The 56,084-nt window shown below is 65.9% G+C and carries 55 protein-coding genes (1 of these 55 only partly in view); 29 read left to right on the top strand and 26 right to left on the bottom strand.

The window, feature by feature from the left end:
* Nucleotides 1-68: 68 nt before the first annotated feature.
* From G3545_RS23395 to G3545_RS23370, 6 genes are read right to left on the bottom strand one after another with little or no spacing between them, the layout of a single operon-like run.
* A complete protein-coding gene (locus G3545_RS23395) occupies nt 69-1,610 on the bottom strand; it encodes an altronate dehydratase family protein (protein WP_170016171.1) in 1,542 nt (513 codons plus the stop codon).
* A complete protein-coding gene (locus tag G3545_RS23390) occupies nt 1,603-2,448 on the bottom strand; it encodes a fumarylacetoacetate hydrolase family protein (protein WP_170016169.1) in 846 nt (281 codons plus the stop codon). Before G3545_RS23390 ends, G3545_RS23395 begins: the two co-directional genes overlap by 8 nt.
* A 33-nt stretch (nt 2,449-2,481) precedes the next feature.
* The gene (locus tag G3545_RS23385; protein ID WP_170016167.1) at nt 2,482-2,910 is read right to left on the bottom strand and encodes an RbsD/FucU domain-containing protein; all 429 of its coding nucleotides are present in this window, start codon (nt 2,908-2,910) and stop codon (nt 2,482-2,484) included.
* Nucleotides 2,911-2,938: 28 nt separating this feature from the next.
* Nucleotides 2,939-3,526 carry a DUF1349 domain-containing protein gene (locus tag G3545_RS23380; protein WP_170016165.1) on the bottom strand — a complete coding sequence of 196 codons (588 nt, stop codon included), beginning with the start codon at nt 3,524-3,526 and terminating at the stop codon, nt 2,939-2,941.
* Nucleotides 3,523-4,419 (bottom strand): amidohydrolase family protein, encoded by an 897-nt coding sequence (locus tag G3545_RS23375; protein WP_170016163.1) that lies wholly within the window; start codon nt 4,417-4,419, stop codon nt 3,523-3,525. Before G3545_RS23375 ends, G3545_RS23380 begins: the two co-directional genes overlap by 4 nt.
* Nucleotides 4,416-5,402: an aldo/keto reductase gene (locus G3545_RS23370; RefSeq protein WP_170016161.1), complete on the bottom strand. Its 987-nt coding sequence runs from the start codon at nt 5,400-5,402 to the stop codon at nt 4,416-4,418. The genes G3545_RS23375 and G3545_RS23370 overlap by 4 nt, the downstream gene beginning before the upstream one ends.
* A 165-nt stretch (nt 5,403-5,567) precedes the next feature.
* On the opposite strand from G3545_RS23370, the gene G3545_RS23365 reads away from it, so the two are divergent.
* The 6 genes from G3545_RS23365 (at nt 5,568) to G3545_RS23340 (ending at nt 11,142) form a co-directional block, all read left to right on the top strand.
* Nucleotides 5,568-6,512 (top strand): aminotransferase class IV, encoded by a 945-nt coding sequence (locus G3545_RS23365; protein ID WP_170016159.1) that lies wholly within the window; start codon nt 5,568-5,570, stop codon nt 6,510-6,512.
* Nucleotides 6,513-6,548: 36 nt separating this feature from the next.
* On the top strand, nt 6,549-7,592 hold the full coding sequence (locus G3545_RS23360) for an ABC transporter substrate-binding protein (protein WP_170016157.1): 1,044 nt from the start codon (nt 6,549-6,551) through the stop codon (nt 7,590-7,592).
* Nucleotides 7,589-8,698 (top strand): ABC transporter ATP-binding protein, encoded by a 1,110-nt coding sequence (locus tag G3545_RS23355; protein WP_246702542.1) that lies wholly within the window; start codon nt 7,589-7,591, stop codon nt 8,696-8,698. The genes G3545_RS23360 and G3545_RS23355 overlap by 4 nt, the downstream gene beginning before the upstream one ends.
* An 8-nt stretch (nt 8,699-8,706) precedes the next feature.
* Nucleotides 8,707-9,615, top strand: a complete 909-nt coding sequence (locus G3545_RS23350; protein ID WP_246702541.1) for an ABC transporter permease — start codon at nt 8,707-8,709, stop codon at nt 9,613-9,615.
* Nucleotides 9,612-10,406 (top strand): ABC transporter permease, encoded by a 795-nt coding sequence (locus G3545_RS23345; protein WP_170016155.1) that lies wholly within the window; start codon nt 9,612-9,614, stop codon nt 10,404-10,406. Before G3545_RS23350 ends, G3545_RS23345 begins: the two co-directional genes overlap by 4 nt.
* Before the next feature lie 82 nt (nt 10,407-10,488).
* On the top strand, nt 10,489-11,142 hold the full coding sequence (locus G3545_RS23340) for an XRE family transcriptional regulator (RefSeq protein WP_170016153.1): 654 nt from the start codon (nt 10,489-10,491) through the stop codon (nt 11,140-11,142).
* Nucleotides 11,143-11,315: 173 nt separating this feature from the next.
* Here G3545_RS23340 and G3545_RS23335 read toward each other — a convergent pair whose 3' ends face one another.
* Nucleotides 11,316-12,578: a D-arabinono-1,4-lactone oxidase gene (locus G3545_RS23335; RefSeq protein ID WP_170016151.1), complete on the bottom strand. Its 1,263-nt coding sequence runs from the start codon at nt 12,576-12,578 to the stop codon at nt 11,316-11,318.
* Nucleotides 12,579-12,601: 23 nt separating this feature from the next.
* Nucleotides 12,602-13,702 (bottom strand): LLM class flavin-dependent oxidoreductase, encoded by a 1,101-nt coding sequence (locus G3545_RS23330; RefSeq protein WP_170016149.1) that lies wholly within the window; start codon nt 13,700-13,702, stop codon nt 12,602-12,604.
* Between the two features lie 335 nt (nt 13,703-14,037).
* Between G3545_RS23330 and G3545_RS23325 the strand changes: the two genes are divergently transcribed.
* The 6 genes from G3545_RS23325 to G3545_RS23300 all read left to right on the top strand — a co-directional run bounded on the left by G3545_RS23325 (nt 14,038) and on the right by G3545_RS23300 (nt 22,239).
* Nucleotides 14,038-14,547: a flavin reductase family protein gene (locus G3545_RS23325; protein WP_170016147.1), complete on the top strand. Its 510-nt coding sequence runs from the start codon at nt 14,038-14,040 to the stop codon at nt 14,545-14,547.
* A 16-nt stretch (nt 14,548-14,563) separates the two neighbouring features.
* Entirely contained in the window at nt 14,564-15,832 is a 1,269-nt protein-coding gene (locus tag G3545_RS23320; protein WP_170016145.1) for an FAD-dependent oxidoreductase, read from the top strand.
* A gap of 119 nt (nt 15,833-15,951) precedes the next feature.
* Nucleotides 15,952-17,937 carry a sigma-54-dependent Fis family transcriptional regulator gene (locus G3545_RS23315; RefSeq protein WP_170016143.1) on the top strand — a complete coding sequence of 662 codons (1,986 nt, stop codon included), beginning with the start codon at nt 15,952-15,954 and terminating at the stop codon, nt 17,935-17,937.
* A gap of 382 nt (nt 17,938-18,319) precedes the next feature.
* Nucleotides 18,320-19,423 (top strand): extracellular solute-binding protein, encoded by a 1,104-nt coding sequence (locus tag G3545_RS23310; RefSeq protein WP_170016141.1) that lies wholly within the window; start codon nt 18,320-18,322, stop codon nt 19,421-19,423.
* A gap of 19 nt (nt 19,424-19,442) precedes the next feature.
* Nucleotides 19,443-20,522 carry an ABC transporter ATP-binding protein gene (locus G3545_RS23305; protein ID WP_170016139.1) on the top strand — a complete coding sequence of 360 codons (1,080 nt, stop codon included), beginning with the start codon at nt 19,443-19,445 and terminating at the stop codon, nt 20,520-20,522.
* Between the two features lie 31 nt (nt 20,523-20,553).
* Nucleotides 20,554-22,239, top strand: a complete 1,686-nt coding sequence (locus G3545_RS23300; protein ID WP_246702934.1) for an ABC transporter permease subunit — start codon at nt 20,554-20,556, stop codon at nt 22,237-22,239.
* 124 nt (nt 22,240-22,363) lie between these two features.
* On the opposite strand, the gene G3545_RS23295 is transcribed toward G3545_RS23300, so the two are convergent.
* From G3545_RS23295 to G3545_RS23210, 17 genes are all read right to left on the bottom strand, one after another.
* Complete coding sequence (locus G3545_RS23295; RefSeq protein WP_170016136.1) at nt 22,364-23,188, bottom strand: hypothetical protein; 825 nt, start codon at nt 23,186-23,188, stop codon at nt 22,364-22,366.
* The gene (locus G3545_RS23290) at nt 23,185-23,718 is read right to left on the bottom strand and encodes an RNA polymerase sigma factor (protein WP_170016134.1); all 534 of its coding nucleotides are present in this window, start codon (nt 23,716-23,718) and stop codon (nt 23,185-23,187) included. The genes G3545_RS23295 and G3545_RS23290 overlap by 4 nt, the downstream gene beginning before the upstream one ends.
* Before the next feature lie 145 nt (nt 23,719-23,863).
* Entirely contained in the window at nt 23,864-24,289 is a 426-nt protein-coding gene (locus G3545_RS23285) for a DoxX family protein (protein ID WP_170016132.1), read from the bottom strand.
* Nucleotides 24,290-24,449: 160 nt separating this feature from the next.
* Complete coding sequence (locus G3545_RS23280; RefSeq protein ID WP_246702933.1) at nt 24,450-25,085, bottom strand: tetratricopeptide repeat protein; 636 nt, start codon at nt 25,083-25,085, stop codon at nt 24,450-24,452.
* A 154-nt stretch (nt 25,086-25,239) separates the two neighbouring features.
* The gene (locus G3545_RS23270; RefSeq protein WP_170016130.1) at nt 25,240-26,787 is read right to left on the bottom strand and encodes a SpoVR family protein; all 1,548 of its coding nucleotides are present in this window, start codon (nt 26,785-26,787) and stop codon (nt 25,240-25,242) included.
* A gap of 13 nt (nt 26,788-26,800) precedes the next feature.
* Nucleotides 26,801-28,060, bottom strand: a complete 1,260-nt coding sequence (locus G3545_RS23265; protein ID WP_170016128.1) for a YeaH/YhbH family protein — start codon at nt 28,058-28,060, stop codon at nt 26,801-26,803.
* Nucleotides 28,061-28,079: 19 nt separating this feature from the next.
* On the bottom strand, nt 28,080-30,023 hold the full coding sequence (locus G3545_RS23260) for a PrkA family serine protein kinase (RefSeq protein WP_170016126.1): 1,944 nt from the start codon (nt 30,021-30,023) through the stop codon (nt 28,080-28,082).
* A 278-nt stretch (nt 30,024-30,301) separates the two neighbouring features.
* On the bottom strand, nt 30,302-31,351 hold the full coding sequence (locus tag G3545_RS23255) for a proline racemase family protein (RefSeq protein WP_170016124.1): 1,050 nt from the start codon (nt 31,349-31,351) through the stop codon (nt 30,302-30,304).
* 14 nt (nt 31,352-31,365) lie between these two features.
* Nucleotides 31,366-32,280 carry a dihydrodipicolinate synthase family protein gene (locus G3545_RS23250; RefSeq protein WP_170016122.1) on the bottom strand — a complete coding sequence of 305 codons (915 nt, stop codon included), beginning with the start codon at nt 32,278-32,280 and terminating at the stop codon, nt 31,366-31,368.
* Nucleotides 32,281-32,282: 2 nt separating this feature from the next.
* Nucleotides 32,283-33,104 (bottom strand): alpha/beta fold hydrolase, encoded by an 822-nt coding sequence (locus G3545_RS23245; RefSeq protein ID WP_170016120.1) that lies wholly within the window; start codon nt 33,102-33,104, stop codon nt 32,283-32,285.
* A 13-nt stretch (nt 33,105-33,117) separates the two neighbouring features.
* Nucleotides 33,118-34,884: a cobalamin-dependent protein gene (locus G3545_RS23240; RefSeq protein WP_170016118.1), complete on the bottom strand. Its 1,767-nt coding sequence runs from the start codon at nt 34,882-34,884 to the stop codon at nt 33,118-33,120.
* 9 nt (nt 34,885-34,893) lie between these two features.
* On the bottom strand, nt 34,894-35,208 hold the full coding sequence (locus G3545_RS23235) for an NIPSNAP family protein (RefSeq protein WP_170016116.1): 315 nt from the start codon (nt 35,206-35,208) through the stop codon (nt 34,894-34,896).
* Nucleotides 35,209-35,215: 7 nt separating this feature from the next.
* Nucleotides 35,216-36,217, bottom strand: coding sequence for a 4-hydroxyproline epimerase (locus G3545_RS23230; RefSeq protein ID WP_170016114.1), 1,002 nt, complete (start codon nt 36,215-36,217; stop codon nt 35,216-35,218).
* Nucleotides 36,218-36,235: 18 nt separating this feature from the next.
* On the bottom strand, nt 36,236-37,462 hold the full coding sequence (locus G3545_RS23225; protein ID WP_170016112.1) for an FAD-binding oxidoreductase: 1,227 nt from the start codon (nt 37,460-37,462) through the stop codon (nt 36,236-36,238).
* A gap of 16 nt (nt 37,463-37,478) precedes the next feature.
* Complete coding sequence (locus tag G3545_RS23220; RefSeq protein WP_170016110.1) at nt 37,479-38,270, bottom strand: aspartate dehydrogenase; 792 nt, start codon at nt 38,268-38,270, stop codon at nt 37,479-37,481.
* A gap of 5 nt (nt 38,271-38,275) precedes the next feature.
* Nucleotides 38,276-39,028 (bottom strand): SDR family oxidoreductase, encoded by a 753-nt coding sequence (locus G3545_RS23215; RefSeq protein ID WP_170016108.1) that lies wholly within the window; start codon nt 39,026-39,028, stop codon nt 38,276-38,278.
* 43 nt (nt 39,029-39,071) lie between these two features.
* Complete coding sequence (locus G3545_RS23210; protein ID WP_170016106.1) at nt 39,072-39,596, bottom strand: cupin domain-containing protein; 525 nt, start codon at nt 39,594-39,596, stop codon at nt 39,072-39,074.
* 180 nt (nt 39,597-39,776) lie between these two features.
* Here G3545_RS23210 and G3545_RS23205 point away from each other — a divergent pair, with 180 nt between their 5' ends.
* The 8 genes from G3545_RS23205 (at nt 39,777) to G3545_RS29940 (ending at nt 46,248) form a co-directional block, all read left to right on the top strand.
* On the top strand, nt 39,777-40,451 hold the full coding sequence (locus tag G3545_RS23205; protein ID WP_170016104.1) for a GntR family transcriptional regulator: 675 nt from the start codon (nt 39,777-39,779) through the stop codon (nt 40,449-40,451).
* A 79-nt stretch (nt 40,452-40,530) separates the two neighbouring features.
* On the top strand, nt 40,531-41,637 hold the full coding sequence (locus tag G3545_RS23200) for a branched-chain amino acid ABC transporter substrate-binding protein (protein ID WP_170016102.1): 1,107 nt from the start codon (nt 40,531-40,533) through the stop codon (nt 41,635-41,637).
* 126 nt (nt 41,638-41,763) lie between these two features.
* Nucleotides 41,764-42,705, top strand: coding sequence for a branched-chain amino acid ABC transporter permease (locus G3545_RS23195; RefSeq protein WP_170016100.1), 942 nt, complete (start codon nt 41,764-41,766; stop codon nt 42,703-42,705).
* Nucleotides 42,695-43,693 carry a branched-chain amino acid ABC transporter permease gene (locus G3545_RS23190; RefSeq protein WP_246702540.1) on the top strand — a complete coding sequence of 333 codons (999 nt, stop codon included), beginning with the start codon at nt 42,695-42,697 and terminating at the stop codon, nt 43,691-43,693. Before G3545_RS23195 ends, G3545_RS23190 begins: the two co-directional genes overlap by 11 nt.
* Nucleotides 43,693-44,532 carry an ABC transporter ATP-binding protein gene (locus G3545_RS23185; RefSeq protein WP_170016098.1) on the top strand — a complete coding sequence of 280 codons (840 nt, stop codon included), beginning with the start codon at nt 43,693-43,695 and terminating at the stop codon, nt 44,530-44,532. Before G3545_RS23190 ends, G3545_RS23185 begins: the two co-directional genes overlap by 1 nt.
* Nucleotides 44,504-45,187: an ABC transporter ATP-binding protein gene (locus tag G3545_RS23180; RefSeq protein ID WP_170016096.1), complete on the top strand. Its 684-nt coding sequence runs from the start codon at nt 44,504-44,506 to the stop codon at nt 45,185-45,187. The genes G3545_RS23185 and G3545_RS23180 overlap by 29 nt, the downstream gene beginning before the upstream one ends.
* Nucleotides 45,188-45,235: 48 nt before the next feature.
* Entirely contained in the window at nt 45,236-46,006 is a 771-nt protein-coding gene (locus tag G3545_RS23175; RefSeq protein ID WP_170016094.1) for an SDR family NAD(P)-dependent oxidoreductase, read from the top strand.
* Entirely contained in the window at nt 45,949-46,248 is a 300-nt protein-coding gene (locus G3545_RS29940; protein WP_281411740.1) for a 4-oxalocrotonate tautomerase, read from the top strand. Before G3545_RS23175 ends, G3545_RS29940 begins: the two co-directional genes overlap by 58 nt.
* A gap of 44 nt (nt 46,249-46,292) precedes the next feature.
* Here G3545_RS29940 and G3545_RS23165 read toward each other — a convergent pair whose 3' ends face one another.
* Complete coding sequence (locus G3545_RS23165; RefSeq protein WP_170016090.1) at nt 46,293-46,925, bottom strand: GntR family transcriptional regulator; 633 nt, start codon at nt 46,923-46,925, stop codon at nt 46,293-46,295.
* Between the two features lie 161 nt (nt 46,926-47,086).
* Here G3545_RS23165 and G3545_RS23160 point away from each other — a divergent pair, with 161 nt between their 5' ends.
* The 9 genes from G3545_RS23160 to G3545_RS23120 all read left to right on the top strand — a co-directional run.
* Entirely contained in the window at nt 47,087-48,508 is a 1,422-nt protein-coding gene (locus G3545_RS23160) for a M20 family metallopeptidase (protein WP_170016088.1), read from the top strand.
* On the top strand, nt 48,505-49,224 hold the full coding sequence (locus G3545_RS23155) for an ABC transporter permease subunit (protein WP_170016086.1): 720 nt from the start codon (nt 48,505-48,507) through the stop codon (nt 49,222-49,224). Before G3545_RS23160 ends, G3545_RS23155 begins: the two co-directional genes overlap by 4 nt.
* Nucleotides 49,224-49,946, top strand: a complete 723-nt coding sequence (locus tag G3545_RS23150; RefSeq protein WP_170016084.1) for an ABC transporter permease — start codon at nt 49,224-49,226, stop codon at nt 49,944-49,946. Before G3545_RS23155 ends, G3545_RS23150 begins: the two co-directional genes overlap by 1 nt.
* Complete coding sequence (locus G3545_RS23145) at nt 49,943-50,725, top strand: ABC transporter ATP-binding protein (RefSeq protein ID WP_170016082.1); 783 nt, start codon at nt 49,943-49,945, stop codon at nt 50,723-50,725. The genes G3545_RS23150 and G3545_RS23145 overlap by 4 nt, the downstream gene beginning before the upstream one ends.
* 29 nt (nt 50,726-50,754) lie before the next feature.
* Nucleotides 50,755-51,609: a transporter substrate-binding domain-containing protein gene (locus G3545_RS23140; protein WP_170016080.1), complete on the top strand. Its 855-nt coding sequence runs from the start codon at nt 50,755-50,757 to the stop codon at nt 51,607-51,609.
* A gap of 168 nt (nt 51,610-51,777) precedes the next feature.
* Nucleotides 51,778-52,698 (top strand): arginase, encoded by a 921-nt coding sequence (gene rocF, locus G3545_RS23135; protein WP_170016078.1) that lies wholly within the window; start codon nt 51,778-51,780, stop codon nt 52,696-52,698.
* A complete protein-coding gene (locus G3545_RS23130) occupies nt 52,698-53,771 on the top strand; it encodes an ornithine cyclodeaminase (protein WP_170016076.1) in 1,074 nt (357 codons plus the stop codon). Before rocF ends, G3545_RS23130 begins: the two co-directional genes overlap by 1 nt.
* A 353-nt stretch (nt 53,772-54,124) precedes the next feature.
* Entirely contained in the window at nt 54,125-55,390 is a 1,266-nt protein-coding gene (locus G3545_RS23125) for a ribulose-bisphosphate carboxylase large subunit family protein (RefSeq protein WP_170016074.1), read from the top strand.
* Nucleotides 55,387-56,084 carry the 5' portion of a four-carbon acid sugar kinase family protein gene (locus G3545_RS23120; RefSeq protein ID WP_170016072.1) on the top strand. 697 nt of this gene lie beyond the right edge of the window, so only the first 698 of its 1,395 coding nucleotides appear in the window; the start codon lies at nt 55,387-55,389; its stop codon lies off the right edge, out of view. Before G3545_RS23125 ends, G3545_RS23120 begins: the two co-directional genes overlap by 4 nt.

Here is a 56,084-nt window from a genome sequence, read left to right as displayed (position 1 = left end):
GCGATTGCGGAGCGGTGAAGGCCCCTCACCCCAACCCTTTCCCCGACGGGGAGAGGGAGTAAGTCGGCTCACATCGTCGCGCCGATCTGCCAGGGCACGAACTCGTGGTCGCCATAGCCGAGCAGCTCGGACTTGGTCCGGCGGCCGGAGGCGACCGCGAGGATCTGCTCGAAGATCTCGCGGCCTTTCTGCTCGATCGACACGCCGTCGAGGATGTCGCCGCAATTAATGTCCATGTCCTCGACCATGCGCTCATACATCGGCGTGTTGGTGGCGAGCTTGATCGAGGGCGTCGGCTTGGAGCCGAACGCGGAACCGCGCCCGGTGGTGAAGGCGAGCACATTGGCGCCGCCAGCGATCTGGCCGGTGGCGGCGACCGGATCGAAGCCGGGCGTGTCCATGAACACCAGCCCCTTCGCCGTCACCGGCTCGGCATAGCGATAGACGCCGGTCAGCGGTGAAGAGCCGCCCTTGGCGGCGGCGCCGAGCGACTTCTCCAGAATGGTGGTGAGCCCGCCCGCCTTGTTGCCGGGCGAGGGATTGTTGTTCATCACGCCGCGATTGCGCGCCGCATAATCCTCCCACCAGCGGATCAGCCCGATCAGCTGCTCGCCGATCTCCGGCCGTGCCGCCCGCCGCGCCAGCAAATGCTCGGCGCCGTAGATCTCCGGGGTCTCGGAAAGGATCGCGGTGCCGCCATGGGCGACCAGCAGGTCCGCGGCGGCGCCGAGCGCCGGGTTAGCGGTGATGCCGGAATAGCCGTCCGAGCCGCCGCATTGCAGCGCCAGCATCAAATGCGAGGCCGGCACGCGCTCACGCCGCACCTGGTTGGCGAGCGGCAGCAACTCGCGGATCGCGGCGACGCCGGCCTCGACGGTGCGGCGCGTGCCGCCGGTCTGCTGGATCGTCAGGCTGCGGAAGCGCTCGTTCTCGACGATGCCGTAGGCCTGCTTCCAGCGGTCGATCTGGAACGCCTCGCAGCCGAGGCCGACCATGATCACCGCCGCCATATTGGGGTTCGCCGCATAGCCCCATTGGGTGCGCTTCAGCACCTCAAAGCCTTCGCCCTCTGTGTCCATGGCACAGCCGGTGCCGTGCACCAGCGGAACCACGCCGTCTATGTTCGGAAAATCCGCCAGCACGCCGGAACGGGCAATCTCCTCCGCCATGAAGCGCGCCGCGGTGGCGGAGCAGTTCACCGAGCTGAGTATGCCCAGATAGTTTCGGGTGCCGACCTTGCCGTCCGCCCGGCGAAAGCCCTCGAAGGTGGCCGGCGGCGCGATGGCGGCCGGCAGCCGGGTGCCGGTGTCCCCGGCCGGATGATAGCCGCGCTCGAAATTCTTGAGGCCGACATTGTGCTCGTGCAGCCAGGTGCCCGGCGCGATGGGCGCAGTGGCGAAGCCGATGATCTGGCCGAACTTGATGATCGGCGCGCCGGCTTCGATCGGCGCCACCGCCATCTTGTGGCCGCGCGGGATGCGATCGGTGGCGATGACACCACCTGCCACGACGCCGCGCTCGATGGCATCGACCGCAACGATGAGATTGTCGCCCGGATCGAGCCGGACGCTGCGAGGAGCCGGCTTTACCACCACATCCGGATCACCCATGGGCCTGCACCCGCTGGCGCTGGCTGCCGAGCCCGGCAATGCCCAACTCGACGCTATCGCCGGGCTGGAGATAACGCGGCGGCTTCTGCCCCATGCCGACGCCGGGTGGCGTGCCGGTGGTGATGACGTCGCCCGGCTCCAGCCGCATGAAACGCGAGACGTACGAGACGAGAAAATGGAGACCGAAGATCATGGTCGCGGTGGAGCCGGCCTGCATGCGCACGCCATTGACGTCGAGCCACAGCGCCAGGTCCTGCGCGTTCGCGATCTCGTCCGGCGTCACCAGATAGGGGCCGAGCGGGCCGAAGCTCGGGGAGCTCTTGCCCTTGGTCCATTGCCCGCCGCGCTCATTCTGGAAGGCGCGCTCGGAGACGTCGTGGCAGATGCAGTAGCCGGCGATGACACCGGGCGCGTCGGCCTCGGTGATGCCATAGGCGGCCTCGCCGATGATGATGGCGATCTCCACCTCCCAGTCGAGCTTGCTCGATCCCGGCGGCACGATGATCGGATCGTTCGGCCCGGAGATCGAGGACGGCGCCTTGTTGAACAGCACCGGCTCGTCCGGGATTGGCAGCCCGCTCTCGCGGGCGTGGTCGGCATAATTGAGCCCGACCGCGATGAAATTGCCGACGCCGGCGACGCACGCGCCGAGCCGCACGGGGTCCGCCACCAGCGGCAGCGCGGCCGGATCGAGCCGCCGTAGCGCCTCGATGCCGGATCGCGATAGGGTCTTGCCGGAGATATCCGCGACGATGGCCGAGAGATCCCGGATGCGGCCTTCGCCGTCGAGCAGGCCGGGACGCTCCTCGCCGGACGGCCCGTAACGCAGCAGTTTCACGTCTGTGTCTCCAAATGCCTGGCCGCTTTAGCGTCAGGCCACCGTTCCCTTGCGGATGATGACGTTGCCGTAGAACAGCCGCTCGCCAGTCGCGATCACCGCGAAGGCCTGCCTGGCCCGCTCATAGAAGGCGTAGCGTTCGATCCGCTTGAGGTGGACCGCGCCGCCGGTCACCTCGCCAAGTATGGCGCTGATCTCCTCATGGGCGGGCATGATGGTCTCGGGCTCGCCGATGACCTCCATGCCGAGCACGGGATCGGGCTCGGATTCGTCGATCGGCAGCACGCTGAACACGGCGCGCAGCATGCGCGGCATGTCGCTCGCCTCCATGCGCAACAGCCGGCGCGCCACGGTCTCGGCAGGAAAGCTGCCATCGGCGATGACAAGTTCGTCGCCATGCCCCATGGCGCGCAGTGCATGGAGGATGTCCGGGTTCAGTATGGGATCGATGCCGATCAGCATGGTGTCCGCCCTGTTTGTTCAGCTGTCGTCATGAGAGGTCGTGCAGATCGCGCTCGGTCGGCGGCAGGATGCGGAAATCCGAGAACGCGATTTCAAGGCCGCCGCGTTCCGGCGTGCAGGCCATCGGCCCGACCTGATAGGCGGCCGCCACCGGGAACGGCGCGAGGCGCAGCAGCGGCCATGTCTCGCCGTCGGTGGAGGCCTGCACCCGCAAGGCGCCGCCACGTACGGTGAGGCGCAGCCGCACGTCGGCGAGGTTGCCGTCCAGCCGCGTCACCGACCAGTCGGAGCGCCCATCGGTGACCACCACGCTGAGATAATGATGGCCGTCGGTGAACTCGACGCCCGCCTTGACCCAGCGCGTCTCGTCAACGCGCAGCATCAGGCCCGCCTGGTCATAAAGCGACTGGTATTTGCCCCGCACCCGCACTTCCGCGGTGAAGGCCTCGCCGGTCGTAAAACCGAAGAAATGGCCATTGTCGCGGACGAAGCCGTAATGGGTTTCGCGCCAGAAATCGGTCGCCGCATCCGTCGTCAGATGCAGGGTGCCGGATGCGACGGACCAGCTGGCCGGCTCGTTGAGCCAGCGGCCGGTGCCGAGATCGACGTCGGTCATGGGGATGTCTCGCTGTGTGGGTCCGTGCGAAGCAGCGGTTCGAGGCGATAGGCGTCGATCGCATTGCCGGCAAACAGGCGGCGCTCAGCCTCCGGATCGCCGGAGAAGCATCGCCCGGCGATATCCTTGACCGCCGCATAGTCGGCGGCAAGCGTCGCCACCGGCCAGTCGGAGCCGAAGATCAGCCGCTGGTCGCCGAAGGCGCTGCGCGCCAGCGCGATATAGGGCTCGAAGGTCGCCGGCGACCAGCCGGCCCAATCGGCCTCGGTGACGAGACCGGAGACTTTGCACCAGACGCCGTCGAAGGCCGCTATCTCCTCGAAACGCTCCGCCCATTCGGCATCGAATCCGAGCGCGATGGGCGGCTTGGCCATATGGTCGAGCACGAAATGCGCGCCGGGAAAGTGGCGCACGCAGAAGATTGCCGCGGGCAGCTCGCGGGTGCGGACCAGCAGGTCGAAGGTGAGCCCTGCCGCGAACACCGCCTCCAGCCCGCGCAGCACGCCGGGACGGCTCAGCCAGCCTGGATCGGGCTCGTCATGGACATTGTGCCGAATGCCGACCAGGCGATCGCCGCCGGGCAGCACGCGCAGCCGGGCGATCTCTCCGGAAACGTCGGGCGCCTCCAGGTTGACCCAGCCGACAACGCCGACGACGAACGGTGTCGCGGCAGCGATGCGCAGAAATTCCTCGGTCTCCGCCGCATCGTGGCGGCACTGCACGATGATGGTGGCGTCGACACCGGAACCCGCGAGCAGCGGCGCGAGATCATCGGGGCCATAAGGCCGGCGCAGCGGCGCAAGCGCCTCGCCCGCCATCCAGGGATAGGAGGCGCGCGACGGGTCCCAGAAATGCTGGTGGGCATCGATGACGAAAGGCGATCCGGTGCTCATGGCGTCGGCGCCGCCGGATCGATGAGTTCGCGCTCCCGCAATTCCTGCCACAGCGCGGGCGGGATCGGATGGCGGAACAGCGCCTCGTTCTCGACGATCTCGGCCTCGTTGCGGGCGCCGGTGAGGATGGAAGCGACCGCCGGATGCGCGGCCGGGAACTGGATCGCCGCCGCCTTCAGCGGCACGTCGTGGCGCCGGCACACCGTATCCAGCTCGAGCGCCCGGGCAACGAGCGCCGGGTCGGCGTCGGCATAGTTGAACTTGGCCCCAAGGGTCGGGTTCGCCAGTATTCCGCTATTATAGACACCACCGATGATGACGCCGACGCCCTGCTGCTCGCACAGCGGCAGGAAATCGGCCAGCGCGCCCTGCTCCAGCAGCGTGTAGCGGCCGGCGAGCAGGAAGCAGTCGAAGCGGCCGGCACGGGCGAAGTCGGCCAGCATCTCGCTCTGGTTCATGCCGGCGCCGACCGCGGCGATGACGCCGTCGCTGCGCAGCCGGTCGAGCGCCCGATAGGCGCCGGCGACGGCCTCGTCATAATGGTCGTCGGGATCATGGATGTGCAGCACGTCGATGCGGCCGGTGCCGAGCCGCTCCAGGCTTTCCTCGAACGCGCGCATCACCCCGTCATAGCTGAAATCGAACACCGGCCGCTCCGGCGGCGTTCCCTTGTAATAGGCATCCTCGCCGACCGCCTCGGCAGGCCGTCGCAGCAGCCGGCCGACCTTGGTGCAGAGCACGTAGCTGTCGCGTGGCTTGCCGGCGAGGAACTTACCCAACCGGCGCTCCGAGAGCCCGTTGCCATATTGCGGGGCAGTATCGAAGAAGCGCAGGCCGAGGTCCCATGCCTTGGCGATCGTCGCCTCCGCTGCCTCGTCGTTCACCGGCTGATAGAGCCCGCCGAGCGGCGCCGTGCCGAGCCCCAGTTTCGTGGTCCGGAGGCCGGTCGGACCGAGCCGCGCTGTTTCCGTGGCGAGGGGCATGCGTGTTCCCGTGGATCGCGTTGCGGATGGTGTGGCAGATTTCGACGTCTATTGCCGATATGTCAAATGATTTTTCGTATATGAAATTTCTGTTGCCAATCGGATATAAGCTTGGCATCATCCTAACCTGCAAGCCGCCTGAACAACTCGCAGGACTTTTGACGCATGACCTCCGACGCTCATGACTTCTCCCAAGGCGCCGCCTTCGTCGAAGGCCGCTATGTGCCCGCCAGGGAAGCCCGGGTCTCGCTCCTCGACTGGGGCTTCAGCCGCTCGGATGTGACCTATGACGTCGTCCATGTCCGCCATGGCGGCTTCTTCCGGCTCGAAGATCACCTTGACCGGTTCGAGCGCTCGCTCGCCGGCTTCCGGCTGGCGCCGCCCTATAGCCGCGCCGAGATCGCGGCGATCCTCGATCGCTGCGTGGCGCTCACCGGCCTGCGCGACGCCTATGTCGCCATGATCTGCACCCGCGGCCGCCCGCGGGTCTTCGGCTCGCGCCGCCCGGCGGACTGCGACAACCTCTTCAGCGCCTATGCCATTCCATGGATCGACGTCATTCCGCTCGACGTCCAGGCGCGCGGCGCGCATCTCCACATCGCCTCGGTGACGCGCATCCCGGCCGCCTCGATCGACCCGACCATGAAGAATTATCATTGGGGCGACCTGACGCGCGGCCTGTTCGAAGCGCACGATGCCGGGGCCGACACCGCCGTGCTGCTCGACACCGACGGCTTCGTCACCGAAGGACCGGGCTTCAACGTGTTCATGGTCCGCGGCGGCGAGGTGCTCACCCCGGATCGCGGCGCGCTGGAGGGCATCACCCGCCGCTCGGTACTCGAGCTCTGCGCGATGACCGGCCTGCCCGCCCGCATCGCGCCGTTGCGCCGCGAGGATCTGATGCAGGCGGACGAGATGTTCTGCACCACGACCGCGGGCGGCGTGATGCCGATCTCGCGGGTCGACGGCCACATCATGAGCAACGACGCCCCCGGCCCGGTGAGCCTGCGGCTGAAGGAACTCTATTGGCAGAAGCATGCGGAAGGCTGGCACCGCACCGAGGTGAACTATGCCGCCGCCGAAACGGTGACTGTCTCTCCCGCCGCGTGAACGGACGACCTAAAAACAATCCAGAGGACGACTTCCATGCACAGACGCGATTTCGTGACCGGCGCCGCCGCCGGTCTTGCCGGACTGCTATTGGCCGGCACGCTCGCCCCGGCGACGGCTGCCCCCAAGGAACTGCGCATCCTCACGTGGGAAGGCTATGCCGACGAGCCCTGGGTGAAGGCTTTCGAGGCCAAGACCGGTGCCAAGGTGAAGATCACCTATACCGGCAGCGTCGACGAGATCTTCGCCAAAATGACGGCCTCGAAGGGCCAGGATTTCGATGTCATCGCCATCGAGACCTCGTCCTACAAGCGCCTGACGCAGGAAAAGCTGATCCAGCCGGTCGATCTCTCCAAGATCCCCAATGCGAAGAACCTGCTGCCGGCGTTCCGCGATGTTTCCGCCATCGTGTTCGACGGCAAGCCTTTTGCCGTCCCGTTCGCCTGGGGGTCGATCCCGCTGATCTATGACAAGAAGGTGTTCGCGCAGGCTCCCGCGAGTTGGAGTGTGCTCTGGGACGAGAAGTACAAGGGCCGCATCATCGCCATGGACGACGCCAACAACGCGATCGTCACCACCGCGCTGCTGCTCGGCTACAAGGACCCGTTCAACCTGACGGACGCGCAGTTCGCCGAGATCAAGGCGAAGCTCCTGGACCAGAAGCGCTTTGTCTCGACCTATTATGCCGGCTTCGATGATGGGGTCAGCATCTTCGCCCAGGGCGGCGTCGACCTGATGATGTCGATGGGCGAGCCGCAGGCGCCGATGCTGCAGAAGAAGGGCGTCGATGTCGGGCTGACCATTCCGAAGGAAGGCGCCATCGGCTGGATCGACTGCTGGGCGATCAGCGCCGGCGCCCGCGATCCGGAGCTTGCCCATGCCTGGATCGATGCCATGCTGGACAAGAAGGTCGGCACCTATATCAGCGAGAAGACCGGTTACGGCAACACCACCAACGCCGACGCCAATGCGGCGATCGGCCTGACCTATGCCGACAAGCTGGTCTTCCTGCAGGCGCCGGAGAATTTCGCGCGGCGCATCGATCTGTGGAACGAGATCAAGGCGACGCCGGTCGAATGATCGACGCCCCCAACACCGGAGCAGATGCCGGCATGAGCTTCCGCAACCTCATCCATCTTGCCGGGGTCGGCAAATCCTATGGCGCGGTGAATGTGCTGAAGCCGATCGACCTGGTGATCGGCGACGGCGAGTTCCTCACCATCCTCGGGCCCTCCGGTTCCGGAAAGACCACCATACTGCGCATGCTCGGCGGCTTCACGCCGCCGAGTATGGGTCGCATCCTGCTCGACGGCATCGACATCACCGACATGCCGATCTTCGAGCGGCCCTTCAACACCGTATTCCAGGACTACGCGCTGTTCCCGCACATGAGCGTGGCGAAGAATGTCGGCTACGGGCTGAAGATGCGCGGGCGCCCGCGCCAAGAGATCGAGCGCAAGGTCGCGGACGTGCTCGCCATCGTCGACCTCGCCGACAAGGCCGCCCGCTATCCCGCCGAGCTCAGCGGCGGGCAGCGCCAGCGCGTGGCGCTTGCCCGCGCCATCGTTTGCGAGCCCAGGGTGGTGCTGCTCGACGAGCCGCTCGGCGCGCTCGATGCCGAGCTGCGCCGCTCGATGCAGGACTTCCTGAAAGCCCTCCAGCGGCGCATCCGCACCACCTTCGTCTTCATCACCCACGACCAGGAAGAGGCGATCTCGATGTCGGATCGCATCGTGGTCATGGATCATGGCAAGGTCGAGCAGGTCGGCACGCCGAAGGACATCTATTACCGTCCGCAGAGCGAGTTCGTGGCGAAATTCTTCGGCGAGAACAACATCTTGCCGGCGCGACTGACCGGCTCCTCCCCGGCGATCGAGAGCCCGCTCGGCGGTCATGCCTTGCAAGGTGTGGGACCGGCCGACGCCGTCTCGATCGCCATCCGGCCGGAGAGCTTCAGCATCGGCGAAACCGGCAAGGACGCGGCCGACCAGCGCTCGATGGTTGGCCATCTGGAGAGCCTCACCTTTCTCGGCGCCACTACCCAGCTCGTGGTGCGCCTTGGCGAAGGCTCGCCGCACACCGTCAAGGTGCGCTTGCCGACGCCGGATCTGGGTGGCGCGATCGGCGTCGGCGGGCCGGTGCCGCTGCGCTGGTCCGACGCTGATGTCAGCGTCCTCACGGCGTGAGGCGGGCCATGACCGATCTCTCGCTCGCCGCATCCGGCGCCGGTCCGATGATCGCCGGCGCCCCCTCCCCGCACCGCCGGCAGCTGCGCCGCATCGCGCTGCGGCTGGCGGTCTATGGGCTGCCGGTGCTGCTGATCCTGGTGCCGCTGGCGACCTTCCTGGTCTACAGCTTCTGGACCACGGTCGACGGCCAGGTGGTGCAGACCTTCACACTGGCGAACTACATCGATTTCCTGGCCAAGCCGGTCTATCGCGGCGTCTTCATCGGCACGCTCTGGCTTGCCAGCATCGTCGCCGCCACCAGCCTGATCTTCGGCTACATCATCGCCTATCTGGTGTGGCGGCTGGAAGGCCGGCTGCGCTACTTGCTGCTGCTGCTCAGCGTGATCCCGCTGGCGATGAACTACATCGTCAAGATCTACGCGATGCGCAACATCCTCGGCTATAACGGCTTCCTGAACTGGCTGCTGGTCCATACCGGCATCCTGGATACGCCGAGCAAGCTGTTCATCTTCAACCAGACCGCGGTGATGATCACCATGGCGGTGATCTACCTGCCCTATGCCATCCTGCCGATCTTCCTGTCGCTGGAGCGCATCTCGCCGTCGCTGCTGGCGGCCTCAGCCGATCTCGGCGGCCGGCCGGGCCAGACTTTCCGCAATGTGGTCTTGCCGCTCAGCCTGCCCGGCTCGATCGTCGGCGCGCTGTTCGTCATGGTGCTGGCGCTGGGCGACTATCTCACGCCGCAAATGGTCGGCGGCAACCAGGGCTTCACCTTCGGCCGCGCCATCTGGAGCCAGTTCGGCATGGCCTTCAACTGGCCGTTCGGCGCCGCGCTCGCCGTAGTGCTGCTGCTCTCGGTCGTGCTCATCATCCTGGTCGCGGCCGCCATCTCCCGCCATGCGAGGGTGAAATGACCGCCACCGAGCGCATCACCATCACGCTGCTGTGGGCGATCGGCGCCCTCGTCTTCGTCGTGCTCTACGGCCCCGCCTTCATGGTGGTGCTGCTGTCGTTCTTCGACATCAACCGCGAGGGCATCGACTGGGGCAGCTTCGGCTTCCAGTGGTACGCCCGGCTCGGCGACAATCCGCAGATGCTCGCGGCGCTCGGCAACACGCTGCTGGTCGGCGCCTGCGCCGTGGTGCTCGCCACCGCGCTGGCGCTCGGCCTCGCCTATTACATGAAGACCGGGGTGCGCCGCGGCCGGGCCTTCCTGGAGTTCGTGATCTTCCTGCCCTTCGTGCTGCCGGCCATCATCACCGGCATCTCGCTGCTCATCGCCTTCCGCGAAGTGGGTCTGGAGCGCAGCCTCGTCACCGTCACCATCGGGCACGTCGTGCTGATCCTCGCCATCATCTACCGGATGGTGATGATCCGGCTGGAAAGCCTGGAGGACAGCCAGATCGAGGCCTCGCTCGATCTCGGTGCCAATGGTTGGCAGACCTTCCTGCATGTGGTGCTGCCGCAGTTGCGCTCGGCCCTGGTCACCAGCGGCCTGCTCGCCTTCACTTTGTCGTTCGACGAGACGCTGGTGACCTTCTTCCTGGTCGGCGGCGACGCGACCTTGCCGATCCGGCTGTGGGCGATGATGCGGGTGGGCTTCACCCCCGAGGTGAACGCCCTCGTCTCCATCGTCCTGGTTGTTACAATCACGCTTGCCGTTCTCGGCGCGATGTCGCTTAAGGAGACGATGGCACGACGATGACGGATAGTGCGAGCGCGTTGAAATGACCGGCGTTTCAGTGATGAGTAGGCATTGACGTGAATTGGCTGATCGGGGCGAACGGATGAACAATGAGGCTCCCGCGCTGGGCAAGCTGCTGCGCGACCGTCGCGCCCATCATGGCTGGACGCTGGCCGATGTCAGCTCGATGACCGGCATCGCCGCGTCCACTTTGTCCAAGATCGAGAACGGCCTCTTGTCCCCCAGCTTCGACAAGGTGCTGCAACTCAGCCGCGGTCTCGGCGTCGAGATCGCCGACCTGCTCGACCCGCAGACCGCCGAGGCCAACCCGCCCGCGGTCGTCCTCGCCCGCCGCAGCATCAGCCGCCAGTTCGAGGGGCAGAAGCTCGACACCAATTATTACACCTACACTTATCTCTGCTCGGACGTCGCCCATAAGCGGATCATCCCGATCCACATCGAAATCCGGGCCACGCGGCCGGAACACATCGGCGAACTGACCTCGCACGTCGGCGAGGAGTTCGTGCAAGTGGTGAAGGGCAAGGTGCGCGTCTTCAGCGAATATTACGAGCCGACCGATCTCGAACCCGGCGACAGCGTCTATCTCGACAGCAGCATGAAGCACGGCTACCTGTCGCTGGTGGAGCCCTCCAGCGAGATCCTGGTCACCTGCTCGAGCGCCACGCCAAATCTTGCGCAGACGCTGCGCGAGATCATCAAGAACAGGATCGTCGAGGAAAAGAGCAAGGTCGAGTAGCCTTGACGACGAGCGCTCTTGCTTTCGCGCCGTGCAGCCTCGGAAGCGGGCCATTCCCACGTCATGGCCGGCCTTGTGCCGGCCATCTCGGCCACTGACGCGCTGTCCGGAATCGAGATCCCCGGCACAAGGCCGGGGATGACGGTTCCATCTGGGAATTATCGGTCAGGCACTCACGCGAACAGCGGGCGCAGATGATCGTTCAGGAACACACCGTCGGGATCGATCTCGCGGCGAATCTTCTTGAACGCGTCGTAGCGCGGATAGATGCGCTCCAGCCGTGCCGCCGTCATGAAGTGGTGCTTGCCCCAATGCGGGCGGGCATCGTAGCGATCGAGCAACTCGTCGAAGTCCTGCAGCATCGCCCAGCTTGCAAATTCCATCGGGCCGGAAATCGAGAGTGCGTAGCCGTCGCGCTCGGCATAGGCGCTGAGATAGGTATCGTCGGCCTTCACCGGTCGGCATTCGACCGGATACTGCGCGGTCGGGTATTTGGTCTGGAACAGATCGCGCACCTCGGCGAACGCCTCCTCGAAGCGCCCGAACGGCACCGCATATTCGATCTCGCGGAAGTTCGGGATGTAGCTGTTCGGGAAGATCACCGAGCTGTGGTCGAACTGCTCGCCCTCCTTCAGGAGCGGCGCCGCCTCGCCGACCGGCACCGCATTGTAGGTGCGCATGTGGCAGATGTCGTAGTCGCGAGTCGCACTGGAGGGCACGCTGCCGCCCGGCAGCTCATAGAGATCCGCCGACTCCTTGATCGGCAGCCAGAAGAACCAGAACGTGCGGTTGTCGGCCAAGCGCTGGTGTAGTCCGTCCAGGCAATCCTCGACATCCGTGTTCCACGATCTCTTGTGGATGTTGTACGACGGCACCGCCTGCAGGGTCAGCGACACCACCACGCCGAACATGCCGATCGAGCAGCGGAAGGCCCGGAACAATTCGCCGTCCTTCTCCGCCGACAGGTCGAGGAACTCCCCGTCGGCGGTGACGATGCGCGCCGCGATCATCTGGTTCGACAGGCACGGCAGCGTCACGCCGGCGCCGTGCGTGCCGGTCATGATCGCGCCGATGGCGGTCTGCGTATCGATGTCGCCCTGATTATTGAGCGACATGCCTTGCGTGCGCAGATAGCGGCTGACGTCGCCGACCCGCATGCCCGGCTGGATCGTGACCTGTCGCTTCTCCTTGTCGACCGCGATGACCTCCCGGAAATCATCGAAATCGATATGCACGCCGGGCGTCGGCACCACTGCGGGGTTGGAATGCCCCGCCCCGCTCGCCCGCACCGGCACGCCGAGCCTGCGCGCTTCCAGCACGGCCTGCCGAACCTCCTCCTCGGAGCGCGGACGCACCGAGTAGCGCGGGACGAAATATTGCTCGCCAAACCAGTTCCACCACAGTCGGCCGGGCTTGAGCACAGTCGGTTCGGTCATCGCAGTCTCCGGAAGACGCGGCTTCACGCCGCTTGTGTCGCATTCAGCTCGGCATTGACGCGCGGCATCACGTCATTGGCCAGCAATTCCATGGAACGCCGCATGATCGCCTTGTCCGACCAGTCGTGGGCGGTCATCATCAGCGTCCCGAACGGGCCGACCTCGTCCCTGAGAGCGAGCAGCTTGCGCGCCACCGTCTCGGGGCTGCCATAGATCACGAAATTGTCGCGCACCATCTGATGGGTGATGCTCTCCGGCGGGGTGTCGGGCCTGGGCGCCAGCAGGCCGGGGGCCTTCATGCGGGAATAGACCTGGAACATGTAGTCGTAATACCAGTCATAGGCGCCGCCCGGCTTCTGCACATAGGCCTCGGCCTCCTTGTCGGTCTCGGCGACGAAGATGCTGCGGGCCACGCGCCATTTGCTCCCGTCCGCCACCTTGCCAAGCTTGCGGCACTCGTCGAGATAGGTCTCCCAATGCGTCTTCACGACCCAGGAGGCGACGAAATTGGCGGAGATCGGCATTAGGTCGTGCTGCGCGGCGACGCGCATCGAGCTGGAATTCGGGCTGCTGACGGATATTGCCATCGGCGGATAGGGCTGCTGGAGCGGCTTCGGCAGCGGACCGACGCCGAGATCCGGCCAGACATTCTCGGTGATCTTGATGTTCCAGAACTTGCCCTTGAAGTCATAGGGCGGGTCGCTCGTCCAGATCTTTTTGATGAGCTCGATCGAGTCGAGCATCATGTCCTGGCGGTTGGCGCCTTCGAGCCCGAGCACCTCGATGTCCGACCCCAGCGCCCCAGTGCCGATGCCGAAGATGAAGCGCCCCTTGGTGAGTTGGTCGACCAGCGCCACATGCGAGGCAAGCTGCGCCGGGTGGTAGTAAGGCAAGGCAAGCACGCCGGTGCCGAGCTTTATCTGCTTCGTCCGCGACGCCATGAATGCAAGGAAGACCAGCGGAGACGATATCTGTTCGATGTCCGACGAATAGTGCTCCCCGACCCAGGCCTCTTCGAATCCGAGTTCATCCGCGAGGCTAAACTGTTCGATGTCTTCATCGAGCGTCAGCGGATACGGTCTGTTCATATTGTGCATCGGCATCATGAAGAGAGATAGTTTCATGATCTTCCTCGTGGCTTGAAAGAACTCCCGACACTGGATGGCAAGGGGCGTGCCACGACCCGCAAGCGCTTCAGGTGACACGATTTGCCCTCGGTCGCACGACCGGGCAGGCTTGGCTCGTCTCACTCCAGAGACGGGCGTCTCATTTTTTTCGCGCCCGCCGACGCCGGCTTGCGACAGGCCGACCAGATTGCCCCGCTCGCGGGTGGTTTCGGCGTCTGGCACGCCAGTTGCGCAAAGCCCCTCCATCGATCCGATCGCTGCCAACGCGGCGGCCGGCGCGTGAACGAGGAACCGGACCATGGCGACAAGAAAAGCAGTTGCGGGAGTGTGCGATGACGGATGCTGACCTGTTCAAGCGCGGGATGCGCCGGCTGGCTTCCGGCGTGTCGATCGTCACCACGATGGACGAGACGACACCCCAGGGCTTCGTCGCGACCTCCGTCACCTCGGTATGCGCCGCGCCGTCGCCCTTGTTGCTGGTCTGCGTCAATCGCGAGGTCTCCTCGCATGGCGCGATCCATCGTTCGGGCAAGTTCTGCGTCAATCTCCTTTCGGAGACCGACGCCGAGCTCGCCCGCCTGTTCAGCTCCTCGGCCCATCGCGAGCGCCGCTTCGCGCAGTGCGAATGGCGAGCGTTGACCACCGGCGCGCCCGCGCTTTCCGTGGCGCTCGCCAGCTTCGATTGCGAGGTACAGACCGCGATCGACGTCGAGAGCCACACCGTGTTCCTGGGCAAGGTAATGGCGATCGAGCTGTCCCACGACGCCATCCAGCCGCTGCTCTATGTCGATGGGCGCTTCGACGCTCTACGCTCCTTCACCCCGACGGCGGCGCTCTCTTGAGCTTGGATCATTTGTCATGGCGATAGTGAAGACCGGCCGCCGGGTTGCCGTGATCGGCGGCGGCGTCATCGGCGTGTGTGCCGCGAGCTGGCTGCTGCGCGACGGGCACGACGTCACCATCATCGAGCCCGACGGCATCGGCATGGGCTCGTCCTTCGGCAATGCCGGCTGCCTCAACGCCTCCTCGGTGGTGCCGATGTCGATGCCCGGCAATTTGAGCAAAGTGCCGGGCTGGCTGCTGGATCCGCTCGGGCCACTGTCGATCCGCTGGAGCTATCTGCCGAAGATCGCGCCCTGGCTCCTCGCCTTCGTCCGAGCCGGCACGCCCGAGAAGGTTACGCACCAGGCCGCCGCGCTGCGCCCGCTGCTGCATGACTCCTTCGGCGCCTATGCCCCGCTGGTGCGCGATGCCAACGCCGGACACCTCGTGCGTCGCAACGGTCATCTCGTCGCCTATCGCTCGAAGCAGGATTTCGAAGGCGATGCGCTCGGCTGGAAGCTGCGCCGCGACAACGGCATCGGCTTCGACCTGCTGGAACGCGACGCGCTCTGGCAGCAGGAGCCGAGCCTGTCGCACGACTACCAATTCGGCGTGTTCATCCCCGACAACGGCCACACCACGAACCCGAACCAATTGGTGCGCGCCCTCGCCGACGCCTTCGAGCGCGACGGCGGCAAGATCCTGGTGGCCGCCGCACGCAGCTTCAGCTTCGATGGCGAACGCCTCGTCGCCGTGAAGACCGATGCCGGCGAGGTGCCGGCCGACGCGGCCGTCGTCGCCGCCGGCGCGCGCTCGCGACCCTTCACGGTCGAACTCGGTGATGCCGTCCCGCTCGACACCGAACGCGGCTATCACATCATCATCAAGGATCCGGAGGCGGTGCCGCGCACCTCGATCCTCGATGCCGCCGGCAAGTTCGTGGCGACACCGATGGATATGGGCCTGCGCCTCGCCGGCACCGTGGAGTTCGCCGGGCTTGACGCCGACCCGGACTGGCGGCGCGCACGCAAGCTGCTCACGCTCGGCCAGCGGCTGTTTCCCGCCTTGCGAGACACCTATTCCGAGGAACGCCTGTCGCTCTGGATGGGATTCCGCCCCAGCATCCCGGATTCCCTGCCGGTGATCGGGCCTTCGCGCCGCAGCCGCGACGTCGTCTATGCCTTCGGCCACGGCCATGTCGGCCTCGCCGCCGGCGCGACTACCGGGCGCGCGGTCGCCGACCTCCTGGCCGGACGACCGTCCGAGCTGCCGCTGGACGCGTTCAGCCCGGCCCGTTTCCACTGAGACCGGCGCAGGGCGACCAGTCCTGAACCGAAACATAGGCGATATCTGCTCAACTTGACGGCAGGCTTAAAATTCGCACAAAATTCGAGGGGCTCACTGTCTTAGACCAGGGAAAGCCGATGCCTGACGGAAAGGGTGCGCAACTGCCCGCCGCGGCGCCGCGCAGCGGCTCGGCCGTCGATGTGTTCGCCGGCGCCCCGGTCAATCTGGAAGCGTCGTGGCGGCGCTGCGTCGATCGCTACCGCTTCGATCCCACCTCCAAGCAGCGCATCGTCGTGCTCAGCTCCAGCGAGCTGCGCGAACATTGCGAGCCGTTCGAGCAGACGCTGGCCGCGGCAGAAGAGGAGCTGGACTACATAGGCGGCCCGCTGTCCGACGTCGGCTTCATCGCCAGCGTGTCCAACATGGCCGGCCTGATCCTTCATTACCGGACCGATCCCGACAGCAATGTCGACATTGAACGTGCCGGTTCGCTGTGGGGCGAAGGCATTGCCGGCACCAATGGGGTCGGCACCTGCATCATCGAGCGACGGCCGACCGACGTTCAGGGCACCCAGCATTTCTTCCGCGATTTCTCCGCGCTGTCCTGCACCTCGGCGCCGATCCTGTCGCCGGATTCGGCGATGGTCGGGGTGCTCAATTTCGCCACTGCCAATCCCGATGTCGATCCCTCCACCTTCCGTCTCGCTTCCGGCCTGGTGCGCCGCGTCGCCGAACGTCTCAGCAACCGGTTGTTCCGCATGGCGTTCAGGGACGGGATCATCCTGTCCGGGCGCTCGGGCACGCAGGGACCAGTGCTGTTCGCACTGGACCGGGAGCATTTCATCGTCGGCGCCAATCATGCCGCCCGCAACTGGCTCAACTGGCAGGACGGCGCCCTACGGCCGGCCGAGTTGTGGACCATCTTCGACCGCGATCCCGATACGCTCTCCCGCGTCGCCGCTTCCGGCGGCACTATCAGCCTGCGCCGGGCGGGGCGCGACAGCCTGTTCGCCATCGAGACGCCGAGCGCCTTTGCTCCCGCTCCGCAACGCCCCGCCAGGCAATCGCCCGGCGCGCCATCCCCCACCGCGCCAGTGAAGCCGGCCGCGCGCTCCAGCACCCCTGCCCGCGCCGACGCGCCTCCCAATGTCGAGGAATGCGTCGGCAGCACCGCGACGGCACGGAGCCAGTTCAAGCTGCTCAAGCGGGTCTATGGCCGCGGCCTTCCGGTGCTTATCCTCGGCGAGACCGGTACCGGCAAGGACACGCTCGCTAGAGCCCTGCACCAGGAGGGCGGGCGCGCCGAGCGTGCCTTTGTCGCCTTCAACTGCGCGGCGGTTCCCGAGACGCTGATCGACAGCGAGCTGTTCGGCTATGGTGTCGGCGCCTTCACTGGCGCCCGTCGCGAGGGCAGCCCGGGACGGCTGATCGAAGCCGATGGCGGCACCCTGTTCCTCGACGAGATCGGCGACATGCCGCTGGTGCTGCAGACCCGTCTGCTGCGCGTGCTCGAATCCGGCGAGGTGAGTCCGCTCGGATCCGGCAAGACCCGCACCATCGACGTGCAGATCATCGCCGCCACCAATCAGAACCTCAAGACGCGGGTGGCCCAGGGGCTGTTCCGCGAGGATCTCTATTACCGCCTCGCCGGCGTGGTCATCCAGCTCCAGCCGCTCCGGGACCGCGAGGACTTCGCGCAGCTCGCGCAACGCATGCTGGACCGCGTCGCCGGCGGCGAGGACGTGAGGCTCTCCGAAGACGCGCTGGCGCGTCTCGCCCGACATCGCTGGCCCGGCAATGCGCGCGAGCTCAAATTCGTCCTGCAGCGCGCCGCCCAGATCTGCGAAGGCGGCTGGATCCGGCCCGAAGACCTTATGCTTGACGACGAGGTGCCTCGCGGTCCGGAATCCGCCGTTCCGGACTGTGCCCCGCGGCCGGCACCGACCGCACGCGACAGCATCCATGCCGCCGAGCGCACCGCCATCGCCGATGCGTTGGCGAAATGCGCGGGCGATGTGGTGAAGACGGCGGATGCGTTGAAGATCAGCCGCGCCACGCTCTATCGGAAGATGCGCCAGCACAATCTGCGTCCCCAGCGCTACGTCGATTACGACCTGCACTGACAGCGCCGCACGGCCCCCGTCATCCCTCTCCAGCCACGATCTCAACCGGCGCCGGCAACGGCAGGCCGGACCTCGGCTGTCGGCATCGACACGCGCGTCGCAAGAGTGAGACGGGTGTCTCCCGCAGTGTCACGATCCCTCCTGGCTCGCGCCGCGCACGCCGCCGCGCCGGCACCGCACAGGCGGCATCGAGCACAGCGGATAATCGGCCCGAATCAATCGCTTGAACCCACCGGCTTGCCGAGCCCGCCGGGCGCTCGCATCGTAGCGGCGCCTGGTGCCCCGACCGGCCGCGCACCTGGCATGGCATGGCACGCCGCTTGCCGACCACAAAGCCGGTCCGCGGGTCACCCAACCCGCCACAAAACAATGCGAGGGGACTATGTCTGGTCACGATTTCCTGCCGGCGGTGAACCGCCGCCATGTGCTGAAAGCTGCCGCGGCGGCGTCGGCTGTGCTGTCCGCGCCGTCCATCATCCGCAATGCCTGGGCGGCGGAGACCATCACGCTCCTGACCTGGGAGACCTATCACGACGACCCCTGGATCGAGGAATGGAGCAAGGCCAACAACACGCAGGTCAAGGCGGTGCGCATCGGCTCGGTCGACGAGTTGTTCTCGCAGCCCTTCTCCGGCGCGGTGAAGCCGGACATCATGTACATCGAGACCGGCTCGCTACCGCGCTTCAAGACCGCCGGCCTGATCACGGAGATCGACGTCTCCAAGGTGCCGAACGCGGCGAACATCACCCCGCAGCTCGACTGGAAGAAGTACACCAATGTCGGCGGCAGCACCGTCGGGATCCCCTATAATTGGGGAACCCAGCCGCTGATGTTTAACGCCGACGTGGTGCCGGAGCCGAACACCTGGGCTGTCCTGTGGGACAAGGCCTATGAAGGCAAGGTCAACATGTTCGACGACTGCACGATCACCTTCCCGATGATCGCGCTCTATGTCGGCGCCAAGGATCCCTTCAACCTGACCGAGGCCGAATTCGCCAAGTGCGAGGAGGCGCTGCGCGCCCTGCGCCGCCAGGTGCGGGTGATTGCGCGCGGCTTCGACGACGCCTCCACCATCTATGCCGCCGGCGACGCCGTCATCGGGTATTGCCAGAACGTGGCGGTGGTGACCTCGCTGCAAGGCAAGGGCAAGAACTTCAAATACACCTTGCCGAAGGAAGGCACCCCGACCTGGATCGACTGCGCCGGCATCTCCAAGCAGGGCAATCGGCCGATCGTCTACAAGTTCATCAACGACAATCTCAGCAGCCAGTGGCAGGCCCGCTTCATCAAGACGTCGACCAATAACGGCGTCCTCTCGCCGAGCATCGCGAAGCAGGCCGGCCTCACCGACGACGTGCTGAAGATCACCAACATCCTCGATACCGAGGCCCCCGGCTTCTGGGACAAGCTTGTGGTGTACCAGAAGCCCGAGGATCTGGATCGGCGGCTGCAGATCTGGAACGACTTCAAGGCCGGCACCCTCTGACGGCAAGGGACGCTGCATGATGAGCAACGACAACCCCGCGAGCATCCTGGCGGTCGAGAGTGTCAACAAGACCTATCCCGGCGGCACCAAGCCGGCCCTCGACCGCGTTTCCTTCCGCGTCGCGCCCGGCGAGTTCTTCTCCATCCTCGGGCCAAGCGGATCGGGCAAGACCACGATATTGAGGATGATTGCGGGGTTCGAGACGCCGGATCGCGGCCGCATCCTGATGGACGGGGCCGATATCACCGAAGTGCCGCCGAACCGGCGCGATGTCCGCACCGTGTTCCAGAGCTATGCGCTGTTTCCGCATCTCACCGTGCAGGACAATGTCGAGTATTCGCTGCGCATGCAGGGCGAAGCGAAGGCCGAGCGCCGCCGCAAGGCCGGCGAGGCGCTCGAAATGGTCGACATGCTGCCCTACACCAGCCGGCTGCCGCATCAATTGTCCGGCGGCCAGCGCCAGCGCGTGGCGCTGGCGCGGGCCATCGTCTGCCGCCCGAAGATCCTGCTGCTGGACGAGCCGCTCGGCGCGCTGGATCTGAAACTGCGCCAGCAGATGCAGCACACGCTGGTGTCGCTGCAGAAGGAGCTCGGAATCGCCTTCATCTATGTCACCCACGACCAGGGCGAGGCGCTGTCGATGTCGAACCGCATCGCGGTCATGCGGGACGGACGCATCGCCCAGCTCGGCACCGCGCAGGATCTCTATTTCGCGCCGACCTCCGAATTCGTGGCGCAGTTCGTCGGCCGCTCCAACCTGATGCCGATCCTGTTCGAACCGGCCGACGGCAGGCTGGTCGCGAACATCGCCGGCGAGAGCTTCCCGGATCTGGTCGGGCCGAAACAGGGCCCGGCGCGCCTCGCCTTGCGCTTCGAGGCGGTGACTATCGTGCCGGAAGCCGAGGCGAAGGAGCCCGGCGGGCTCACCGGCACCGTCGAGGACGTGCTGTTCCTCGGCACCAATTTCGAGGTCAATGTGCGGGTCGGCGGCCTCAACGTCATCGCCAGCGTGCCGGCCGCGCGCGAGGGCGGCTTCCGTGCCGGCCAGCCTGTGCGCCTGCGTCTCGATCTCACCAATGCGCGGGTTTTCAATGACTGATGCAGTCGCGGATGGCGTGATGGATCTCGGCATGGCGAAGCGGAACAGCCGGTCAGTGTTCGACCGGCTGCGCGGCGTGCCGATCTATGTCTGGCTGCTTCTCATCGTGCTGGTGCCGAATGCGCTGCTGATCGGAACCAGCTTCCTGAAGACCTCGCAGGGCTTCCTGGTGCTGGAGCCCTCACTGGTGAACTATACGCGCCTGTATAATTCGTCGGGCTTCTGGGCTTTGCTGGCGCGGACGTTGCGGCTTAGCTTCCTCGCCTGCGTCGTGGGCGCGCTGGTCGCCTATCCGCTCGCCTATTATGTCGCCCGTGTGGTGCGGCGGAACAAGGCGATCTTCGTCGTCCTCATCATCATCCCGCTCTGGATCAGCCTGTTGATGCGGGTCTTCGCCTGGCGGCTGATCCTCGGCCAGTCCGGCTTGCTCAACTCGTTCCTGGTGACGAGCGGCATTCTCGACAAGCCGTCCGAAGCCTTTCTCTATACGCCGGCCTCGGTCATCCTCGTCTTCGCCTATATTTCCATACCCTTCATCTTCATCTCCTGCCTGACCGCGTTCGAGAAGATCCCGCAGGCGCTGTTCGAGGCCTCGCAGGATGCCGGCGCCTCCGCATTCCAGACCTTCCTGCACGTGGTCTGGCCGCTCACGCGGCGCGGCCTCGCCATCGGCTTCTCGCTGGCCTTCCTGGTCACCGTCGGGGACTACGTGACGCCATCCATGGTCGGCGGCATCGACGGCACCACCATCGGCGTGGTGATCTCGTCGCAGTTCGGCATGGCGAACAACTGGCCTTATGGCTCCGCCCTCGCCATCGTGCTGATCCTCAGCGTGGGCGCGATCGTCGGCCTGGTGCTGTGGCTGTGCCCCACGCGCGGCATCCTGCAAGGCGACGAGGGGGTGAAGGCCGCGCCCGCGCATGCCGGAGCGGCCGCCCGGATCGGGCGCGTCGGCGGCATCGTCGGATCGCTTGCCGCCATCGGCTTTCTCTATGCACCGCTGATCCTGATGATGATCTTCTCGTTCGGCGCCTCGGAACTGCAGGCCTTCCCGATCGCGGAATTCAGCCTGCGCTGGTATCAGGACCTCGTCAGCAATACGAGCCTGCTCGCCGCCGCCCGCCGCTCGCTCGTCGTCGGGCTGTGCGTGGTGATGTTCTCCACGCTGATCGGCACCAGCTTCGCGCTGCTGCTGCACTATGGCCGGGTGAAGGGCGCGCGCTTCTGCGAGTTCGCGCTCGCCTTGCCGTTGGCGACGCCCGGCGTCGTGCTCGGCATCGTCATGGTGCTCGGCACCGAGCTGGCCTCTGTCCCATCCGGCCTCATGAGGACCATCATCGGGCAGTCGAGCTTTGTCATGCCGGTGACGATGATGCTGGTGCTGGCACGCCTGCGCCAGCTCGACCCCTCGCTGATGGAAGCCTCGCTCGACCTCGGCGCCGACAAATGGCGCAGCCTCATTCATGTCCTGCTGCCGCTGATCCGAAGCGCCATCATCGGCGGCGCGCTGCTCGGCCTGACACTGTCGGCCGACGACGTGATGGTGACGCTGTTCCTGACGGGATCGGAGCAGACCTTGCCGATCTGGGTGTTCAACCAGATGCGTTTCGGCTTCACCCCCGTGGTCAATGCGCTGTTCACGCTGCTGGCGATCCTGTGCCTCGCCATCGTGCTCGTCTCCACCCGCATGGGCCGGAAGGAGAGGAGCGCGGCGTAACAAAAGGGCTCTAGAGCCCTTTCCGTTCGGATGGAAACATCCGAACGACAGATGAGTGCTCTCGATTCAATAAGCTGGAGCAATTCCTCTTCGATCAGATGATTCCATCTGATCGGGAAATGCTCTAGCCCGCCAGGCGCCGGGCGACGTCCACCGCCATCGTCTCCAGTTGCTCGCGCGGCAGGCGGCCGGCGAGCAGATAGCCGCGCCCGGCCTTCGACCAATAGACGATGTTGATGCCGTGGCGCTCCTCGGTCGTGAGGCCCTCGTCCGGCAGCTTCTGCTTCAGGATGCAGAGCGCCACCGGCTCGCCTCGCGCGTCGGCATAGGCGATCTGGCCGAGCGGCTTGCCCTCATAATCGAAGATCTGCGCGCGTTTGAAGGTCAGGTCCGGCACCGCGACATTAGACGCGGAAAGCGGAATGCCGAGATGGCTCGTCAGCACCGCCAATTGCCTGTCCCGAAGCGCAGTATCGTCCGGCAGGCCGGCGAGCGTATCGGCGGTATAGAGGGTGAGATAGCGCGCGACAGCCTCGCGCCATTCCTCCGGAGTCCCCGCCAGCTCTTCTTCCTCGACGCTCTCCGGGCCAGCGATCCGGCCCGCGAAATAGCCGATGGAGATACCGGCCGCCAGCATGGCGGCGAGCGCCGCGGCGATCCGCAGGGCTGGGAGGCCAAACCATGCCGGGCGCCGGCGGATGGGCTGAACTTTCGGGACATCGGCTATCTGCCTTGCAAGCCAGGCGCCGAGCTCGGGCGGGGGCTGTGGCAAGGCGGAGAAGGCATCGCGCGCCCGCCCGCCGCCGGCGGCGAGCTGGTCCAGCCGGGCGGCGAGCACGGGATCGGCGGCGATCCGCCGCCTCGCCCGTTCGGCCTCGTCCGGCGGCAGCATGCCGTCGAGCAAGGCCACCAGCGTGGCGTCGAACGGATGGATGTCGTCGTCTGTCATCTGTGCGCCGCCTTTGAGCGTCCTTCGCCGTTGATGCCTCCCATGCGGTGGCCGAGCGCCAGCCGCGCCGCCGCCAGGCGGCTCATCACCGTGCCGATGGGAACGGCAAGTATGTCCGCTGCCTCGCGATAGCTCATGCCCTCGCCATAGACGAGGAAGACCGCCATGCGCTGGCCCTCCGGCAATGTCGCCACCTCGCGCAGCACCTGTCCCGCGAGCAGATGCGCCTCCATCGCGCCGGCACCGTCGGTGCTGAGCACCTGTCCGGCCTCGACCACCCCTTCGCCCTGCCGGATGCGGCGCGCGCGCACCTCATTGAGCCAGACGCTGTGCAGGATGGAGATCAGCCACAAATCGAGCCGCGATCCCGCCTCGAACTGGTGGGCGCGCTCCAGTGCCCTGAGGCACGTCGCCTGCACCAGATCCTCGGCCACGTCGCGACGCCCGGACAGCACGAGAGCATAGCGCCACAGGCGGACGAGTTGATCCGCCAGGCCGGCTCGCACCTGTTCGTGTCCCGTCGCAGCCATGACGCACAGATCACGGTGACCCGGGGTCTTCTGGCCCAGGGTCAGGCCAGGTGAGCGACTTCCATAGGCTGGAGCCTGATGCCACCCGAGAACCGCTTCGAACTGTCCGGCATCCTGTCCCGCGCCGCGCTCAACCATGGCCGTTCTACACCATGTCCGGTTCGCGCGCAGCCGCGCCGGCAGCCTCGCGCCGCGCCCACAGGCCGTCGAGCGACCAGTAGCCGGGACCGAACGCCACCAGCATGAGGAAGCCGCCGGCGATGGCGACATTCTTCTGGAACTGGATGAACTGGTCGGGATCGGCGTAATTGGCGTGGAAGAACAGTGCGGTGAGGCAGCAGAAGCCGGCAAGCGCAAGCGCCGCCCAGCGGGTCCACAGTCCGGACGCCACCAGCAATCCGCCGCCGAATTCAGTGAGAATGACGAGCGGCAGCAGGTCGCCCGACACCCCATAGGACTGCATGTACTCGGCGGTGCCGGCGTAATCCCTGATCTTCGCAAGGCCCTCGGCGATGAAGATCCAGGCCAGCAGCAGCCGCGCTAGAAGCGCGAGGGGATCGCGGAAAGCCATCGTGCAAACCTCCGATCAAAGCCTGTCCGCTCGGATCGAACCATCCGGGCGACAAGACCGTGCTCTCGATTCAAGACCCTGGGGCATGTTCGGTCGCAGTGTCTTCCGACCGCGAACACGCTCCGGGGGCGCGGGACGGCCCCGCGCCCCGGTTGCGTCGTCACAGATCGTCGGATGACAGGCTGTCCGGATTCTTGATGGCCTGGTCGAGGTCCTCATACTCCTCGCACTCCGTGCCGCAGAGGGTCTCGATGACCTTCAACTGGTCACGGGCGAGTTCCAGTTTGCCCTTGATGACATAGGCTTCGCCGAGGTATTCGCGCACCTGCGCATATTGCGGGTCGAGCGCGACGGACTGCAGGTAATAGCTGATGCCCTCGTCGGTGCGACCGAGCTTGCGGGTGGCGTAACCGCGATAATTGAGCGCCCGCGGCGTCTTCGGATTGTCGAGCAGGTCGAGCGTGTCGAGCGCCTCCTGATAGCGTTCCGCCTTGGCGAGCGAAAAGGCGTATTCCGTGACCTCGGCGTCGGGGAGCTCGCCCTTGCGAGCGGAAACGCAGCGGCGCTGCCACATGCTCCACATCTCGCCCCTCTTGCAGGTGGTCATGTCGCGGGCGCTGCCGCCGCTGCCGGCCCCACCGGCACCGCTGCCGGATCCGCCACCGCCTGCTCCACCGCCGCCGGCGCCTCCACCACCGGCCCCGCCGCCGCCTCCACCGCCTCCGTCACCCCCGCCGCCATGGGCGAAGACCGGACCGGAGGTAACGGCGAGACCGAGCGCGGCACTGAGGAGGATGGTCGCGAGACGCGAGGGCCGCCGGACGCGCGATCGTGACTGCACAAGCTGTTGCATCGTGTTCTCCCGGTTGTCCGTTGGTTCGAACGGGGGAGAACACGCCAGCGCCCGGTTTTATTCGGACGATGCTTCAGGTCGCGAAGAGATCAGGCGGTCACGCTGCGACGGCGGCGGTGCGTGGCCTGACGAGATGTTCCTTCAGCACCGTCTCGGTGCCGTCCACCTCGCGAAGCAGCACGTCATAGCTCCAGAGATCGGCGAGATGCTGGAGCACCTTCTTCGCATCGGCCTCCTCCAGCAGGCCGCCATTGGCGACGGTATGGTGCAGGATGAGACGCCGGTCGCCGGCGAGATCGACATCGACGATCTCGATATGGGCATCGATCCAGCCGACATCGTACTGGCGGGACAATTGGCGACGGATGCGGCGATAGCCGCGCTCGTCATGGATCGCCTCGACCCTTAAGCCGGCGGTCTCGGCCGGGTCGTCGCTCAGGTGGAACAGGCGCAGGCGCCGGATCAGATTGGGGCTGAGGAATTGCGCGATGAAGCTCTCGTCGCGGTAATTGGCCCACAGGTCCCGCAGCACCGCCATCGCATCGCCGCGACCGGCAATGTCGGGAAACCACTCCCGGTCCTCGTCCTCGGGCTTGGTGACGATCCGCTCTATGTCCTGCATCATGGCGAGGCCGAGCGCGTACGGATTGATGCCGGAGTATCGCGGATCGTCGAAATCCGGCTGGAACACCACATTGGTGTGCGACTTCAGGAATTCGAGGAAGTCACCGTCGCCGATCGCGCCGCGCTCGTGGAGCCGGGTCATGATCTGATAGTGGACATAGGTCGCCGTACCCTCGTTCATGACCTTGGTCTGGCCCTGAGGGTAGAAATATTGCGCGACATGGCGGACGATCCGCAGCAATTCGCGCTGCCAGGGCTGCAGCCGCGGCGCGCTCTTCTCGAGGAAATACAGGATATTCTCCTGCGGCAATCCGGCGAACGCGCGCCGCCGCTCGAGATCGAGGTCCGGGACGCTCTTGCCGGCGCCGACCGGCACCGTGCGCCAGAGATCGTTGAAGACCCGCTCGTCATGTGCCCGCCGCTCCTGTTCGCGGCGCTCCTCCTCGCGCAGATCGAGCTTCTTCTTGCCAGCATAGCGATGGACGCCGTGCGACATCAGGGCATGCGCCGCGTCCAGGGTCCGCTCGACGGCGGCGTGGCCATGGCGTTCCTCGCAACGGGCGATATAGCCCTTGGCGAAGTTCAGGTAGTCGAGGATGCCGTCGGCATCGGTCCAGAGCTTGAACAGGTAATTGTTCTTGAAGAAATGGTTATGCCCGAAGGCGGCATGCGCGATGACCAGCGCCTGCATCGTCGCGGTGTTTTCCTCCATCAGGTAGGAAATGCACGGCGAACTGTTGATCACGATCTCATAGGCGAGCCCTCTCAGGCCCTTGCGGTAGAACGCCTCGTGATGGGCGAAATGCTTGCCGAACGACCAGTGCTTGTAGAGCAAAGGCATGCCGATCGAGGAATAGACGTCCAGCATCTGCTCCGCGGTGATGACCTCGATCTGGTTGGGATAGACATCGAGGCCCAGCTCGGAGACGGCGATCTCCTCGCAGGCGCCATAGATCCGCTGGATCGCCGCGAAATCCCAGTCGGCTCCCTCGTAGAGGCGTGCCATCGATGGCGCTGTCATGCTGCGGGCTCCTTCAAGCCGGGCGGCGCTGGAACAGGTCGTGGAACACCGGATAGATCTCGCTGCGGCTGCTGACCTTGCGCATCGAAAGCTGCGGGCTCCCGGAGCGAATGCGCTCATAGAGCGTCCACAGCGCGGAGCGGGACATGGATCCGCGCCCGGCTTCGGCAACCTCCAGATAGGCGAAGTATTGGCTGATCGGCAGGATCGCGCCGTTCAGCAACTGCTCCGTCCTGGTGCCGTCCGAATGGGCATTGTCGCCGTCGGAAGCCTGCGCGCCATAGATGTTCCAATCCGCCGGCGGGTAGCGCTCCAGGACGATCTTCTGCATCGTCTCCAGCGCGCTCGACACCTGGGTGCCACCGGTCGCCGGGCTGTGGAAGAAGGTATCCTCGTCGACCTCTTCGGCGCGGTCGGTATGGCGGATGAAGACGATCTCGACCCGGCGATACTGCCGCGTGAGGAAGATGTAGAGCAGCATGTAGAAGCGCTTGGCGAGATCCTTCATGTGCTCCGACATGGAGCCGGAAACATCCATGAGGCAGAACATCACCGCCTGCGCCACCGGCTTCGGCTCATTGTCGAAGCGGCGGTAGCGGATGTCGATCGGATCGATATAGGGAATGCGGCGCGACTTGGCTTCCAGCGCCTTCACCTCGGCTTCCAGCGCGAGGCGGTGTTCGAGGTCGGCGCATTCGGCGATATCGGCGTTGAGCTGCGCGAGCCGTTCGGGCTTGGGCCGATGCAGCGCCACCCGGCGCATCATCGCGAGGCGCATGGTGCGGTTCACGGCGATGTTCGCGGGCGAGCCGGTCACCGAATATCCCGCCCGCACCGGATTGACCTGATCGGCGTTCGCCAGCCGCCTTTTGGCAAGGTCGGGAAGCTCGAGGTCATCGAGGAACAGGTCGAGGAACTCTTCGCGGGTCAGGATGAAGCGGAACGCGTCCTCGCCCACCCCCTCGCCGCCGTCACGCGGCTTGCCGCCACCCCCGCCACCCTCGGGGCGCTGGATGATGTCGCCCTCCACGAACTGCTTGTTGCCGGGAAGGATGTGCTGGTGTGAACCCGAGGAGCCGCGGTGAAGGCGCGGCTCCTCCATGCCATCGAGCGGGATGCCGATCTCCCCGCCCTTGAGTATGTCCTGGACGTCGCGGCCCTGTGTGGATTGGTAGACCGCCCGCTTCAGTTGTCCCCTGGCCCGTCTTAGAAATCGCTGGCGGTTCTCCAGACTTTTGCCGCCGGGGTTCAGACGCCGATCGACGATATGCATTCCCGATTCCCTGCTGGGCTTATCCGGCCTGCTTCACCCGCATGTACCATTCCACCAGGCGCCGGACCTGACGCTCGGTATAGCCGCGCGTCATCATGCGTTCGACGAACTGGCCGTGCTTCTTTTCCGATTCGCCGTCTTTCTTGGAACCGAAGGAGATAACGGGCAGCAGGTCCTCGACCTGAGAGAACATCCGCTTTTCGATGACTTCGCGGATCTTCTCGTAGCTGGTCCAGCTCGGGTTCCGGCCCCCATTGCTGGCACGCGAGCGCAGCGAGAATTTGACGATCTCGTTGCGGAAATCCTTCGGATTGGCAATACCCGCCGGCTTCTCGACCTTGGTCAGTTCCTGATTGAGCAACTCGCGGTCGAGCAATTGACCGGTGTCGGGATCCTTGAAATCCATGTCCTCGATCCAGGCGTCGGCGTAATCGACGTAGCGATCGAAGAGATTCTGGCCGTAGTCAGAATAGGATTCCAGGTAGGCCTTCTGGATCTCGTGGCCGATGAACTCCGCATAGCGCGGGGCAAGCTCGCCCTTGATGAATTCGAGGTAGCGCTTCTCGGTCTCGTCGGGCAGCTGTTCGCGGCGGATGGCCTGTTCCAGCACATACATCAGATGCACCGGATCAGCGCCGACCTCCGTGGTGTCGTGATTGAAGGTCGCGGCAAGCACCTTGAAGGCGAACCGCGTCGAAACCCCGTCCATGCCCTCATCGACACCGGCGGTGTCGCGATATTCCTGGACACTGCGGGCCTTGGGATCGGTCTCCTTGAGGCTCTCGCCATCATAGACACGCAGTTTCGAGAACACCGTCGAGTTCTCGTGCTTCGCCAGCCGGGACAGCACGGAGAAGCGCGCCAGGGTCTCCAGGGTCGAAGGAGCGCAGGATGCCGTGCTGAGCTCCGATCCCTGGATCAGCTTCTCATAGATCTTCTGCTCCTCGGCCACCCGCAGGCAATAAGGCACCTTGACCACGCAGATGCGGTCGATGAAGGCCTCGTTGTTCTTGCTGCTCTTGAAGCTCTGCCACTCGGCCTCATTGGAGTGCGCCAGGATGATGCCGGAGAACGGAATCGCCCCGATGTTCTCGGTGCCGATGTAATTGCTCTCCTGCGTCGCCGTGAGCAGCGGGTGCAGCATCTTGATCGGCGCCTTGAACATCTCGACAAATTCAAGGATGCCCTGGTTGGAACGGTTGAGCGCACCCGAATAGCTGTAGGCGTCGGGATCGTTCTGGGCCAGGTTCTCGAGCTTGCGGATGTCGACCTTGCCGACCAGCGCCGAGATGTCCTGGTTGTTCTCGTCGCCGGGCTCGGTTTTCGCGATGGCGATCTGGCGCAGGCGCGAGGGCTGGATCCTCACCACCTGGAAGCGCGAGATGTCGCCGCCGAACGCTTCCAACCGCCTGAGGCACCACGGGCTCATCAATCCGGTGAGGCGCCGGGACGGGACGCCGTACCGTTCCTCGATGATGGGGCCCATCGTCACCGGGTCGAAGAGATTGAGCGGGCTCTCGAAGACCGGGCTCAGCTCGTCGTCGGCTTTCAGCACATAGATCGGATGGACTTCCATGAGCGACTTGAGCCGCTCGGCGAGCGAGGATTTGCCGCCGCCAACCGGGCCGAGCAGATAGAGGATCTGCTTGCGCTCCTCCAACCCCTGCGCCGCATGCCGGAAGAAGGAAACGATCCGCTCGATCGTCTCTTCCATTCCGTAGAACCCGGCGAAAGCCGGATAGATACGGATTGTCCTGTTCATAAAAATCCGACCAAGGCGAGGGTCCTTGGCCGTATCGAGCATCTGCGGCTCGCCCATCGCAGCGAGCAATCGCTCCGCAGCATTGGCATACAGCAGTGGATCGCTGCGGCAGCCTTCCAGATATTCAGGGATCGACATGGCGACTTCGCGGCGCGCCTCGAAGGAGCGGGCGAATACATTGAAGAGTGAGTCGTTATACATGACGCCTCTGCATATTGCGGTTGCAAAACGCCGACATCAGACCGAGGCCGCAACTACTAGCGTACCTCATTTCGAATCAGTACTAGCCGTAGCCTTAGTGGACGCCCAATCCGTTGGGGCGGCAATGCAATTAGATGTGCGTTTCAACGATTCTTGTTGAGCATTTGCCCATAAATTATGCGGATAAGGTAAAGATGCTACCACAATCGTATTAACCGGTCGGCCGGCGCGCTCACGCGGCACCGGGCCTATCCGTCGTGTGTGGTAGCGAGCGCCGTTCAGATCGGCTGCTCTCCGGTATAGCCCGGCCAGGTGTCGCCGAGCCGATAGCCGTTCGGGAACGGATCGGTGGGATCGAGCACATATTGGTGGAAGGCGGTGATCCAGGCCGGTCCGGTGATGGTGGGCAGCACGGCAGGCCGGCCGCCGAGCTCGGTGGTGCCACGCAGATGGCCGATGAACTCGGTGCCGATCAGCGATTCATGCACGAAGCTCTCGCCGACCTTGAGCTGCCCGCGGGCATGCAGCACGGACATGCGGGCGCAGGTGCCGGTGCCGCAGGGCGAGCGGTCGTGCCGGCCGGGCGAGACGATCACCGTGTTCTTCGAGCGCTTGCCCCCGGCGGTATCGATGAGCGGTCCGGCGAACAGCGTCTGGTTGATGGTGTGGATCTCCGGATTCTCCGGATGCACCGCCGGAATTTGCTCGGCCGCCGCCTTCTTGATGCGCTCGCCGACCTCGACAAGCTGGGCCGCCTCGCGCAGTTCGAGCTTGAAGCCTAGGCTCTCGGCATCGACCAGGCAGTAGATCATGCCGCCATAGGCGACATCGACATTGATGGTGCCGAGGCCCGGCACGTCGACCTTGCCGTCGAGCGTGAAGACGAAGCCCGGCACATTGTCGAACGTCACGTTCACGCACTTGCCGTTGCGGCACTCGGCGGAGACCTTCACCAGGCCTGCGGGCGCCTCCATGACCAGATGCGTGACCGGCTCCTGCATCGGAATCATGCCGGTTTCCAGCAGGACGGTGACCGTACAGATCGTGTTGGTGCCGGACATCGGCACATAATAGTCGGACTCGATGATGACGAAGCCGGCGTCGGCCTCCGGCGTGGTCGGCGGCAGCACCAGGTTGACGCATTGCGAGACGCGGCCGCGCGGCTCGTTCAGCAGGAACTTGCGCAGTTCGTCGCGATGGGTCTGCACATATTGCATCTTCTCGAACATGGTCTTGCCGGGGACGTCGAGGACGCCGCCGGTTATGACCTCGTTGAGCTCGCCGGCAGCGTGCGCGCCGACGACGGTGATCATGCGGCTGAATCGCATCGTCGTTCCCTCGCTCAGGCGGCGGAGCGCTGCGCGCTCTTCGCCTGGAGTGCGGTCACCGTCGCCTCGATGACGCTGAGCACGCGGGCGCGCTCGGTGCCGATCAGCGGCAGGCGCGGCTCGCGCACCCATTCCGGGGCGCCATAGACCACCTGCTCGGCCAGCTTGATGTACTGCACCAGCTTGACGTCGGTATCGAGATGGAAGGCCGGGGTGAGGATGCGGTACAGCGCACGCGCCTCGTCGTACTTGCCGGCCTTGCACAGATTGAACAGCTGCACGCATTCCGCGGTCCAGGCATTGGTCATGCCCGACACCCAGCCGGTGACGCCGAGCGCCATGCTCTCCAGCAGCAGGTCGTCGACGCCGCAGAACACCGAGAAGCGGTCGCCGCATTCGTTGTAGATGTCGGTGACGCGGCGGATGTCGCCGGTCTCTTCCTTGACGCAGACGATGCTCGGGGTGTCCGCCAACTCGTTGAGGATCGCCGGGGTGACGTCGACGCCGTAGGCGATCGGGTTGTTGTAGATCATGATCGGCAGGCCGCAGCCGCGGCCCAGCGCCTTGTACCAGGCGGCGGTCTCGCGCGGATCGCTCTTGTAGGCGATGGAGGGGAACGCCATCAGGCCCTCGGCGCCGAGCTTCTCATAGTGTCGGGCGGAGGCGACGGCCTCAGTGGTGGCGACATGGGCGAGGCCGGAGAGCAGCGGCACCCGGCCGGCAACGGCTTCCTTCGCCGCGCGGATCACCGCCTCGCGCTCGGCCGCGGTCAGCGAGGCGTTCTCGCCGAGCATCGGCAGCACGATGACGCCAGAGACGCCATTATTGATCAGCCGGTCGAGGCTGGCCTGGGTGGCGGCGAGGTCGACGCTCTGATCCTCGCGCAGCTTGGTGGTGACGGCGGGGAAAACTCCGGTCCAGACGGTCATGGCTAGGTCCTCGCGAGGGATGAAGGTGTGCAGGGATCGGCAAAGAGGAAGTCTCGTATCCGGACGGCGTAGTCGGCGGGCTCGGTCCGGGGGAAGAAATGGGCGCCGGAGACGACCTCCAGCCGCGCCGAAGGGATCAGTCCGGTGATCTGCTCGGAATGGGAAAGCGGCACCATCTCGTCCTCGCGGGCGCCGATCACCAGCGTCGGGGCGGCGATGCGCGCAAGCTCGGCCGAGCGGTCGAAATCGAGCAGCATGCGGATGCGCGCGGCGGTAACCTCCAGCGGCGCCAGCGCCACGGGTGCGCCCTCCACCGCGGCGGCGAGTTCGGCTTCGTGCGCCGAGAGCCATTCGCCGGAGTAGCCGAGCACATGGGTGAAGGCCTGGTAGATCTCCGGCTGGTTGCGTTCCAGCAGTGCGAGGCGCGCCAGGAACAGCAGCCGAAAGCGCGCATCCGGTGCTGCCCAGCTGCCGCTGATGACAATGCGCTCGACACGGTCGGGCGCGTCGAGCGCGAGCGTCTGCACCACCGTGCCGCCGGTGGAATGGCCGACGAAATGCGCCCGCCCGATCCCTTCCGCGTCGAGGATCTCGATGATGTCCCGGGCGATCCGGCCGATGCTGTAGGGCCCGATCGGCCGGTCGCTGCGGCCGGCGCCGCGATGATCGACGATGATCAGCCGGAAACGGTCACGCAGGTGCGCCGCCGCAGCGGCCCAGAACCGGCCATCGCCGCCGAGCCCGGGGATCAGCACCAGCGGCGCGCCTTCGCCTTCGGTCTCGTAGTGCACCCGGCAGCCATCCGAGGCGTTGAGCGTTACCATCAGGGTCTCCGCTTCATCGGGTTGCCGCCAGTTCTGCGAGCAGCGCGATCAGCCCTTCCGGCGTGTCGCACGGCGTGACGCCTATGGCGCGGATCTCGGCGCTGACATTGACCGGCAGCCCGGAATTCGAATCGTCCGGGATCTGGTTGAGGCGCCCGCCGATGCAGACTGGAATGGCAGAGCCGGCCTTGGTGAGACCATCGCGCACTTCGCGCGCATAGCGCAGCGCAATGCCATTATAGGTGCTGATGGCGATCACATCGGCCCGCGCGGCGATCGCGGAAGTGACCAGATCATCGGCATCGACCGAGGTGCCGCCATCGACGATGGCGACGCCAAGCTGCGCCAGCGTGCGCTCGATCAGGTTCTTGCCGTGCTCGTGGACGTCGCTGGAAGCGACGCAGGCTGTCAGTCCGCGGGCCGCGATGCGCCGCGCGGTCTCGGTAGGCACGGTGCCCGCCCAGCCGTGCGCAGCATGCTCCAGTTCCTCGACCCATTCCGCGAGGGCGATGGCCTTGCGTCCGCCCCACGCCGCGGCATCCGGCTCACCGGCGCCGAAGGCGGCCTCGATGCGCTTAGGGCCGATGCGGCGCAGCGCCAGCAGCAGCTCGGCGGGATCGCGCATGTCGATGCCGATCTCTTCGAGCCCCTTGAGCGCGCGGTCGGCAAAAAGGTGCGCGCCGGCGACCAGGCGATCCGCCATTCGGTCGACCTGCGTGAAGTCGAGCAGCGCCTGCGAATCCTGCGCGTGCATTGCAAGCCGCGAGGCGAAGGTCTGCGCGTCGATGATCTCGTCGACGTCGGGAATGCGCTCATTCTCGGTGACCGGCACCGGATTGACGGCATGGCCTGAATTGACGCGCGAGAGCGCCCAGATATCGGCCTGCAGGTACGAGGCGAGGCTCGCATAATTGCCGGCGGGTGTGGATTTGTAGCTGACCGTATTGCCGAAGATCATGGTGCCGGGCGTGTCCGTCACCATGGTCAGCGCCTCGTGGAACGCCATGCGGGCCATCGGCGAGGTGAAATGGTGGCCGAAGCAGTGCGAGGCGCGCGCGCCGATCAGCGTCTCCACGATGTATTTCTCGATCAGCACCATGCCGAGCGTCGAGCTCATGTCGGCGAGCAGGCCGGCGAAGCCGTCATCGAGATTGGAATGCACCAGCACCTCGACCGGCTGCGCGGCGATGAGGCCGAGCGCAGTGACGGTCGCCTCCGTGGTGGCGGCGTCGTCGTCCCAGTCCGGCATGCGGAAGGTGAAATACTGGCCGAGATTGCCGATCGCGGTCGCGCCCGCCGCCAGCGCGCCCTTGGTGTTGTCCAGCGCGCCGGGCAGGCCGAGCATGAAGTCGCCGAAATGGGCAGCAGCGGGGGCGGCATTGGTGATGCGCGCGAAATCCTCCGGCCCGTCCAGCACGATGCCGGTGCCGCGCCGGCTGCCCTGCCGCATGCTCGGGGGATAGCCCATCGACCAGTCGAGCGTGATGCCGAAGCGGTCGACGCCGACGCCGCGCCTGGCGCACGTGCCGTGCACCTCGGCGATCGCGGCGATGGTGCGGTCCACGCTGCGGAAGCCGATATGGGCATGCTGCATGATGCGGCCCTCAGCCGCCACGGCACGCTTGTAATCGGCCTCGCAGGCAACGCCCTTGGCATCGAGGAAAGCGTTGCGCCCGACCTGCCACTCCTTCGCCAGGGCGCGCCCTTCATCCAGCAGTTCGCGTCCCGGCCGAAGGTTCGGCGGTATCAGCTGGTCGCGGCTGGGCAGCTTCTGGACCACGTCGGCTCCTCAGCGCATCGGCGAGAGCGAGGTCGGGGTGAGCAGGCGCGTCTGCTGGCTCTGGATCATGCCCTTGATGGCGGCGAGGTAGTCCTGCCAGGGCTCGTGCGCCAGCATGAGGGCCCGGCGCGCCTCGCGGTCCGCCATGCTCTCATAGCGCCAGAGTGCGACCACATGGTTGAGCTCGCCGGTCTCGGTGACGAAATGGCCGATGAACTCGCCGAGAAAGCGCCTCTGGATGTCGAGCCCGAGCGTCTCATAGGCCTTGAGGAAATCCCCCAGCCGGCCGGGAAAGATGTGGTAGTCGCGTTCCTCGAGGATCATCGCCGCCTCACGCCAGCTGGAAGCCGAAGGCGAGCGGGTCGCGCTCGTCGACATAGATGGTGTTGTTGCCGATCACGCGTGCCCAGCCGCCGATGCTCGGCAGGATAGCGGAATAGTTGCCGACCGTGGCGGTGCCCTCGACCCGGCAATGGAACAGCGTGCCGATGATGCTCTCATGCACGAAGTCGTCACCGACCTTGAGCAAGCCCTTGGCGACTCGCTGCGCCATGCGCGAGGACGAGCCGGTGCCGCAGGGCGAGCGGTCGATGCCCTTGGCGCCATAGAACACGGCGTTGCGGGCATGCGCCTCCGGATGCTTCGGCCCGTCGGCCCACATCACATGGCTGACGCCATTGATACGGGCATCCTCGGGATGCACCGGCGCTACCGCCTTCTGCACCGCCGCGCGCACGATCGGGCTCCATTTCAGGATCTCGTCGGCGCTCGTCGCGTCGAGGCCGGCCCAGTTCTTCTGCGGCTCGACAATGGCGTAGTAATTGCCGCCATAGGAGACATCGACCACCAGCTCGCCGAAGCCCGGCACGTCCACGACCACGTCGGCGGCGTGCAGATAGCTCGGAATATTGAACAGCCGCACCTGGTCGACGAAGCGGCCATTGCGCTGATACTCGACCTCGACCTTGCCGGCCGGCACTTCAAGCGCGAGGCGCCCTTCAGTGCGCGGCACGACGAAGCCCTGTTCCAGCGCGACGGTCACCGTGCCGATGGTGCCGTGGCCGCACATCGGCAGGCACCCGGAAGTCTCGATGAACAGCACGCCGAGCTCGCAATCCTCGCGCGAGGGCGGATAGAGGATCGAGCCGGACATCACGTCATGGCCGCGCGGCTCGAACATCAGCGCCTTGCGCACCCAGTCATGGTCGCGCAGGAAGATCTGCCGCTTCTCCGCCATGCTGACATTCGGCAGTTGCGGCGCGCCGCCGGCGACCACGCGCACCGGATTGCCGCAGGTATGGGCGTCGATGCAGAGGAAGGTATGCGGGTTCATGGCGATGTCCTGCATTGTCTATTGGAACCGCTCGATGCCGAACGGCGCGACATCGACGCAAGGCGTGCGCCCGGCGACGAGTTCGCCAATCAGCCGCCCCGTGGTCGGCCCGAAGGTGAGGCCGGTGTGGCTGTGGCCGAAGGCATAGAAGACATTGCCGCGCCGCGGCGAGCGGCCGATGACGGGAAGCGAGTCCGGCGTGGTCGGACGATGCCCCATCCAGCGCGTGCCGCCAGCAATGCTCAAGCCGGGCAGATAGCGCCGGGCTAGTTCGGCCAGAGCTTTGCTACGCTCATAGTTCGGCTTTGCTTCCAGTCCGGCGAACTCGGCGGCACCACCTATGCGCAGGCCCATGTCGAGCGGCGTCGCCACGAACTGGCGCTCGGCGAAGATCACTTCGCAGCTGAGCGAGACGCCGGGGTTCGGCAGCGTGGTGTTGTAGCCGCGCTCGCTCTCGATCAGCGCGCGGTCGCCGACCAGCTTCGCCAGCCGGCCCGACCAGGCGCCGGCGGCGATGACCAGATGGTCGAACGGCAGGCGGGCGCCGGCGCTCGTCACCACGGCGCCGTCCGCGAGCGCAGCCATCTCGCCGGCGAGCATCGGCACGCCGCGCTGTTCGAGGTTCACCCGCAGCCGATCGACGATGCGCTTGGGATCGGAGACATGTGACCATTGCGGCGTGAACAGCGCGTGGCGCACCACATCGCTGAGCGCCGGCTCCATCTCCCGAGCCTCCGCGCCACTCATCTCCTCGAAGACCAGGCCGTAGCGGCGGCGCAGGTCATAGAAGCGCCGATCCGCCTCGAAGCCCTCGCGTGTCTCATAGACCCAAAGCGCCCCGACCTGGTGCAGGTCGCCCAGCAGATCGAGTTCCGCCAGCAGCGGCAGCATGTCCTCATAGGTGCGCGCCGACAGCCCGGCGAGCGCACCGGCGATGCGCTCGACATCCGGCCACGAACCGGAGCGCAGGAAGCGCACCAGCCAGGGGGCGAGCTTCGGCAGATGCGCGGTGCGCAGCGAGAGCGGGCCCAGCGGATCGAACAGCCAGCGCGGCACCTTCCAGACGAGGCCCGGCACCGAGGCCGGGATGATCTCGGTAACGCCGACACCGCCGGCATTGCCGAACGATGCCTTGTCGCCCGCCGGGTCACGGTCGAGCACGCTCACCTCGTGCCCGTCCGCCAGCAGCGAGCGGGCGCAGGACAGGCCGATGATCCCGGCTCCGACGACGAGAATGCGCGACATGATGCAGGCGGCTTCCTCAGATGATGACGGGATCGAAATGCCGGCGCACGACGGCTGCGAGGCTGAGCGCGGTGAGTGCGGAGGTCTTCGGATTGGAGAGCGAGGGCAGATTGGCGAAGCTCATGAAGGCCTCGCCGACCGGGCTCTCGACTGCGATCTCATGGGTGTTGCGCATGACCGAGGGATCGGCGACCACGCGCACAATGGTGCGCTCATGGCCCGCGGCCAGCGCCACGGTGAGGCCGGCATTGAGGTTGCGCGGGTAGCGCCGTGCCGCCTCGGCCGGACTGCCTTCGAACAGCACGACTTCGCCCTGGAGCGCCGCGGGATCCTGCCCGATCTCGCGCAACTCATCCGCCCAGGCGGCGACCGGCTTGCGCGAGGTGTAGCGCACGCGCGCACCCTCCGCGCCGTGCAGGGCAGCGAGATAATCCAGCCCGCCTATGGCGCCGGGCGGAACGGTAAGCCGCGCGCCACTCTTCTGCGCGATGCGGGTCAGCCGCCCGAGCAGTTCGCTATCCCCCAGCGCCCCGCTCGACACCGCCACCACATTGATGCCGGCCTCCAGCAACGCGGGGACCAGTTCGGCCACCGCGCCCTGTCCGGCGGCTTCCACAACGAGGTCGGGCTTGGCAGCGATCAGTTCGTCGAGCGTGCGAACGGTGGTGGTCTCACGCCCGGCGACGGCATCCGCCGCCTCGCGCAGCAGGATGGTGAAGCGGTATCGCGGATCAAGGGCCAGCCGCGCATGCAGGTCGCGGCCGATGGCGCCGTAACCGATCAGTCCGACATGCTGGTGCGCGGCCATCTCCATCACCAGGCCGACATGCCGCCATCGACGGTGAACATCGCGCCGGTGGCGAAGGAAGCCTCGTCGGAAGCGAGCCAGAGAATGGCGTTGGCGATCTCGATAGGCTCGGCCCAGCGATTGATCGGCGAACGCGCCTTCAGCTTGGCCTTGAAGGTCTCGGGGTCGGGATGCTCGGCCACCATCTTCTCGAAATAGCTCGACCAGGTGACGCCGGGCGCCACGCAGTTCACCCGGATATTCTGCTCGGCATGGTCGAGCGCCATCGCCTTGGTCAGCGCCGCCACCCCGCCCTTGGAGGCGACATAGGCGGCGCGATCGAAGATGCCGACGGTGGCGACATTCGACGCGGTGTTGACGATGGTGCCGCCGCCCTGCCCGGCCATGACCGGAATGGCGTGCTTGCAGCACAGGAACACGCCCTTGAGGTTCACCGCCATCAGCGCATCCCAGTCGGCCTCATCGGTGTTCACCACGGTGCCGGGAATGCCGTAGCCGGCATTATTGACCAGGATGTCGAGGCGGCCGAACCGCGCCACCGCGGCCTCGACCATGGCCTTGACCTCTGCGCTGGAGCTGACGTCCACCTGGAACGCCGCCGCCTGTGGGCCGAGCCGCGCGGCGAGTTGCTCCGCGCCCTCACCATTGCGGTCGGCGAGCAGAACTTTTGCTCCCTCGCGAACGAAAATTTCCGCCGCTGCGGCGCCGATCCCCGCCGCCGAACCGGTGATGATCGCAACCTTGTCTGCCAAGCGCATGCTGTGCCTCAAATTCACTGACTGTCCCGGCCCATTGTGCGGCTCAGGGCTTGCGCTGGTCCGCCGGCTGTGCGGCGAAGACGGTGTCGCGCTCGATCTGCAGGACGTTCTCAGGCCGCGGGAAAGGTGCCGGGGTCGGCTCATCCTCGGCGCGCGGGCGGCCGATGAGGCGGAAGAAGTCCTCAAGGCCGTTCGGCACGATCAGCCAGGTCCAGGTGATGTCCTCGCTGCCTTCATTGATGAACATGTGCCGGCGGTTCTTGCCGATGAAGAAGGCGGAGCCCGGCTGCATCGGATGGTTCTCCCCGTCGATCACGGCACGGCCCGTGCCTGTGACGACGAAAATCACCTCCTCGTTGCGGTCATGGGCGTGCTCGCGCACATAGCCGCCGGGCGGGACCGTCTGGGTGCCGAATCCGATAGGGTGCTCCATGCGCACGGATTCCGGCGCGAAGATCACCTCGATATGGCCGTTGGCAGGCACCGGCTGCCAATAGCTCGTTGCGGTGCCGGGCTGCTTGATCAAAACCTCGCCGAACGCGGAGGCCTGTTGTGTCTGCTCAGCCATGTCTGCCTCGTCGATTCGCAACGCCCCAGGAGCGCAGGATTGAATACAATATTCAGCCTAGCTCCACCACAGAACAAGGAAAAGGCTAAAATTTAGGCTCATTCGCGTGCATATAGCCTAAAATTTACGCTTGTTGAGATGCATCAATTGAATATCGTATTCAATTATGGAGCGAAGAGCATGACTGCCAAGATCGGACGCCAGTCGCTGACCGACCAGATCGTCACCGAGCTGCGGCGCCAGATCATCACCGGACAGTTGGCGGAAGGTGCGCCGCTGCGCCAGGAGCGGCTCGCCGCCGAGCTGGGCGTCTCCCGCGTCCCGCTGCGGGAGGCGATCCGCCAGCTCGAGGCGGAAGGCCTCGTCGTCTCCGAACTGCACAAGGGCACCGTGGTGTCCTCGCTGTCGCTGGAGGAGATCGAGGAGCTTTTCGAGATCCGGCTGCGGCTGGAGACCTGGCTGTTCGAGGCCGCCATACCGCGCATGGTCGAGGCGGATTTCGCGCTCGCCGAGCGCGTGACCGAGGAGGCCATGAGCACCGGCAGCGTCGAGAACTGGGGCGAGTTGAACTGGCGCTTCCATGAGGCGCTCTATCGCCCCAGCGGCAACACCATCGCGCTCCGCCTGCTGCGTACCGTCCACGACAACGCCAATCGCTACGTGAATTTGCAGATCGCGGTCGAGGAAGACGTCGAGCGCGAGCTTGCCGACCACCAGGCGCTGACCGCCTTCGCGCGGCTGCGCGACACCAGGCGCGGCGTCGACACGCTGCGCGCCCACATTCAGCGAGTCTCCCGCAACCTCATCGCGTCGCTGGCCGAGGGCCGCCACGCAAAGGTGAAGGATATCGCCTGAAGCCCGGGATGCCGGCACATGTTGGCACCCCGATCAAAACATCGGCCCGCAACGGGCCGGAAAAACAGAGGGGACTAGCATGAAGACAAGATCGCTTCTCTTCGCCGCCGCAGCGCTTGCCGCGCTGACCGGCGCCGCCCGCGCCGACATCGTCATCGGCTCAGCCGGTCCCACCAGCAATGCCGAGGCGCTGTTCGGCACCACCTGGCAGAACGGCATGGAACTCGCGGTCCGCCAGGCCAATGCTGCCGGCGGCGTGCAGGGCCAGAAGCTCGTGCTGCAGCGCGACGACGATGGCGGCGACCCCAAGCAGGGCACGCTGATCGCGCAGAAGCATTGCGACAACAAGGATATCCTCGGCGTCGTCGCCAACTTCAACAGCGGCGTCACCATTCCCTCGTCGGACGTCTACAACCGTTGCGGCATGCCGCAGGTGACCAACGCCTCGAACCCGAAGGTCACGAAGTCCGGCTACAAGAACCTGTTCCGCCCGATCGCCAACGACCTCTCGCAGGGCGCGGCGCCGGCCGAATATGCGCTGACCACGCTGAAGGCGAAGACCGCCGCCATCATTCATGACAAGCAGGCCTTCGGCCAGGGCGTCGCCGAAGTGTTCCGCGACAACTTCACCAAGGGCGGCGGCAAGGTGACGTCGTTCTCCGGCATCGCGCAGACCGACGTCGACTTCAGCGCGCTGCTGACCAGCATCCGCGGCGAGAATCCCGACGTCATCTATTTCGGCGGCGTCATGCCGGCGGTCGGCCTGTTCGTGAAGCAGGCCCGCGAATTCGGGCTGAAGGGCACCTTCTTCGCCGCCGACTCCGCCTTCACCCCGGACTTCATCGCCGGCGCCGGCCCGGCCTCGGAAGGCGCAGTCGTCTCCTTCCAGGCCCCGCCCTATGATTCCTCGCCGGCGCTGCAGAAGTTCGCCGCCGACTACAAGGCCGCCTTCGGCGAAGAGCCGGGCCCCTACTCCGCCTATGGCTATGTCGAGGCCAACATCATCATCGAGGCGATGAAGAAGGCGCCGACCCCGCTGACCCGCGCCGGCATCATCGCCGAGATCGCCAAGAGCGACTTCGACGGCATTGTCGGCCATGTCGCCTTCACGCCGGAAGGCGAACTGAAGAAGCCTTTCCTCTTCCTTTATGCGGTCAAGGGCGACAAGTTCTCGCTGGTGAAATGAGAGCTGCATGATGGCCGTGCCCGGCGGGCCATACCCGCCGGGCGAGCGGCCCAATCCTGACTTGCGTGCCTCGGCCGATGCCGCGGAAGAATTTTCCCCACTCCGGCCAACAAGAGAGGGCTGCCGATGGGCTCCCTGATATTGCAGCAGACCATCAATGCGCTGACCGTCGGCTCGATCTACGCCTTGATCGCGCTCGGCTACACCATGGTCTATGGCGTGCTGCGCCTCATCAATTTCGCCCATAGCGAGCTGTTCACCGCGGGCGCCTTCATCGGCCTCGCGCTCGCCGGAGCGCTCGGCGTCACCGGCCACCCGCTCGGCGGCATACTTGTCGGGCTCATCACCTTCGTCGCCATTGGCCTGCTTGGTGTCAGCATCGAGATCGTCGCCTACCGCCCGCTGCGCCGCACCTCGCGCCTCGCGCCCATGCTGTCCGCGCTCGGCATGGCGGTGGTGATCCAGAACGCCGTCATGCTGCTCGCCGGCCGGCGGCCGCGGATCTACCCCTCCTTCCTGCCGAGCGGGTCCGTCGATTTCTTCGGCGCCATCGTCACCTACAAGCAGATCACCATCTTCGCGGTGGCGGTGCTGCTGATGATCGGGCTGGAGCTGTTCGTGAACCGCACCAATCTCGGCGTGCGCATCCGCGCCGTCGCCGAGAATGCCGAGACCGCCTCGCTGGTCGGCATCAATCCCAACACCGCTATCTCGCTGATCTTCTTCATCGGCCCCGGCCTCGGCGCCGTCGCCGGCATCCTCTATTCGTCCTTCTACGGTGTCGCCACCTTCACCATGGGTTTCGTCATCGGCATGAAGGCCTTCACCGCGGCCATCCTCGGCGGCATCGGCTCGATCCCCGGCGCGGTGCTGGGCGGCTTCCTGCTCGGCGCCATCGAGACCTTCGCCACGGCCTGGATGCCGGTGCTGACCGGCGGGCTCATAGGCACCGAGTATCGCGACATCTTCGCCTTCTCGGTGCTGGTGCTGATCCTGCTGTTCCGTCCGGCCGGCCTGCTCGGCGAGCACGTCAGCGAAGAAACCATGGTGTACAAGAGTGACTTCTGAGGCGCACCCGCAGGCGGCGACAAGCCGCCCCCAAATCGGCCGCGCGGCTTTGGTGCTGCTGCTGATCCCGATCGCGGCGCTGGTGATCGGCCAGTTCCTGCCGACCTATCCGCTGCGCATCCTCGACATGATCCTGCTCTACGCCATCCTCGGCCTCGGGCTGAATATCGTGGTCGGCTACGCCGGGCTGCTCGACCTCGGCTATGTCGCCTTCTACGCCATCGGCGCCTACACCTATGCGCTGCTCGCCTCCGGCCAGTTCGACATCCACCTGCCGTTCGCGCTGGTGCTGCTGATCGGCGCCGGGCTCGCCGGCTTCGCCGGCATATTGCTCGGCATTCCGGTGCTGCGGCTGCGCGGCGACTATCTCGCCATCGTCACGCTCGGCTTCGGCGAGATCATCCGCGTGCTGATGAACAATCTCGACTGGCTGACCAACGGCCCGCAGGGCATCGCTCGCATCGACGAAGCCAGTATCTTCGGCTGGACGCTCGAGACCCCGCTGGACTTCCTCTATCTGCTCGCCGGCATGCTGGTCATCGTCTTCCTGTTCGCCTGGCGGGTGCAGGAGAGCGCACTCGGCACCGCGCTGGCCGCAGTGCGCGAGGACCAGGACGCCGCGCGCGGCTGCGGCATCGACACCACCAAGGTGAAGCTCGCCGCCTTCGCCTTCAGCGCATCCATAGGCGGCGCCGGCGGCGTGATCTTCGCGGCAATGCAGCGCTTCGTCAGCCCGGAGAGCTTCACATTCTGGGAGTCGCTGGTCATCGTGCTGGTCATCGTCGTGGGCGGGCTCGGCAACCCGTTCGGCGCGCTGCTCGGGGCGACGCTGCTGATCCTCATCCCCGAACTGCTGCGCGCCTATGCCGACTACCGGCTGCTGCTCTACGGCATGGCCCTGGTGATGATCATCCTCGCCCGGCCGCGCGGCCTCATCAGCCGCGACTTCGGCCCGAGCTGGCTGGTCCGCAAGCTCGGGGGGCGCTGATGCTGAGGTTCGAGCACGTCACCAAGCGGTTCGGCGCGATCGCCGCCATCAACGACGTCACGTTCGACGTCGCGCCGGGGCTCATCACCGCGATCATCGGCCCGAACGGCGCCGGCAAGTCGACGCTCGTCAACATGGCGGCCGGCTCCTACAGCGTCACCTCGGGGCGGATCCTGATCGACGACACCGAATTGCAGCAACTGCCCAAGCACCGCATCGCCCATGCCGGCCTCAGCCGCACCTACCAGAACATCCGGCTGTTCGATGGCATGAGCGTGCTGCAGAACCTCGAAGTGGTGCTGGTGCCACCAAGCATCGGCCACCTCCTCGCCGACACCTTCGGCCTCGCCGGCAAGGCCGCGGCGGAGGCGCGTCGCGAGAAGTGCCATGCCGTGCTGCGGCGGCTCGGCATCAGCCAATATGCCGGCCGGCTTGCCGGCAGCCTCGCTTATGGCCAGCAGAAGCTGGTCGAGCTGGCGCGCGCCATCGTCTCGGAGCCGCGCGTGCTGCTGCTGGATGAGCCCGCCGCCGGGCTCAATCACGGCGAGACCGAGAAGCTGAAGCAATACATTCTCGACCTGCGCGCGCCGGAGATGGCGATGGTGCTGATCGAGCATGACATGAAGCTGATCATGTCCATCTCGGACAGGATCCTGGTGATGAACCGCGGCGCGCTGCTGGCGCAGGGCACGGCCGCGGAAATCCGCGCGAACATCGAAGTTCAGGAGGCTTATCTTGGCCAGCCAGGAGCGATCAGAGATATCGAAGCCGCTGCTCGCGGTCGACGGAATCGAGTCCGGCTACGGGAGGGTGAAAGTATTACATGGCATCAGCCTTGAAGTACTTTCCGGCGAGGTGGTCTGCATCATCGGCCCGAACGGCGCCGGCAAGTCGACGCTGCTGCGCACGCTGAGCGGATTGAACCGGCCGACCCGCGGCTCGATCCATTTCAAGGGCCAGCCGGTCGGCGGCATGAAGCCCTACCAGATGGCACGCTCCGGCCTCGGCCACTGCCCGGAAGGCCGGCGCGTGTTCCAGCACCTGTCGATCGAGGAGAACCTCATCACCGGCTATGTCGCCGGCCGCGGCAAGACGTTCCACGAACTGCGCGACGAGGTGTTCGAGCTGTTCCCGATCCTCGGCGAGCGGCGCACCCAGTCGGCCAGCCGGCTGTCGGGCGGCCAGCAGCAGATGCTGGCGATCGGCCGGGCGCTGATGGGCAATCCCGAATTGCTGCTGCTCGACGAGCCCTCGCTCGGCCTCGCCCCGATCATCATCCACCAGATCTTCGAGATCGTGCTCAAGCTGGCTGAGAACGGCGTCTCGATCATCCTGGTCGAGCAGAATATCGACCTGGCGTTCCAGGTCGCGGACTATGTGTACGCGCTGGAGCACGGCGCGCTGCAATGCTCCGGCCCGGCCGAGAAGATGGCGGCGAACGAGCGCATCAAGGACATTTTCCTGCCCGACCTCGACGGACATTCGGCGTCGTGACGCCGCGGGCCGCCTCCCCTACCCCACCACGATTGGACTGTGGCTGCGATGTACAATCTTGACGGAAGAAGCGCGCTGATCACCGGCGGCGCGGTCGGCATCGGCCGTCGCATCGCCACCCGCCTCGCCGAGGAAGGCTGCGACATCGGCATCGTCGATGTCGACGGCATCGCGGCTGAGGAGACCGCCCATGCGGTCGCCGCCACCGGCCGGCGCTGCGTGGTGCTGGAGGCCGATGTCGGCGACTATGATCAGGTCCAGGGCGCCGTCGCGCGGTTCCGCGACGAGTTCGGCAAGGTCGACATCGTCTCCAACAATGCGGCGATCGTCACCGTCGGCTCGGTCATGGACCTCGCGGTGGAGGAATGGCGCCGGGTGTTCCGCATCAATGCGGACGGCGTGCTGCATGTCTGCAAGGCGGTGGTGCCGCATATGGTGGAGCGGCGATCCGGCCGCATCATCAACACCGCCTCCTGGTTCGGCAAGATCGGCAAGCCGAACTACTCGGCCTATTCCGCCTCGAAGTTCGCGGTGATCGGCCTCACCCAGTCACTCGCCGCCGAACTGGCGCCGCTCGGCGTCACGGTGAACGCCGTGTGCCCCGGTACCATCGTCGGCACGCGCATGCGCGATGCCGCGGACGAGAAGTCGGTCCAGCAGGGCCTGCCCACCGCGAAGGAACGGGAATCGCTGATCCCCATCGGCCGCGTCGGCGTGCCCGACGACATCGCCCGCGTCGTAGCCTTCCTCGCCTCCGACGAATCCGCCTATATGACCGGCCAGTCGATCAATGTGACCGGCGGACTCTGGATGCACTAGCTGCGCCGGAAGACCGGCAGGCACGATTCTCGAGAGCAAGGAATTCTGCGATGCCGATGATCCGCGTGGAGTTGTTCGAGGGGCGCACCGTCGAGCAGAAGCGGGAATTCGTCGAGGTGGTGACGCGCGAAAGCGCGCGCATCCTGAAATGCTCGCCGGAAGCGGTAGACATCATCTTCGTGCACATCGCGAAGGACGACTGGGGCTCGGCCGGCAAGCTGGCGAGCGATCCCGAAGATTGATCCGTCGCGCTCGAGCGCCGCACGCCAAGCGCTGAACCATCCGCTCAGGGCTGCCCGATGTGCAGCGCGATGAGGCGCCGGAGTTCGCCGGCATCGCGCGCGGCGATGGCATCCACGATCTTGTGGTGCTCGGCCGCGGACTGGTCGATGCGCGCACGCGTCTTCCATTGCGAGACCGGAGCCGACGACGCCCTTTGGCGGATCTCCGCGACTAGCGTGGTCAGTTCCTGGTTGCCGCCGAGCGAAACCAGCAGGTGGTGGAAGGCCAGATTGACCTCATAGAGCTCGATGACGGTGCCCTTGAGAATGAGCTGGTCGAACTGCTCGGCCAGCGTGCGCAGCGCGTGGATCTCCGGCTCCGCCGCCCTGGCAACGATGCGCTCGGCGATTGCCGTCTCCAGTATGATGCGGATTTCCGCGATCTCCTCCGCCTGCCGGCCATCCGGTTCATAGACGTGGTAGCCGCGATTGGGGACGTGCTCGACGACACGCTTCAGCGCCAGCCGGTCAAGGGCACGCCGAACCTCCGGCCGCGCGCGCCGGTACCGCTTTTCGAGGTCGATCTGCTTGAGCCAGCTGCCCGGCGCCAGCACCCCGGTCTGAATGTCGTGAAGGATGAGGTCCGTCACGTCAGGCTGCTCGGAAGCTGACGGGTCTTCCTGCTCAGTATCGGTCATCTCGTGCTCTTGCTCTTCCAAAACCCTGGCGCCGCCGAGGCCGGCTCGGTTCGAATCAGTCCCTGTCAAAAATTTAGGCAAGATGCGGAGTTGCTCAAAGAGGAACAGTATCCTAAATTGGCGCCAATTTTGGATACTATCCGAGCCTGAGGAGAAGCGCCATGCGAAACGCGGATGCCGTCTGGGGGATCGTCGACGGGAAGGCCGCCGCATTCGCGGATCTCAGCGATCGGGTCTGGGACACACCCGAGACCAATTATGAGGAGTATCGCTCCAGCGCCGCCCACGCCGCGATGCTTGAGGCCGAAGGCTTCCGCGTCAGCCAGGGGATCGCCGACCTGCCGACGGCCGTGATGGGCGAGGCCGGAGACGACGGACCGGTCATCGCCATCCTCGGCGAGTTCGACGCCTTGCCGGGGCTCAGCCAGGAAGCCGGCAGCGCCGAGCAGCGGCCTCTGGTGCCCGCAGGCAATGGCCATGGCTGCGGCCACAATCTGCTGGGTGCCGGCTCGATGCTCGCGGCCGCGGCGGTGAAGGATTATCTGGCGCGACACGGGCTGAAGGGGCGGATACGCTATTATGGCTGCCCCGCCGAGGAAGGCGGCTCGTCCAAGGGCTTCATGGTGCGGGCCGGCGTGTTCGACGATGTCGACATCGCCATTTGCTGGCATCCGGCTCCCTTCGCCGGCGTCAATAATCCGGTTTCGCTCGCCTGCAACGAGATCAGCTTCCGCTTCAAGGGCCGCGCCGCCCATGCGGCCTCCTCGCCGCACCTCGGCCGCAGCGCGCTCGATGCCGTCGAGCTGATGAATGTCGGGGTGAACTATCTGCGCGAGCACATGCCGTCGACCGCGCGCATCCACTACGCCATCACCGATACCGGCGGCCATGCGCCGAACGTCGTCCAGGCGCAGGCCGCCGTCCGCTATCTGGTGCGTGCGCGCACCCTCCCGGAGCTCCTGACCCTCGTCGAGCGCGTGAAGCGGGTGGCTGAAGGCGCCGCGCTGATGACCGGCACGACGGTCACCAGCGCGGTGTTGAGCGGCGACGCCAATCTCGTCGGCAACACCCCGCTCGAGCAGCTCATGCATGGCGAGCTGGAGCGGCTCGGGCCGCCGGCCTTCGATGACGCCGACCGCATGACCGCGGCGCAATTCCAGGAGACGTTCACCAGCGAGGACATCACGGCCTCGTTCGAGCGTTTCGGCCTCAAGCTCCGCCGCGACCTCGCGCTCTGCGACAGCATATTCCCGCTCGGCAGCAGCGATGGCACGTCCGTGGGTTCCACCGACGTCGGCACGGTGAGCTGGGTGGTTCCGACGGTGCAGATGCGCGGCGCTACCTATGCCATCGGCACGCCCGGTCATTCCTGGCAGCTCGTCGCGCAAGGCAAGCTGCCCGCCGCGCACAAGGGCATGACCCATGCCGCCAAGGTCATGGCCTCGACCGCGCTGCGTCTCATCCATGAGCCCGCGCTGATCGAAACCGCCAGGGCGGACATGCGCGAGCGCCTCGCCGGTACGCCGTTCGTCAATCCCATTCCCGACGATGTCGAGCCGCCACTGCCGGCGGACGCGGCATGAACCATCCCGGCCTCCTCGACATACTGAGCTTCTCTGCCGGTGGTTGGGGACCGGCCATCGCGACCGGGGCCGTGATGACGGTCCTCATCGCCGTCGCCGGTTTCCTGATCGGCGCGGTGATCGGCACCTTCGGCGCCTGGGCGAAGATCGCCGGCGGACCCGTGATCCGGGCCGTCGCCGACGGCTACACGACCATATTGCGCGGCATTCCGGACCTCCTGGTCATCTATCTCTTCTATTTCGGCGGCAGTGCTGCCGTCACCGCCGTCGGCCGCTGGTTCGGCGCCGACGGCTTTATCGGCTTTCCGGGGTTTCTCGCCGGCGCGTGCGCCGTGGGGGTCACGTCGGGCGCGCAGCACACCGAGGTGTTCAGGGGCGCGTTCCGAGCCGTTCATCACGGCGAGCTGGAAGCAGCCATAGCGTGCGGCATGTCGCGGTGGCTGCGGTTCCGGCGGTTCATCGTGCCGCTGACGCTCCGCCATGCTTTGCCCGGCCTCGGCAATGTCTGGCAGGTCGTGCTGAAGGAATCGGCCCTTGTCTCGGTGACGGGCGTTGTCGAGCTCATGCGCCAGTCGCAGATCGGAGCCGGCTCCACCGGGCTGCCCTTCGACTTCTACACCATCGCCGCCGGCGTCTATCTGGCGATCTCGACGGTCTCCGGCCTGATGCTGCAATCGGCCGAGCGACGCTTCTCACGCGGCACGAGGAGGGTCTGATGGACTTTGCCTTTGCCTGGGAAACCCTGCTCAGCCTGCTCGCCGCCGTGCCGCTGACCCTGCAACTCGCGCTCAGCGCGATCGTCCTTGGCGCGATGCTGGCGCTGCTGCTCGCGCTTGCCCGGCTCTCCGGCGTCGGCGTGCTCGACTGGAGCGCCCGGGCTTACATCTTCATCTTCCGCGGCACGCCGCTGCTGGTGCAGATATTCCTGATCTATTACGGCCTCGGCCAGTTTCCCGCGGTCCGGCACAGCATCCTCTGGCCGGTGCTGCGCGAACCCTATTGGTGCGCGATCCTCGCGCTCATGCTCAACACCGCCGCCTATTCGGCGGAAATCATCCGCGGCGGGCTGCTCTCCGTCCCGCATGGGCAGATCGAGGCCGCGCGCGCCTGCGGCATGGCGCCGTTCACCGTCTTCCGCCGCATCACCCTGCCGCTGGCCATCCGCCAGGCGCTGCCGGGCTACGGCAATGAGATGATCTCGATGATCAAGGCCACGTCGCTCGCCTCCATCATCACGCTGATGGAAGTAACCGGCGTCGCCGCCAAGATCATCTCCGAAACCTATCGCGCCATCGAGGTCTTCGTCGTCGCCGGTGCGATCTATCTCACCATCAACTTCATTCTCACGCGGCTCGTGGCGCTGATCGAACACCTGCTCAGCCCGCATCTGCGCGCGCCGCTGCCGTGGAAGGGCCTCCCGAAAGGAGAGACGCCATGAATGTAACCCCGGCGCAAACGTCACCGGTCGCCATCGCGATCCGCGACCTGCACAAGAGCTTCGGCTCGCTCGAGGTGCTGAAGGGAGTGTCGCTGCAGGCCCGCGAGGGCGAGGTCGTGTCGATCCTCGGCTCCTCCGGTTCCGGCAAGTCCACGATGCTCCGCTGCATCAACCTGCTCGAAATCCCGGACGCCGGCGAGATCACCGTCGCCGGCGAGACGATCGCGCTGGAGCGCACCCGCGACGGCAAGGCTCGCCCGGCCGACCGTCGGCAGGTCGAGCGCATCCGCACGCAGCTCGGCATGGTCTTCCAGAGCTTCAATCTCTGGTCCCACAAGACCGTCCTCGAGAACGTCATCGAAGCGCCGGTGCATGTGCAGAAGCGAGCCCGGGCCGAATGCATCGAGGAGGCGGAGGCCCTGCTCGCCAAGGTCGGCATCGCCGAAAAGCGGAATCACTACCCCGCCCATCTGTCGGGCGGGCAGCAGCAGCGGGCCGCCATTGCCCGGGCGCTCGCCATGCGCCCGAAGGTGATGCTGTTCGACGAGCCGACCTCCGCGCTCGATCCTGAACTGGTCGGCGAGGTGCTGCGCGTCATGCGCCAGCTCGCCGAAGAGGGTCGCACCATGCTGGTCGTGACGCACGAGATGGGATTTGCGCGCGACGTGTCGAGCCGCGTGATCTTCCTACACAAGGGAGCCATCGAGGAAGAAGGCACGCCGGCGGCAGTCTTCGGAAACTCGAAATCCGAGCGCTTCCGGCAATTCATCAGCAAATAATCCAGACTATAAAAGGGGAATCTATCGAGATGAAGCACAAGATCGCAGTTTTGTTCGCCGCATTATCCGCAATGCTGGTGCTGGCCGCTCCGGCCGGCGCTGAGGGCAAGAAGTGGGAGAAGATCACCATCGGCACCGAAGGCGCCTTCCCGCCCTATAATCTGACCCGGCCGGACGGTACGCTGGACGGCTACGACATCGAGCTCGGCAAGCATCTCTGCTCCCAGATGAAGGTTGAGTGCACCTTCGTCGCGCAGTCCTTCGACGGCATGATCCCGGCGCTGAACGCGGGCAAGTTCGACGCCATCATGGCCGGCATGTCGGCGACGGATAAGCGCAAGGAGGTCATCGACTTCTCGGCGTCCTATGGCAGCACCGGCCAGGCTTTCGCGAGCCTGAAGGACAGCCCTCTCGCGGCGTTGCCGCTGAAGGGGGACCTGTTCTCGCTGGCCTCGAACGAGGCGGGAGCGAAGAAGGCGGTGGAGGAGATCAAGCCGCTGCTCAAGGGCAAGACCATCGGCGTGCAGAGCGCGTCCATCGCCGCCCGTTTCGTCGATACCTATCTGAAGGGCACGGTCGAAGTCCGCGAGTACAAGACCACCGAGCAGCACGACCTCGATCTGCTGTCCGGCCGCGTCGACCTGGTGATGGCCTCGATGGGCTATCTCAAGACGGCGGTCGAGAAGCCCTCCAATGCGGGCATGGTCATCACCGGTCCGCGGTTCCAGGGCGGCTTCCTGGGCGCCGGCAGTTCCGTAGGACTGCGCAAGTCGGATCCGGAGCTGAAGGCCATGTTCGACAAGGCGATCGACCAGGCGAAGGCCGACGGCACGATCAAGACGCTGTCGGTGAAGTGGTTCGGCTTCGACCTGACGCCGCAATAGAGCCAGTTCCGCAAGAGTCGCAGACTTTTGCGATAAGATATGCCCAGCCTATTGAAAAATAGAGCATAATCTTTCCGCTCGGATGATCCGTTCGAGCGGAAAGGCTCCAGAACCGGACAATGCGGTTCTCCGGATCGTCGGGTGGCTGTCGCAGAGGAAGTTCGCGGAATGCATTGCAAGCTGGTTGGCGCACCGTTGCAGATCGGAGCCGGGCATCTGGGCTGCGAGATGGGGCCGAGCGCGCTGCGCACGGCGGGTCTTCGCTCCGCATTGGAGGACCTCGGCTACCGCGTCACCGATCTCGGCAATGTCACGCCCACGGATTTTCCCGAGCTTCACCACCCCAACCCCGCCGTGCACCACCTCTCGGAGATGGTCGCCTGGACCGGGCTGCTGTCGGATATCGCCTATCGCGAAAGCGCCGACGCCACGCCCATCTTCATGGGCGGGGACCATGCCATCTCCGCGGGCACCGTCGCCGGCCTGGCACGCCGGGCCGCGACGCTCGGGCGCCCGCTGTTCGTGCTCTGGCTCGACGCCCATAGCGACTTCCACACGCTGGAGACGACGCAGAGCGGCAATCTGCATGGCGTCCCCGTCGCCTATTTCACCGGGAGGTCCGGCTTCGAGGGCTATCTGCCGCTCTTGCCGGCACCGGTCGATCCGGCCCGGGTCTGCATGATCGGCATACGCAGCGTCGACCCGGCCGAGCGCAAGGCGCTGGTGCAGACGCCGATCACGGTCCACGACATGCGCATGATCGACGAGCACGGCGTCGCGGTCCTGCTGCAAGCATTCCTGAATCGGGTCGTGGCCGAGAACGGTCTCCTCCATGTCAGCCTGGACGTCGACTTTCTCGACCCCGATATCGCCCCGGCGGTCGGCACCACGGTGCCGGGAGGCGCGACCTTCCGCGAGGCGCATCTGGTCATGGAGATGCTGCACGACAGCGCCCTCGTGACCAGTCTCGACCTCGTCGAGCTCAACCCTTTCCTCGATGAACGCGGCCGTACCGCCAAGCTGCTGGTCGACCTGGCGGCCAGCCTGATGGGGCGCCATGTCATGGACCGCCCGACAAGGAGCTTCTGATGACCCCCGCTCCCGATCTGAACATCGTGCCCTTCGTCAGCGTCGACCACATGATGAAGCTGGTGCTGAGGATCGGCGTCGAGACCTTCCTGAAGGAGCTGGCCTTCTATATCGAAGAAGACTTCCGCCGCTGGGACCGCTTCGACAAGACGCCGCGCATCGCCTCGCATTCAGCGGACGGCGTGATCGAACTGATGCCGACCAGCGACGGCACGCTCTACGGCTTCAAATATGTCAACGGCCACCCGAAGAACATGCGGCAGGGTCGGCAGACGGTGACCGCCTTCGGCGTGCTCTCGGATGTCGGCAACGGCTACCCGATGCTGCTCACCGAGATGACCATCCTGACGGCCCTGCGAACCGCGGCCACGTCCGCACTCGCCGCCCGCCATCTGGCGCCCAAGGGCGCCGACTGCATGGCCATCATCGGCAATGGCGCCCAGAGCGAATTCCAGGCGCTTGCGTTCAAGGCACTCCTCGGCGTCGACAAGCTGCGCCTCTATGACATCGACCGCACTGCCAGCGAGAAATGCATGCGCAATCTCGACGGGCTGGGATTTTCGATCGAGCCCTGCCGGTCGCCGGAGCATGCCGTCGAAGGCGCACAGATCATCACCACGGTCACCGCCGACAAGCAGTTTGCGACCATCCTGACCGACAATATGGTGGGACCGGGCGTGCACATAAATGCGGTCGGCGGCGACTGCCCCGGCAAGACCGAGCTCCACCCCGACATCCTCCGGCGTTCGGCCATCTATGTCGAATATCCGCCGCAGACCCGCATCGAGGGAGAGATCCAGCAATTGCCGTTGGATCACCCGGTGATCGAACTGTGGGAGGTGATCGCCGGAAAGAGTCAGGGACGGCGCGACGACCGCCAGATCACCCTGTTCGACAGCGTGGGCTTTGCCGTCGAGGATTTCTCGGCGCTTCGCTATGTCCGCGACAAGCTCGCCGGCACTGGCCTCTATGAGAAGCTCGATCTTCTGGCCGATCCGGACGAGCCGCGCGACCTGTTCGGGATGCTACTCAGGTGCCAGGCGTCGCTGGGCCGTGAAGGCAAGGGAAACTGACCGAGCGACCTTGGTCGGACGGGCTTGCCGGGTGCCGCCCCGAGGCCGGGATTAGCTTGTCCACATAATAGACCATTCGTATATCGGCCGCTCCAAGCGCCCCTGCTTTGCCGCTGCGGCTCCACGGCCGTCGCTCTGCGGCCAGCACCAGTCCGACCGAGTTGGCGTCGCGACGGAATGCCGAACGCCTGTCCGCACTGAAGATCGCCGCCGCGTCGTCGGGCGTCGGGGTCTCGCTTGTCACATCTCATCATCTGGTATAATCACTATATCAATAGGTGAGTGCGCCACTCCCGCTCACCAGGGGCAGGTGACGTAATGCCATGCCCGAGCGACTGAGCATGGAAACGCACATGGCCTCTCCTTCCCGCATTGAAGCCGACTACCTGATCGAGACCGCCTTTGATCCGCGCGCAGCCGCCGAAGCCATGGCCGGCGAACAGTCGAGCGGAACCTTCGTGCCGATCCCCGGCGAGACCCCGGAGCTGAAGGAACGCTCCGCCGCCCGCATCGAGACGCTGGAGGTGATCGAGGAGGAGGTGTCCGAGCCGTCGCTGCCGGGTGCCGGCCGGCCGAAAGGCGAGGCGTCCATTCGGCGCGCGCGAGTCACGCTATCCTGGCCGATCGACAATGTCGGGCCGTCGCTGCCCAACCTCATGGCCACCGTCGCCGGCAACCTGTTCGAGCTGAGGCAGTTCTCCGGACTGCGCCTTCTCGACATCCGCCTGCCGGACGTCTTTGCGCGGACCTATGGCGGGCCGAAATTCGGTGTGCCCGGCACCCGCCGCCTCGCCGGCGTCGAGGGGCGGCCGATCGTCGGCACCATCGTCAAGCCGAGCGTCGGCTTCGGGCCGCAGGAAACCGCCGACCTCACCAAGCTGCTGTGCGAGGCCGGCATCGATTTCATCAAGGACGACGAGTTGCAGTCCGACGGGCCGGGTTGCCCGTTCGACGAGCGGGTGCGCGCGGTGATGCGGGTGATCAACGCCCATGCCGACCGCACCGGCAAGAAGGTGATGTTCGCCTTCAACCTCACCGGCGAGATCGACCAGATGCGCCGCCGGCACGACTTCGTGCTCAAGGAAGGCGGCACCTGCATCATGGCGAGCCTGAACTCGGTCGGCCTCGTCGGCATGATCGAGCTCGGCCGCTTCACCGAACTGCCGATCCACGCCCACCGCAATGGCTGGGGGTATCTGTCCCGCGCGCCGCTGCTCGGCTGGTCCTATGTGGCGTGGCAGAAGATCTGGCGCCTCGCCGGCGCCGACCACATGCACGTCAACGGCTTGTCGAACAAATTCTCCGAGGCCGACGACAGCGTCATCGCGTCGGCGCGCGCCTGCCTGACGCCGCTGTTCGACGACAAGCCCTGCCTTACGATGCCGGTGTTCTCGTCCGGCCAATCGGCCAAGCAGGCGCCGGGCACCTATGCGGCGCTCGGCTCGGCCGATCTCATCTTCGCTGCCGGCGGCGGCATCATGGCCCATCCGGACGGGCCGGCCGCCGGCGTCGCCAGCCTGCGCGAGGCATGGGACGCGGCAATGACGCGCGTGCCGCTCGCCGACTATGCCAAGGACCATGCGGCGCTCGCACGAGCCCTGGAAACCTACGCGGCATGACCGCGCCGGGCGACAAGGCGCGGGAGCCGGCGCTGCCCGATGGGCGGCTGCTGACCTTTTATGGCGATGACTATACCGGCTCCTCCGCGGTGATGGAGGTGCTGAGCTTCGCCGGCGTGCCGACCGTGCTGTTCCTGGGACCGCCTAGGCCCGAACAGATTGCACGCTTCGGTGATTTCCGGGCGCTGGGCATAGCCGGCGTCGCGCGCTCGCAATCGCCGGCCTGGATGGAGGAGCATCTGCCGCCGGTGTTCCGGCAGCTCGCCGCGCAGGGCGCGCCGATCGCCCACTACAAGGTGTGCTCGACCTTCGATTCCGCCCCCCATGTCGGCTCGATCGGCAAGGCCATCGAACTCGCCGAGCCGATCCTCGGCGGGGCGTGGCACCCGCTCGTGGTCGGCGCGCCGGCCATTGCCCGCTATCAGGCGTTCGGCAATCTGTTCGCCGCGATCGAGGGCACCGGCTACCGGCTCGACCGCCACCCGGTGATGGCACGCCACCCGGTCACGCCGATGGCGGAGGCCGATGTGCGGCTCCACCTCGCGCGGCAGACCGAGACCCCGATCGGCCTCGTCGACTTCGTCGCGCTCAAGACCAGCCGGGGCAGCGATCGCCTTGCCCGCGAGCAGGCGCAGGGCGCGCGCATCATCGCCCTCGACGTGCTGGACGACGAGACCCTGGCCGAGACCGGCCG

The organism is Starkeya sp. ORNL1 (genome assembly GCF_012971745.1).
Lineage (GTDB): Bacteria > Pseudomonadota > Alphaproteobacteria > Rhizobiales > Xanthobacteraceae > Ancylobacter.
This window is presented reverse-complemented; position numbering and strand designations above follow the sequence as displayed.

Excerpts from the sequence above, each read along its gene's own strand:
- G3545_RS23260 (WP_170016126.1), bottom strand. The coding sequence starts at position 30,023 with ATGTATAACGACTCACTCTTCAATGTATTCGCCCGCTCCTTCGAGGCG.
- G3545_RS23140 (WP_170016080.1), top strand. The coding sequence starts at position 50,755 with ATGAAGCACAAGATCGCAGTTTTGTTCGCCGCATTATCCGCAATGCTG.
- G3545_RS23300 (WP_246702934.1), top strand. The coding sequence starts at position 20,554 with ATGGCGAAGCGGAACAGCCGGTCAGTGTTCGACCGGCTGCGCGGCGTG.
- G3545_RS23345 (WP_170016155.1), top strand. The coding sequence starts at position 9,612 with ATGACCGCCACCGAGCGCATCACCATCACGCTGCTGTGGGCGATCGGC.
- G3545_RS23185 (WP_170016098.1), top strand. The coding sequence starts at position 43,693 with ATGCTGAGGTTCGAGCACGTCACCAAGCGGTTCGGCGCGATCGCCGCC.
- G3545_RS23340 (WP_170016153.1), top strand. The coding sequence starts at position 10,489 with ATGAACAATGAGGCTCCCGCGCTGGGCAAGCTGCTGCGCGACCGTCGC.
- G3545_RS23355 (WP_246702542.1), top strand. The coding sequence starts at position 7,589 with ATGATCGACGCCCCCAACACCGGAGCAGATGCCGGCATGAGCTTCCGC.
- G3545_RS23360 (WP_170016157.1), top strand. The coding sequence starts at position 6,549 with ATGCACAGACGCGATTTCGTGACCGGCGCCGCCGCCGGTCTTGCCGGA.
- G3545_RS23315 (WP_170016143.1), top strand. The coding sequence starts at position 15,952 with ATGCCTGACGGAAAGGGTGCGCAACTGCCCGCCGCGGCGCCGCGCAGC.
- G3545_RS23230 (WP_170016114.1), bottom strand. The coding sequence starts at position 36,217 with ATGAACCCGCATACCTTCCTCTGCATCGACGCCCATACCTGCGGCAAT.
- G3545_RS23155 (WP_170016086.1), top strand. The coding sequence starts at position 48,505 with ATGAACCATCCCGGCCTCCTCGACATACTGAGCTTCTCTGCCGGTGGT.
- G3545_RS23295 (WP_170016136.1), bottom strand. The coding sequence starts at position 23,188 with ATGACAGACGACGACATCCATCCGTTCGACGCCACGCTGGTGGCCTTG.
- G3545_RS23350 (WP_246702541.1), top strand. The coding sequence starts at position 8,707 with ATGACCGATCTCTCGCTCGCCGCATCCGGCGCCGGTCCGATGATCGCC.
- G3545_RS23195 (WP_170016100.1), top strand. The coding sequence starts at position 41,764 with ATGGGCTCCCTGATATTGCAGCAGACCATCAATGCGCTGACCGTCGGC.
- G3545_RS23375 (WP_170016163.1), bottom strand. The coding sequence starts at position 4,419 with ATGAGCACCGGATCGCCTTTCGTCATCGATGCCCACCAGCATTTCTGG.
- G3545_RS23265 (WP_170016128.1), bottom strand. The coding sequence starts at position 28,060 with ATGCATATCGTCGATCGGCGTCTGAACCCCGGCGGCAAAAGTCTGGAG.
- G3545_RS23220 (WP_170016110.1), bottom strand. The coding sequence starts at position 38,270 with ATGGCCGCGCACCAGCATGTCGGACTGATCGGTTACGGCGCCATCGGC.
- G3545_RS23225 (WP_170016112.1), bottom strand. The coding sequence starts at position 37,462 with ATGTCGCGCATTCTCGTCGTCGGAGCCGGGATCATCGGCCTGTCCTGC.
- G3545_RS23335 (WP_170016151.1), bottom strand. The coding sequence starts at position 12,578 with ATGACCGAACCGACTGTGCTCAAGCCCGGCCGACTGTGGTGGAACTGG.
- G3545_RS23395 (WP_170016171.1), bottom strand. The coding sequence starts at position 1,610 with ATGGGTGATCCGGATGTGGTGGTAAAGCCGGCTCCTCGCAGCGTCCGG.
- G3545_RS23330 (WP_170016149.1), bottom strand. The coding sequence starts at position 13,702 with ATGAAACTATCTCTCTTCATGATGCCGATGCACAATATGAACAGACCG.
- G3545_RS23310 (WP_170016141.1), top strand. The coding sequence starts at position 18,320 with ATGTCTGGTCACGATTTCCTGCCGGCGGTGAACCGCCGCCATGTGCTG.
- G3545_RS23380 (WP_170016165.1), bottom strand. The coding sequence starts at position 3,526 with ATGACCGACGTCGATCTCGGCACCGGCCGCTGGCTCAACGAGCCGGCC.
- G3545_RS23385 (WP_170016167.1), bottom strand. The coding sequence starts at position 2,910 with ATGCTGATCGGCATCGATCCCATACTGAACCCGGACATCCTCCATGCA.
- G3545_RS23320 (WP_170016145.1), top strand. The coding sequence starts at position 14,564 with ATGGCGATAGTGAAGACCGGCCGCCGGGTTGCCGTGATCGGCGGCGGC.
- G3545_RS23160 (WP_170016088.1), top strand. The coding sequence starts at position 47,087 with ATGCGAAACGCGGATGCCGTCTGGGGGATCGTCGACGGGAAGGCCGCC.
- G3545_RS23125 (WP_170016074.1), top strand. The coding sequence starts at position 54,125 with ATGGCCTCTCCTTCCCGCATTGAAGCCGACTACCTGATCGAGACCGCC.
- G3545_RS23145 (WP_170016082.1), top strand. The coding sequence starts at position 49,943 with ATGAATGTAACCCCGGCGCAAACGTCACCGGTCGCCATCGCGATCCGC.
- G3545_RS23215 (WP_170016108.1), bottom strand. The coding sequence starts at position 39,028 with ATGCGCTTGGCAGACAAGGTTGCGATCATCACCGGTTCGGCGGCGGGG.
- G3545_RS23370 (WP_170016161.1), bottom strand. The coding sequence starts at position 5,402 with ATGCCCCTCGCCACGGAAACAGCGCGGCTCGGTCCGACCGGCCTCCGG.
- G3545_RS23210 (WP_170016106.1), bottom strand. The coding sequence starts at position 39,596 with ATGGCTGAGCAGACACAACAGGCCTCCGCGTTCGGCGAGGTTTTGATC.
- G3545_RS23205 (WP_170016104.1), top strand. The coding sequence starts at position 39,777 with ATGACTGCCAAGATCGGACGCCAGTCGCTGACCGACCAGATCGTCACC.
- G3545_RS23130 (WP_170016076.1), top strand. The coding sequence starts at position 52,698 with ATGACCCCCGCTCCCGATCTGAACATCGTGCCCTTCGTCAGCGTCGAC.
- G3545_RS23150 (WP_170016084.1), top strand. The coding sequence starts at position 49,224 with ATGGACTTTGCCTTTGCCTGGGAAACCCTGCTCAGCCTGCTCGCCGCC.
- rocF (WP_170016078.1), top strand. The coding sequence starts at position 51,778 with ATGCATTGCAAGCTGGTTGGCGCACCGTTGCAGATCGGAGCCGGGCAT.
- G3545_RS23200 (WP_170016102.1), top strand. The coding sequence starts at position 40,531 with ATGAAGACAAGATCGCTTCTCTTCGCCGCCGCAGCGCTTGCCGCGCTG.
- G3545_RS23175 (WP_170016094.1), top strand. The coding sequence starts at position 45,236 with ATGTACAATCTTGACGGAAGAAGCGCGCTGATCACCGGCGGCGCGGTC.
- G3545_RS23305 (WP_170016139.1), top strand. The coding sequence starts at position 19,443 with ATGAGCAACGACAACCCCGCGAGCATCCTGGCGGTCGAGAGTGTCAAC.
- G3545_RS23235 (WP_170016116.1), bottom strand. The coding sequence starts at position 35,208 with ATGATCCTCGAGGAACGCGACTACCACATCTTTCCCGGCCGGCTGGGG.
- G3545_RS23245 (WP_170016120.1), bottom strand. The coding sequence starts at position 33,104 with ATGGTAACGCTCAACGCCTCGGATGGCTGCCGGGTGCACTACGAGACC.
- G3545_RS23270 (WP_170016130.1), bottom strand. The coding sequence starts at position 26,787 with ATGACAGCGCCATCGATGGCACGCCTCTACGAGGGAGCCGACTGGGAT.
- G3545_RS23365 (WP_170016159.1), top strand. The coding sequence starts at position 5,568 with ATGACCTCCGACGCTCATGACTTCTCCCAAGGCGCCGCCTTCGTCGAA.
- G3545_RS23165 (WP_170016090.1), bottom strand. The coding sequence starts at position 46,925 with ATGACCGATACTGAGCAGGAAGACCCGTCAGCTTCCGAGCAGCCTGAC.
- G3545_RS23290 (WP_170016134.1), bottom strand. The coding sequence starts at position 23,718 with ATGGCTGCGACGGGACACGAACAGGTGCGAGCCGGCCTGGCGGATCAA.
- G3545_RS23250 (WP_170016122.1), bottom strand. The coding sequence starts at position 32,280 with ATGACCGTCTGGACCGGAGTTTTCCCCGCCGTCACCACCAAGCTGCGC.
- G3545_RS23255 (WP_170016124.1), bottom strand. The coding sequence starts at position 31,351 with ATGCGATTCAGCCGCATGATCACCGTCGTCGGCGCGCACGCTGCCGGC.
- G3545_RS23325 (WP_170016147.1), top strand. The coding sequence starts at position 14,038 with ATGACGGATGCTGACCTGTTCAAGCGCGGGATGCGCCGGCTGGCTTCC.
- G3545_RS23285 (WP_170016132.1), bottom strand. The coding sequence starts at position 24,289 with ATGGCTTTCCGCGATCCCCTCGCGCTTCTAGCGCGGCTGCTGCTGGCC.